The sequence below is a fragment of the Gottfriedia sp. NPDC057948 genome, assembly GCF_042887255.1.
In the GTDB taxonomy this organism is placed as follows: Bacteria; Bacillota; Bacilli; order Bacillales; family Bacillaceae_G; genus Gottfriedia.
The window spans coordinates 1-56,818 of record NZ_JBHVPN010000020.1 but is presented as its reverse complement, the minus strand read 5'-3'; the positions used below and the strand labels follow the sequence as shown (position 1 = coordinate 56,818).

Here is a 56,818-nt window from a genome sequence, read left to right as displayed (position 1 = left end):
AGATATCGTTCGTGGAAATATTAAATTTGAATCAAAAGATATCGGTGACTGGGTTCTTGTTAAAAAGAACGGAATCGCTACTTACAACTACGCGGTAGTAGTTGACGATGCATTAATGAAGATTAGTCACGTGCTACGCGGTGAAGAGCATATTTCGAATACTCCTAAACAAATAATGGTATATCGTGCATTAAATTGGGATGCTCCAGATTTTGGTCATATGGCAGTAATTGTGAACGAAAACCGTAAAAAGCTTTCAAAACGTGACGAATCTGTATTACAATTTATTGAACAATATCAAAATCTTGGTTACTTACCAGAAGCGTTATTTAACTTTATTGCTCTTCTTGGTTGGTCACCAGTTGGTGAAGAAGAAATTTTCAGCAAAGATGAATTTATTAAGATTTTCGATCCTAGCCGTTTAAGTTCAGCTCCTGCTATGTTTGATAAGCAAAAATTAACTTGGATTAACAACCGATATATTAAAGAGCAACCATTAGAAAAAGTGGTAGAAATTTCATTACCACATCTAATTAAAGCTGGTTTTGTAAATGAAGAACGCACTGCTGATGAAAATCTATGGGTTACAAATCTAGTAGCTTTATATCAAGATCAAATGAGCTTTGGTGCTGAAATTGTAGAATTATCAAGCTTATTCTTCAAAGAAGTATTAACATTCGGTGAAGAAGAGCAAGCTGTTATTTCTGAAGAGCAAGTAAAGGAAGTACTTTCAGCATTAGTTGAAGAACTTAAAGCTTCTGAAGAATTTACAGTTGATTCAATTAAAGCTGCAATGAAATCAGTTCAAAAGTCAACTGGTCAAAAAGGCAAAAAGTTATTTATGCCAATTCGTGTTGCAACAACTGGTCAATGTCATGGTCCTGAATTACCAGCAGCGATGACTTTATTAGGAAAAGAAAAAGTTATTGCTCGTTTACAACAAATAATTGGTTAACATTTTGATTAATTTGTAATATATATAAGTAATATTCATATAGGTAAAATGTTGATAGGGAAAAGTAAATGGCTACTCGTTACTCAGAGAGAATCACATTGGTGAAAGTGATTTTAATGGTAGTCATGGAAGTGCCCCCTTGAGTCCTTAGCCGAAAAATACGTTTAAGTAGGCTAGGGCGGTGGAAACCGTTACATTACATGAGTTGAGATAAATCTATTTTATCTAAACAGAGTGGAACCGCGCATAAAGCGTCTCTGTGTATATTATGTACACTGGGACGCTTTTTATTTTTTATAGAGAAAAAATCAAATTTTTAATAAATTCTTTAAGGGGAAATGAAGATGCTAAAGTACATGAAGGAAGATGTAGCGACGATATTTGAACGCGATCCAGCCGCTACTAGCTATTTAGAAGTTATTCTTACGTATGCTGGTTTACATGCATTATGGCTCTATCGATTTGCTCATTATTTCTATCGGAAAAAATGGCACTTTATTGCAAGAAGCATTTCACAGTTTGCTCGTTTTTTAACAGGGATCGAGATTCACCCAGGGGCGAAAATTGGTAGACGATTTTTTATCGATCATGGAGCAGGAGTCGTAATTGGCGAAACATGTGAAATAGGTGATGATGTTACGATTTATCAAGGGGTAACATTAGGTGGAACCGGTAAGGAAAAAGGTAAGCGACATCCAACCTTATTGAGTGGGGTACTAGTAGCTACCGGAGCAAAAGTTCTAGGTTCAATCACAATCGGAGAAAATGCAAAAATCGGTGCAAATTCAGTTGTACTAAAGGATGTTCCAAATAATACTACGGTTGTTGGTATACCTGGTAAGATAGTTGTTCAAGATGGAATTAGAGTTAATAATCAATTTGATCACTGTGATCTACCTGACCCAGTAGCAGATCGATTACTACAACTAGAAGCGGAATTAGAAGAGCTAAGAAGTTTAATGAGAATATCTGAAAGGAAGTAAAACGATGGCAATTCAAATTTATAATACATTAACAAGGAATAAAGAAGATTTTAAGCCGATAGAAGAAGGTAAGGTCAAAATGTATGTATGTGGACCTACTGTATATAACTATATTCATATTGGTAATGCAAGACCTGCTATTGTTTTTGATACAGTAAGACGCTATTTTGAATATCGTGGATACGAAGTAAACTATGTTTCAAATTTCACTGATGTTGATGATAAGTTAATTAAAGCAGCAAATGAATTAGGCTCAGATGTTCCAACTATAGCAGATCGTTTTATTAATGCATATTTTGAAGATGTTCAAGAACTAGGTTGCAAAACAGCAACGAATCATCCTCGTGTAATGGATAATATGGATATTATTATTGAGTTTATCGATGAGCTAGTAAAAAAAGGTTATGCATATGAATCCGAAGGTGATGTTTACTTCAAAACAAAGGAATTTGATGGTTACGGTAAACTTTCACACCAATCAATTGAAGACCTTCGAATTGGTGAAAGAATTGAAGTTGGCGAAAAGAAAGAAGATCCATTAGATTTTGCACTATGGAAAGCAGCTAAACCAGGTGAAATATTCTGGGAAAGTCCATGGGGGAAAGGTAGACCAGGATGGCATATTGAATGCTCAGCAATGGCAAAGAAATACCTTGGAGAAACAATTGATATACATGCAGGCGGTCAAGATTTATCATTTCCACACCATGAGAATGAAATCGCTCAGTCAGAAGCTTTAAGCGGGAAAACTTTTTCAAATTATTGGATGCATAATGGATACATCAATATCGACAACGAAAAAATGTCTAAGTCATTAGGTAACTTTGTATTAGTGCATGACATTATAAAAATCGTTGATCCTATGTTATTACGTTTCTTCATGTTATCAGTGCATTATCGTCACCCAATTAACTATAGCGAAGAACTTTTACAAGAAGCTAGAAATGGTTTTGAACGTATTAAAACGGCATATCAAAATAGTAAGCATCGTTTAGAAAGCAGTACTAATTTAACAGAAGATGACAATAAGTGGTTAAAAGAAATAGCAGATGAAAAAACCGTCTTCACAAAAGTAATGGATGATGACTTTAATACAGCTAATGCAATTTCTGTTTTATATCAATTAGCTAAATTGGCAAATCAATATTTACTAGAAACACATACTTCTACGAATGTATTAAATCAATTAGTAACAACTTTTGATGAATTATCAAATGTTCTAGGCATTACACTAGTTAAAGAAGAAGCAATGTTAGATGATGAAATCGAAGCATTAATTCAAAAACGTACAGACGCACGTAAAAATCGTGATTTTGCATTAGCGGACCAAATTCGTGATCAATTAAAAGAAATGAATATAATCATTGAAGATACTCCGCAAGGTATTCGCTGGAAAAGAGGATAACTTTATGATTGAAAGTAACCAAAATATTGATGCTAAACAACTAAACAGTTTAGCACTTGCTTATATAGGTGATGCTGTATATGAAATTTATGTACGTCATCACCTCCTTGAAAAAGGGACAGTAAGACCTAATCAACTTCACCGAGCAGCAACAAGATTTGTTTCTGCGAAAGGACAAGCTAAAGTAATTAGAGAAATGCTTTTTACTGAGATATTGTCAGATGAAGAAGTTGCGGTCGTTAAAAGGGGCCGTAATGCAAAGTCAGGAACTGTACCAAAAAATACTGATGTACAAACATATCGATACGCAACCGCAATGGAAGCGTTAATTGGATACCATTATTTATTAAAAAATGAAGATAGACTCAATACAATTGTAGATATTGCGATTCAATTTATTGAGAACGATAAAGGAGCATAATATGTCTGAAGAATTTATTATTGGACGTAATCCAGTTATGGAGGCAATACGTTCAGGTCGAGATATAAATAAAATATGGGTTAGCGAAGGAGCAAATAAAGGTCAAATCCATAAACTTTTAGAATTAGCAAACCAAAACAAAGTGATTGTTCAAACAGCACCAAACAAGAAGTTAGACGGAATGGTTAAAGGAAACCATCAAGGTGTAGTAGCGCAAGTAGCTGCATATGAATATGTGGAACTTGATGATTTGTTTGAAGTGGCTAGTAGTCGAAATGAACAACCGTTCTTCTTAATACTTGATGAAATTGAGGACCCTCATAATTTAGGCTCAATTATGCGAACCGCAGATGCAGTTGGTGCTCATGGAATCATTATTCCAAAGAGAAGAGCGGTAGGTTTAACTTCAGCGGTTGCTAAAGCTTCTACTGGAGCAATTGAATACATTCCAGTAGCACGAGTAACGAACTTAGCAAGAACTATAGATGAATTAAAAGAAAGAGGAGTTTGGATTTTTGGTACAGATGCAAAAGGTGCTGATGACTATCGAAACATGGATGGCCAAATTTCTCTTGGGTTAATTATTGGTAGCGAAGGTAAAGGCATGAGCAGGATCTTAAAGGAAAAATGTGATTTCCTAATTAAGTTACCAATGGTCGGTAAAGTTACATCGTTAAATGCGTCTGTTGCGGCTAGTCTATTAATGTATGAAATACATCGTAAGAGACACCCGCTTGGATCATAAAAAGAAAGAGATTCTTATTGTAGATGGTTATAACATGATTGGAGCTTGGCCGAATCTTAGAAAACTTCGAGAAATTGACTTTGATAAATCACGTGATTATCTAATTACTCAACTTGCTGAGTATAAGGCATACACAGGGATGTATATAATTGTTGTATTTGATGCTCATTTTGTAAATGGAATCGAAAAGGTCGACAAGAATTCCAAGGTCGAAGTAATTTTTACTCGGAAAAACCAAACGGCTGATGAAAAAATTGAAAAACTTGCAATTGAGCTTCGTCATGTTAACCATCATATTTATGTTGCGACATCTGACTTTACTGAGCAATGGCAAATATTTGGACAAGGTGCACTTCGTATACCTGCAATGGAACTTTATCGATCGGTTACTCAAAATAAAAAAATGATAAGTAGTCGAATTAGTGAAATACCTGATCAAAGACTGACGATTAGTAAGACTTTAAATTCGAAACAAACAGAAATTTTAGAAAAATGGCGAAGAGGGGAACGATGACTTATTGTTTCCTTCTTCTTTGTGCTGTATAATTTAATTAAATTGTTTGGTCGGAGGTGCTAATTTTGAACGTTGAACAGGAATTGAAGCTAATGATAGAGTATGGACCCTTAGAAGATGAGGTAATTCTCGAATATGTTCGAGAGGGTGATCAAGAGGCACTAACATTTTTAATTCAAAAGTACCGAAATTTCGTTAAAGCAAAATCTAGGTCTTATTTCCTAATAGGAGCTGACCGTGAAGACATCATTCAAGAAGGTATGATTGGATTATACAAAGCAATTCGTGATTACAAAGAAGACAAACTTTCGTCTTTCAAGGCGTTTGCAGAATTATGCATTACAAGACAAATTATTACAGCGATTAAAACAGCAACTAGACAAAAGCACATCCCATTAAATTCTTATGTTTCATTGGACAAGCCTATTTATGATGAGGAATCTGATCGTACACTACTGGATGTTTTAACAGAAACAAAAAACATGGATCCAGAGGAACTTGTTATCAATCAAGAAGAAAATGTGGACATAGAGCTTAAAATGTCTGAATTATTAAGCGATTTAGAAAGAAAAGTATTATCACTCTATTTAGATGGTCGATCTTACCAAGAAATATCAGAAGAGTTAAACAGGCATGTAAAATCGATTGATAATGCTTTACAGAGAGTGAAAAGAAAGCTTGAAAGATATATGGAAATCAGAGAACTATCAGTTTAATTAGATCAAATAAATTCCTTTGTAATTCATAATAATATATAGGAATACAAGGGTTTAGAAATGAATTTGACAGTTTATATTTCACATGGTACATTCTAGATGGATAATTATAGATGAATTAGGTTGGTGTCACCATGAGAAAAAAAGTTGTCCTGTCGTGCGCTAATTGCAATAATAGAAATTACTCCACAATGAAGAATTCCTCTTCTGTAGAACGTTTGGAGATGAAAAAGTTTTGTAAAACGTGCAATGAGCATACTACACATAAAGAAACAAAATAAATGAAGTAAGATAAACGATAATTGCGAATGTCCTTATTCAGTATATAAGTTAAAGATCATGCACTATTTTTTGGACAAGGCGGACGTTTCGTAAATCTCTAAACTAGTATATATGGGGGTTGCATCTGTGGGTCGTATCGGTAAGTTTTTTCGCGAAGTAAAAAGTGAAATGAAAAAAGTTTCATGGCCTAAACGTAAAGAATTAGTTAATTCAACAGTTACAGTATTAGCTACAGTTTTATTCTTTGTAGTATTCTTCGCTGTAATTGACACAGGACTTTCTAAACTAATTCGACTTATTCTTGAATAAGTTAAAACTAATTGTGCTATAATGAGTGATAATGTTTAAAAAAAAGCCCGGTGACGGGTTTTTTAATTTGCAAAGAAAGTTGACCGGGGAGGGAAGGACAAGTAGTCCTCTAACATGGAAAAAAGATGGTATGTAGTTCATACTTACTCAGGATATGAGAATAAAGTAAAAGCGAATTTAGAAAAACGTGTAGAAACAATGGGAATGCAGGATAAAATTTTCCGTGTAATCGTTCCAGAAGAATCAGAAGTAGAAATGAAGAACGGTAAAGAGAAAGTAACGAAACGTAAAGTGTTTCCAGGTTATGTTTTAGTTGAGCTAGTAATGACTGACGATTCTTGGTATGTAGTTCGAAATACACCAGGAGTAACTGGTTTCGTTGGCTCAGCTGGATCTGGTTCAAAACCAACCCCACTTTTAGAAGAAGAAATTACACATATTCTAAAACATATGGGCCTAGATGAACAAACAATTGATTTTGATTTAGATGTAAATGAAGTTGTTCGATTAAAAGAAGGTCCATTTGCGAATTATACTGGATCAATTAAAGAAATTGACTTCGAAAAGAAAAAAGTGACTGTGTTAGTAGAATTCTTTAATAAAGAAACACCGGTAGAACTGGATTTACATCTTATTGAAAAATTATAATACAAGACCTTGCATTTTTATTTTGAAAATGTTAGACTTTTAAAGGTCAATATGCATCGAAAAGATGGTATTAACTTCTGTATAAGAATATGCATGTAAATGCAAAACGATATGAGTGGGAGGGTGTAAAAACCCGTCACCACATCACGGACTTAAGGAGGTGTGTCTCGTGGCTAAAAAAGTAATTAAAATGGTAAAATTGCAAATTCCTGCAGGGAAAGCAAACCCAGCACCACCAGTTGGTCCTGCACTAGGACAAGCAGGTGTTAACATCATGGGATTCTGTAAAGAGTTCAACGCTCGTACAGCTGACCAAGCTGGTCTAATTATTCCTGTTGAAATCACTGTATTCGAAGATCGTTCGTTTACATTTATTACGAAAACTCCTCCTGCTGCAGTACTTCTTAAAGTAGCGGCTGGTATTGAGTCTGGTTCTGGTGAACCAAATCGTAAAAAAGTAGCAACAGTTAAACGCGATAAAGTGCGTGAGATTGCTGAACAAAAAATGCCTGACTTAAATGCTGCTTCTGTTGAAGCTGCTATGCGTATGGTAGAAGGTACTGCACGTAGTATGGGTATCGTTATTGAAGACTAATCCCATCTTCAATAAGGTGTGATTGAGGAGGTTGCGAACATCATTTGATGTGTTTTATCGCAACCTTTATTCGTGGGAGGAAAATCCGTTAAAACCACATTAGGAGGAATAAAACATGGCTAACAAAGGTAAAAAATACCAAGAAGCTATTAAATTAGTAGATCGTACAGCTGTTTACGCAGTAAACGAAGCTGTTGAACTTGTTAAAAAAACTACAACTGTTAACTTTGATGCAACAGTTGAAGTAGCATTCCGTTTAGGAGTAGATCCAAAGAAAGCTGACCAACAAATTCGTGGTGCAGTAGTTCTTCCACACGGTACTGGTAAAGTACAACGTGTATTAGTATTCGCTAAAGGTGAAAAAGCTAAAGAAGCTGAAGCTGCTGGTGCTGATTTCGTAGGCGATGCTGACATGATTAACAAAATCCAACAAGGTTGGTTCGATTTTGATGTAGTAGTAGCAACTCCAGACATGATGGCTGAAGTTGGTAAATTAGGACGTGTATTAGGACCTAAAGGTTTAATGCCAAACCCGAAAACAGGTACAGTTACATTTGACGTAACAAAAGCTGTTAACGAAATCAAAGCTGGTAAAGTTGAATACCGTGTTGATAAAGCAGGTAACATTCACGTGCCAATCGGTAAAGTATCTTTCGAAAACGAAAAGTTAGTAGAAAACTTTACAACAATCTTTGAAACAATGGTAAAAGTTAAACCTGCTGCTGCTAAAGGAACATACATGAAGAACGTAGCAATCACTTCAACTATGGGCCCTGGTATCAAAGTAGATCCAGCTAGTTTCTAAGATAAAAAACAAAGTTGACAATTCGACAAGAACTCTCTATAATGGAGATTGTCTTGCTAATTAAATAGACTACCGTAGACAGTAGGTGCTTATGCTTAATATCCTACCGAGGTGTATAACTGATAAATTCGTGCATATACAACCTCCATGTCTTTTTTTGAAAAGTTCGTGGAGGTTTTGCTATGGTTACACTTTTGCGGTATACACACAAAAATCCACAGGAGGTGTAATAAATGAGCGCAGTATTAGAAGCTAAAAAACAAGTTGTATCTGAAGTAGCTGCTAAATTACGTGATAGTAAATCAACAATTGTTGTTGACTACCGTGGTTTAAATGTTGCTGAAGTAACTGAATTACGTAAGCAATTACGTGAAGCTGGCGTTGAGTTCAAAGTTTACAAAAACACTTTAACTCGTCGTGCTGCTGAAGAGGCTGGTTTAGCTGGTTTAAACGAATCATTAACTGGTCCAAACGCAATCGCGTTTAGTACGGAGGATGTAATTGCTCCTGCTAAAGTAATCAACGATTTCGCTAAAAAACACGAAGCTTTAGAAATTAAAGCTGGTGTAATCGAAGGAAACGTTGCTACTGTTGAAGAAGTTAAAGCTCTTGCTGAACTTCCTTCTCGCGAAGGTTTACTTTCTATGTTGCTTAGCGTGCTACAAGCACCAATCCGCAACTTCGCTCTTGCAACTAAAGCAGTTGCAGAACAAAAAGAAGAACAAGGCGCTTAATGCCAAGATCGCTTAAAATATATAATTTAAAGGTATAAACAAGGAGGAAATTAACAATGACTAAAGAACAAATCATTGAAGCAGTTAAAAACATGACTGTATTAGAATTAAATGACTTAGTAAAAGCAATCGAAGAAGAGTTCGGCGTAACTGCTGCTGCTCCTATGGTAATGGCTGGTGGAGCTGTTGAAGCTGCTGCTGAGCAAACTGAATTTGATTTAGTATTAACTAGCCCTGGCGACCAAAAAATCAAAGTAATCAAAGTTGTTCGTGAATTAACTGGTTTAGGATTAAAAGAAGCTAAAGAATTAGTTGACAACACTCCTAAAGCAATTAAAGAAGGAATCAGCAAAGAAGAAGCTGAAGAAATGAAAGCTAAACTTGAAGAAGTTGGCGCTAACGTAGAAGTTAAGTAATTTCTAAAAGTTTTTAGAAAGCTCGCATTTATGCGAGCTTTTTTTGTACATATGGGGTTACTTTTGGGAAGACTGTTGATAAGTATATATATGGAAGAAGGATTTTTTATGGCAGATCATTATTTTACAAATCAACCGAATAGTAAAACTGATAAAAAGGTATTTTCATTTACTTTGAGAGGGAATGATTTGAAGTTCCAATCTGATTCAGGTGTTTTTTCTAGGAATGAAGTTGATTTTGGATCCCGTGTTTTAATTAACGTGTTCACATTTCCGGAAATTGAAGGTAATATTTTAGATGTTGGATGTGGGTACGGTCCAATAGGATTATCAATCGCGAAAGATGGTTCTAGTCGAATGGTGGAAATGGTCGATGTGAATTTAAGGGCGATTGAATTAGCAAAAGAAAATGCGAATGTAAATAAAATAGAAAATGTGAAAATCTATGAAAGTAGCATCTATGAAAATGTAACTGGTGAATATGCAGCTATTTTAACAAATCCGCCAATTCGCGCTGGGAAAAGTGTTGTTCATGAAATTTTAAAAGGTGCTCATGATAAATTACTTCCTGGTGGAGAGCTTTGGGTAGTAATAAAAAAGAAGCAAGGAGCACCATCTGCTCTTGATTTATTAAAAGAAACTTTCGACGAGGTTGAGGTAGTAAAAAAAGATAAAGGATATTATATCATAAAAAGTAAAAAAGATTGACTGTAATTTTTGCTTGTGATAGTATTATTAAATGCCAATATATATTTATTTTCAAAAATGATTTTTTGAAAGTGGGTATATTTCTATATTCTTTGGAAATGATAGTAAAATGACTGTCGTTGAGTTTAATAAATGGTTTTCATTTTGAAACCATTTTATTTTTTGTTTAACAAGTAAGGGATGTTTTCTGCTTATTTGTTACTATTTTTTTGTTTTAAATACTCTTATTTAAGGGGTGAATATGTTGACAGGTCAACTAGTTCAATATGGACGACACCGCCAACGCAGAAGTTATGCTCGTATCAGTGAAGTTTTAGAGTTACCTAACTTAATTGAAATTCAAACAGCATCTTACCAATGGTTCTTAGATGAAGGTTTGAGAGAAATGTTCCAAGACATTTCACCAATTGAGGATTTCACAGGTAATCTATCATTAGAATTCATTGATTACAGTTTAGGTGAGCCGAAGTATGTTGTAGAAGAATCGAAAGAGCGTGACGTAAACTACGCTGCTCCACTTCGAGTGAAAGTTCGCCTATTAAATAAGGAAACTGGCGAAGTAAAGGAGCAAGACGTTTTCATGGGGGATTTCCCACTGATGACGGATACAGGCACATTCATTATTAATGGTGCTGAACGTGTAATCGTTTCACAATTAGTACGTTCTCCAAGTGTGTACTATAGTGGAAAGATCGACAAAAATGGTAAAAAAGGTTATACGGCTACAGTTATTCCGAACCGCGGTGCTTGGTTAGAGTACGAAACGGACGCGAAGGATGTAGTTTATGTACGTATTGACCGTACAAGAAAATTACCGGTAACGGTACTACTACGTTCGCTTGGGTTTGGTACAGACCAAGAGATTCTAGACTTATTAGGCGAAAATGAATACCTACGTAATACTCTTGAAAAAGATAACACAGATAGCACTGAAAAGGCGCTTCTTGAAATCTATGAAAGATTACGTCCAGGTGAACCACCTACAGTAGAAAACGCTAAAAACCTATTAATTACTCGCTTCTTTGATCCGAAGCGTTATGACTTAGCTAGCGTTGGACGCTACAAAATAAATAAAAAATTACACATTAAAAATAGACTATTTAACCAACGTATTGCAGAAACATTAGTGGATCCAGAAACTGGTGAAATTATTGTAGAAAAAGGGACAACTCTTGATCGCCGTACGTTAGACCGTATTATTCCATTCTTAGAAAAGAATATCGGTGAAAAAGTTGCTCACCCTGCTGCTGGCGTATTAGAAGATGAGATTACTTTACAATCTATTAAAATTTACGCTCCTGTAGAAGATGGGGAACAAGTTATTCAAGTTATTGGAAATGCGAATGTAAGCAAAAATGTGAAAAACATTTCACCTGCGGACATTATCTCTTCAATTTCTTACTTCTTTAACCTGCTACATAACGTAGGTGACACTGACGATATTGACCATTTAGGAAATCGTCGTTTACGTTCAGTTGGTGAATTACTTCAAAACCAATTCCGTATCGGTCTATCTCGTATGGAACGTGTAGTACGTGAACGTATGTCAATTCAAGATACAAACGCAGTTACTCCACAGGCATTAATTAATATTCGCCCTGTAATTGCATCAATAAAAGAATTCTTTGGTAGTTCACAGCTATCTCAATTCATGGACCAAACAAATCCTCTTGCTGAATTAACTCATAAACGAAGACTATCAGCACTTGGACCAGGTGGTTTAACACGTGAACGTGCAGGATTTGAAGTACGTGACGTTCATTATTCTCACTATGGTCGTATGTGTCCGATTGAAACTCCTGAGGGACCAAACATCGGATTAATTAACTCACTTTCTTCTTATGCAAAAGTAAATCAATTTGGTTTCATAGAAACACCTTATCGTCGTGTAGACCCTGAAACTGGTCGTCTAACTGATAAAATTGATTACTTAACTGCTGATGAAGAGGATCTATACGTTGTAGCCCAAGCGAATGCTCGTTTAGGTGAAGATGGTAGTTTCTTAGATGAAGATGTAGTTGCTCGTTTCCGTGGAGACAACACAGTTGTAAAACGTGAGCGTATTGACTACATGGATGTATCTCCTAAACAAGTAGTATCAGCTGCGACAGCATGTATTCCATTCTTAGAGAACGATGACTCGAACCGTGCCCTAATGGGAGCGAACATGCAACGTCAAGCAGTACCATTGTTAAACCCTGAATCTCCAATCGTAGGTACAGGTATGGAATACGTTTCAGCAAAAGACTCAGGTGCTGCAGTAATTTGTAAACACCCAGGTATCGTTGAACGTGTTGAAGCGAAAGAAGTTTGGGTACGTCGCTACTTAGAAGTAGATGGACAAAAAGTTAAAGGTGACCTTGATAAATACCGTATGTTAAAATTCGTACGTTCTAACCAAGGTACTTGTTATAACCAACGCCCAATCGTAAGTGTTGGTGATGAAGTAGTAAGAGGCGAAATTCTTGCAGATGGACCTTCAATGGAAAAAGGTGAATTAGCTCTAGGACGTAACGTATTAGTTGCATTCATGACATGGGATGGTTACAACTACGAGGATGCGATCATTATGAGTCGCCGACTAGTTAAAGAAGATGTTTACACTTCAGTTCATATTGAAGAATATGAGTCAGAAGCACGTGATACAAAATTAGGACCTGAAGAAATCACTCGTGATATTCCAAACGTTGGTGAAGATGCGCTTAAAAATCTTGATGAGCGTGGAATTATCCGAATTGGTGCAGAAGTTAAAGATGGAGATTTATTAGTTGGTAAAGTAACGCCTAAAGGGGTTACTGAATTAACTGCTGAAGAACGTCTTCTACACGCAATCTTCGGTGAAAAAGCTCGTGAAGTTCGCGATACATCATTACGTGTTCCACACGGTGGAGGCGGGATTATTCTTGATGTGAAAGTATTCACTCGTGAAAACGGTGATGAATTACCACCAGGAGTAAACCAACTTGTTCGTGCTTATATCGTTCAGAAACGTAAAATCTCTGAAGGGGATAAAATGGCTGGACGACATGGTAACAAAGGGGTTATCTCTCGTATTTTACCAGAAGAAGATATGCCATTCTTACCTGATGGAACGCCAGTTGATATCATGTTAAATCCATTAGGGGTACCTTCTCGTATGAACATCGGTCAGGTATTAGAGCTACACTTAGGTATGGCTGCAAGATATCTTGGTATTCATGTTGCTTCTCCAGTATTTGACGGAGCACGTGAGGAAGATGTTTGGGGAACAATTGAAGAAGCTGGTATGGCACGTGATGCAAAAACTGTACTATATGATGGACGTAGTGGTGAGCCTTTCGATAACCGTGTTTCTGTAGGTGTCATGTATATGATCAAACTTGCACACATGGTTGACGATAAGTTACATGCTCGTTCAACAGGACCATACTCACTTGTTACGCAACAACCACTTGGTGGTAAAGCACAATTTGGTGGACAGCGTTTTGGTGAGATGGAGGTTTGGGCACTTGAAGCATACGGTGCTGCTTATACATTACAAGAGATCTTAACAGTTAAATCTGATGACGTTGTTGGCCGTGTGAAAACATATGAAGCAATCGTTAAAGGTGAAAATGTACCAGAACCAGGAGTTCCAGAATCATTCAAAGTATTGATTAAGGAATTACAATCACTAGGTATGGATGTTAAAATGATGTCTGCTACAGATCAAGAAATCGAAATGCGCGATACTGAAGATGATGATCAAGCATCAGAACATTTAGCGATGGATATGGAATACGTAAAAGAATAAGTATTATATAGGGTAAATCCTTAGGACAGAAAGGGAGGTAGGCCCCTTGATAGATGTAAATAAATTCGAGTATATGAAGATCGGACTTGCATCGCCTGACAAAATTCGCTCGTGGTCATACGGGGAAATTAAAAAACCTGAAACAATTAACTACCGTACATTAAAACCTGAAAAAGATGGTCTTTTCTGTGAACGCATTTTCGGTCCTACGAAAGATTGGGAATGTCACTGCGGAAAATATAAACGTGTACGTTATAAAGGTGTAGTTTGTGATCGCTGTGGAGTTGAAGTAACGCGTGCAAAAGTACGTCGTGAGCGTATGGGTCACATCGAATTAGCTGCACCAGTATCACATATTTGGTATTTCAAAGGTATTCCAAGCCGAATGGGACTTGTTTTAGACATGTCCCCTCGTGCTCTGGAAGAAGTAATCTACTTTGCTTCATACGTAGTAACTGAAGCTGGAGATACTCCTCTAGAAAAGAAACAATTGCTTTCTGAGAAAGAATTCCGTGCTTATCGTGAGCGTTACGGTCAAACTTTCCAAGCATCTATGGGTGCTGAAGCAATTAAAAAACTATTGAGCGATATTAATCTTGTAAAAGATGTTGATTCTTTAAAAGAAGAGTTAAAAACTGCTCAAGGTCAACGTCGTACAAGAGCAATTAAACGTTTAGAAGTATTAGAAGCATTCCGTAACTCTGGTAATGAACCTTCTTGGATGATCTTAGATGTTCTTCCAGTAATCCCACCTGAATTACGACCAATGGTTCAATTAGATGGTGGACGTTTTGCAACTTCAGATCTAAACGATTTATATCGTCGTGTAATTAACCGTAACAACCGTTTAAAACGTTTATTAGACCTTGGTGCACCAAGCATCATCGTACAAAACGAAAAACGTATGCTTCAAGAAGCAGTTGATGCGTTGATTGACAATGGTCGTCGTGGCCGTCCAGTTACTGGACCAGGTAACCGTCCATTAAAATCTCTTTCTCACATGCTTAAAGGTAAGCAAGGACGTTTCCGTCAAAACTTACTTGGTAAACGTGTTGACTACTCTGGCCGTTCGGTTATCGTTGTAGGACCTAACTTACAAATGTATCAATGTGGATTACCAAAAGAAATGGCAATTGAATTATTCAAGCCATTCGTGATGAAAGAATTAGTAGAGCGTGGATTAGCACATAACATTAAGAGTGCAAAGCGTAAAATTGAAAGATTAAATCCAGAAATTTGGGATGTATTAGAATCAGTTATACGTGAGCACCCGGTGTTACTAAACCGTGCCCCAACTCTACACAGACTTGGTATCCAAGCGTTCGAACCTACATTAGTAGAAGGCCGTGCAATCCGTCTACATCCACTTGTATGTACTGCATACAATGCCGATTTTGATGGTGACCAAATGGCTGTTCACGTACCGTTATCAAGTGAAGCTCAAGCAGAAGCTCGTATTTTAATGCTTGCAGCACAAAACATCCTGAATCCGAAAGATGGTAAACCAGTCGTTACACCATCTCAAGATATGGTATTAGGTAACTATTACCTAACTCTTGAGCGTGCAGGCGCTGTCGGTGAAGGTATGGTATTTAAAGATATTAATGAAGCGTTAATTGCATACCAAAATGGTTATGTACATTTACATTCTCGTGTTGGTGTTGCAGCAAATTCATTAAATAACGAAACATTTACTGAAGAACAAAATAATTCATTATTAATCACAACGGTTGGTAAGTTAATCTTCAATGAAATCTTACCTACTTCGTTCCCGTATATTAATGAGCCTACTCAGAGTAACCTTGAGAAGGAAACTCCTCAGATGTATTTTGTAGCTAAAGGATCGAATATTAAAGAAATTATTGAAAGTAGAGAAGAAATTGCTCCTTTCAAAAAGAAAATACTTGGAAATATCATCGCAGAAGTATTTAAACGTTTCAAAATTACTGAAACGTCAAAAATGCTAGACCGCATGAAGGATCTTGGATTTAGACACTCTACTAAAGCTGGAATTACAGTTGGTGTATCCGATATCATCGTATTACCTGAAAAGCAATTAATTATTGCTGAAGCTCAAGAAAAAGTAGATAAAGTACTAAAACAATTCCGTCGTGGTTTAATCACAGAAGAAGAGCGTTACGATCGTGTAATCGCAATTTGGAGTGATGCAAAGGATGTAATTCAAGGCAAACTGATGGCTTCCCTAAATAAACGTAACCCAATCTTTATGATGAGTGACTCTGGTGCCCGTGGTAACGCATCAAACTTCACTCAGCTTGCAGGTATGCGTGGTCTGATGGCCAATCCGGCTGGTCGTATTATCGAGTTACCAATCAAGTCTTCATTCCGTGAAGGTCTAACGGTACTTGAATACTTCATCTCTACACACGGTGCACGTAAAGGTCTTGCCGATACAGCACTTAAAACAGCCGATTCAGGTTACTTAACTCGTCGTCTAGTTGACGTTGCACAAGATGTAATCGTTCGTCAAGATGATTGTGGTACTGACCGTGGCTTACATGTAAAAGCAATCAAAGAAGGTAACGAAATTATTGAAGGATTATACGATCGTTTAGTTGGTCGTCATATACGTTCAACAATACGCCACCCAGAAACTGGTGTATTACTTGCTCAAGAGAACGATTTAATTACAGAAGACTTAGCTCGTGAAATTATCGATGCTGGTATTGAAGAAGTTAATATCCGTTCTGCGTTCACATGTAATACTAACCATGGAGTATGTAAAAAATGTTATGGCCGTAACTTAGCTACTGGTGCTGAGGTTGAAGTTGGTGAGGCAGTAGGTATTATTGCTGCACAATCAATCGGTGAACCAGGTACACAGTTAACGATGCGTACATTCCATACAGGTGGGGTAGCAGGAGACGATATCACTCAAGGTTTACCTCGTATTCAAGAGCTATTTGAAGCGCGTAATCCTAAAGGTCAAGCGGTTATTTCTGAAATTGATGGTATTATTTCAATTTCTACTGACGCTAAAGATAAACAAGAAATTATTGTTCAAGGCTCAGTAGAATCTAGAAACTACCCAGTTCCTTATGGCGCTAGACTAAAAGTTCAAGAAGGCGAAGCGATTGAACGCGGTCAAGTAATGACTGAAGGTTCAATTGATCCTAAAGAACTTCTAAAAGTAAAAGGTACAAATGCTGTTCAAGAATACTTATTACGTGAAGTTCAAAAAGTATACCGTATGCAAGGGGTAGAAATTGGTGACAAGCACGTAGAGGTAATGGTTCGTCAAATGCTGAAGAAAGTTCGTGTAATGGATGCAGGTGAGACTACTTTACTACCTGGTACATTATTAGAACTACACCAGTTTACTGAAGCAAATAAAGAAGCTTTATTTGCAGGTAAACAACCAGCTACTGCGCGCCCATTATTACTAGGTATTACAAAAGCATCATTAGAAACAGACTCATTCCTTTCTGCTGCATCATTCCAAGAAACAACGCGTGTATTAACAGACGCTGCGATTAAAGGAAAACGTGATGAGTTGCTAGGATTAAAAGAGAATGTTATTATAGGTAAGTTGGTTCCAGCTGGTACTGGTATGAACAGATACCGTAAAGTAGATCTTGTAAAGGATTTAACTGAATCAGTTGAAATGAATGAAGAAGTATTAGTTGAAAAATAATCTTAAAATATTTTAAAACTTGAGTTGACATCATTTGATGAAAAATGATAAGATATTCAAGGTTGCTCCTAGACAATAGCACTGCTAATCTAAGCAGGTTAGATCCGGGGCTAATTTAGGAATATACAGGTTAAAACTGTTTTTGTGAGAAGGAGGGCTTCTTCCTTCTTGCAAAAACTTTGTTTTCAACTTATTATGAACCACCTGGATGTGTGGTCTTATAAATATTTGAAGGGAGGAAAACTCATGCCTACTATTAACCAGTTAGTGCGTAATGGACGTACTTCTAAAGTATGGAAATCAAAATCACCAGCATTAAATAAAGGTTTCAACTCATTAAAGAAAAAATCAACTGATTTATCAGCTCCACAAAAACGTGGTGTTTGTACTCGTGTTGGTACAATGACTCCAAAGAAACCAAACTCAGCTTTACGTAAATATGCTCGTGTGCGTTTAACTAACCAAATCGAGGTAACTGCTTATATCCCAGGTATCGGACACAACTTACAAGAACACAGTGTTGTTCTTATCCGTGGTGGACGTGTAAAAGATTTACCGGGGGTACGTTACCATATCGTTCGTGGTGCATTAGATACTGCAGGTGTTGACAAACGTATGCAAGGTCGTTCTAAATATGGAACTAAGAGACCAAAAGCAGCTAAGAAGTAATAAATAACAACTAGCCGAAAGGAGGAAATAACATGCCACGTAAAGGTCCTGTTGCAAAAAGAGATGTATTGCCAGATCCACTTTATAATTCAAAATTAGTTTCTCGTTTAATCAACAAAATGATGATTGACGGAAAAAGAGGAAAGTCTCAAGCTATCTTATACGGAGCATTTGAATTAATCCAAGAACGTTCTGGTAAAGAACCAATGGAAGTATTCGAAGCAGCTCTTAAAAATATCATGCCAGTTCTAGAAGTTAGAGCTCGTCGTGTTGGTGGTTCAAACTACCAAGTACCAGTTGAGGTTCGCCCTGAGCGCCGTACAACTTTAGGTCTTCGCTGGTTAGTTAACTATGCTCGTCTTCGTGGAGAAAAAACGATGGAAGAGCGTTTAGCTAATGAAATTCTTGATGCAGCTAACAACTCAGGTTCTGCAGTTAAGAAACGTGAAGATACACACAAAATGGCAGAAGCGAACAAAGCGTTTGCTCACTACCGTTGGTAAGATTAAAAGCAATTTAGTTATTTCTGCACATAATGAATGTTGGTTAAGTCGTTCACCTATTTCTAATTTAGCTTGCTAGATTAAGTAGGTGAACGTCGGATTACATAACTTAGGATGACATAATAGTTCCTTGCTTGTAGTGCTTGCTTAACTTAATAACATGAAATATGTATGGGAATAACTTTTTCTTGTACTAAAAAATCCTAACTAATACTGGAAGGGAGAAAGAACCCTGATGACTAGAGAGTTCTCCTTAAATAACACTCGTAATATCGGGATCATGGCTCACATTGATGCTGGTAAAACAACAACAACAGAGCGTATCCTTTATTACACAGGTCGTATTCACAAAATTGGTGAAACTCATGAAGGAGCTTCACAAATGGACTGGATGGAGCAAGAGCAAGAGCGTGGTATCACTATCACATCTGCTGCTACAACAGCTCAGTGGAATAACCACCGTGTAAATATCATTGATACTCCAGGTCACGTAGACTTCACTGTAGAAGTTGAACGTTCACTACGTGTACTTGATGGCGCAGTAGCAGTACTTGATGCTCAATCAGGTGTTGAACCTCAAACTGAAACAGTTTGGCGTCAAGCAACTACTTACGGAGTTCCACGTGTAGTATTCGTTAACAAAATGGATAAAATCGGCGCGGATTTCTTATACTCTGTAGGAACATTGCACGATCGTTTACAAGCTAACGCACACCCAATCCAATTAGCGATGGGTGCTGAAGATAACTTCTGGGGAATCGTTGACCTAGTTGAAATGAAAGCTATTAAGTACAATAATGACTTAGGAACTGACATTGAAACAATTGAAATTCCAGAGGAATATCAAGAACTAGCTGAAGAATACCGTGGTCGTTTAATCGAAGCAGTAGCTGAGCTTGACGAAGAATTAATGATGAAATATCTTGAAGGTGAAGAAATCACACTTGCAGAATTAAAAGCTGCAATTCGTACAGCGACTTGTTCAGTTCAATTCTTCCCAGTAGTATGTGGTTCTGCTTTCAAAAACAAAGGTGTTCAATTAATGCTTGATGCAGTAATTGACTACTTACCATCACCATTAGATGTACCAGCAATTATGGGAACTATTCCTGATACTGATGAAGAAAAGGTTGTTCCTTCAAGTGATGACGAGCCTTTCGCTGCTTTAGCATTCAAAATCATGACTGATCCTTATGTTGGTAAATTAACGTTCTTCCGTGTATACGCTGGTACGTTAGAATCTGGTTCATACGTTCAAAACTCTACAAAAGGTAAGCGTGAGCGTGTAGGACGTATCCTACAAATGCATGCTAACTCTCGTCAAGAGATTTCGAAAGTATTTGCTGGAGACATCGCTGCTGCAGTAGGTCTTAAAGACACTACAACTGGAGATACACTTTGTGATGAAAAGAATTTAGTTATTCTTGAGTCTATGGAATTCCCAGAACCAGTTATTCACATTGCAATCGAACCAAAATCTAAGGCTGACCAAGATAAAATGGGTCAAGCATTAACAAAATTAACAGAAGAAGATCCAACATTCCGTGCACATACAGATCAAGAAACTGGTCAAACAATCATCGGTGGTATGGGTGAACTTCACCTTGACATCATCGTTGACCGTATGCGTCGTGAATTCAAAGTTGAAGCTAACGTAGGTGCTCCTCAAGTAGCATACCGTGAAACTTTCCGTTCTTCTGCACAAGTAGAAGGTAAATTCGTACGTCAATCAGGTGGACGTGGACAATTCGGTCACGTTTGGATTGAATTCTCACCAAACGAAGAAGGAAAAGGCTTTGAGTTTGAAAACGGTATCGTTGGTGGTGTTGTTCCTCGTGAATACATCCCAGCAGTTGCTGCAGGTCTTGAAGATTCTCTTAAAAATGGTGTATTAGCTGGATTCCCACTAATCGACATTAAAGCTCGTCTATTTGACGGTTCATACCATGATGTTGACTCGAATGAGATGGCATTTAAAGTAGCAGCATCGTTAGCTCTTAAAAATGCTGTTAAGAAATGTAACCCAGTTCTACTTGAACCACTTATGAAAGTAGAAGTTGTTATCCCTGAGGAATACTTAGGAGATATCATGGGTGATATCACTTCTCGTCGTGGACGCGTTGAAGGTATGGAAGCTCGCGGAAACGCTCAAGTAGTACGTGCAATGGTACCACTTTCTGAAATGTTTGGTTATGCAACTTCATTACGTTCTAACACTCAAGGTCGTGGAACGTTCTCAATGGTATTTGACCATTACGAAGATGTACCAAAATCAATTTCTGAAGAAATTATCAAAAAATATAAAGGTGAGTAATTGATTATTTAGTTCTCATCATGTATAACTATTTATGTTAGCTATAAAGGGGACTCGCCCCTTTATGGCATAATAATAAAACTAAAAATTAATTTTCTTAATTATAAGGAGGATTTTTACAATGGGTAAAGCTAAATTCGAACGTGTAAAACCACACGTTAACATTGGTACAATCGGACACGTTGACCATGGTAAAACAACATTAACTGCTGCTATTACAACTGTATTAGCTAAAGTAGGTGGAGCTGAAGCTCGCGCTTACGATCAAATCGACGGAGCTCCAGAAGAAAGAGAACGTGGAATCACAATCTCTACTGCACACGTTGAGTACGAAACAGAAACTCGTCACTATGCACACGTTGACTGCCCAGGTCACGCTGACTATGTTAAAAACATGATCACTGGTGCTGCTCAAATGGACGGTGGTATCTTAGTAGTATCTGCTGCTGATGGTCCAATGCCTCAAACTCGTGAGCACATTCTTTTATCTCGTCAAGTAGGTGTACCTTACATCGTAGTATTCATGAACAAATGTGACATGGTTGACGACGAAGAATTACTTGAATTAGTTGAAATGGAAATCCGTGATCTTTTATCAGAGTACGATTTCCCAGGTGACGATATTCCAGTAATCAAAGGTTCTGCTCTTAAAGCTCTTGAAGGAGATGCTGAGTGGGAAGCTAAAATTCATGAATTAATGGCTGAAGTTGATTCTTACATCCCAACACCAACTCGTGAAACTGACAAGCCTTTCTTAATGCCAGTTGAGGATGTATTCTCAATCACTGGTCGTGGAACAGTAGCTACTGGTCGTGTTGAGCGTGGAGTAGTTAAAGTTGGTGAAGTAATCGAAATCATCGGTTTCACTGAAGAGCCAAAAACAACTACTGTAACAGGTGTTGAAATGTTCCGTAAACTTCTTGACCAAGCAGAAGCTGGAGATAACATCGGTGCACTTCTTCGTGGGGTTGCTCGTGACGATATCCAACGTGGTCAAGTTTTAGCTAAACCAGGTTCAGTTAAACAACACACTAAGTTCAAAGCTGAAGTTTACGTTTTATCTAAAGAAGAAGGTGGACGTCACACTCCATTCTTCGCTAACTACCGTCCACAATTCTATTTCCGTACAACTGACGTAACTGGAATCATCCAATTACCAGAAGGCGTTGAAATGGTTATGCCTGGCGACAACATCGAAATGACTGTTGAATTAATCAACGGAATCGCTGTTGAAGAAGGAACTAAGTTCTCTATCCGTGAGGGTGGACGTACTGTAGGCGCTGGCGTAGTTGCTACAATCGTTGAATAATTAAACTTAAAAGCTTAGAAGATCTTTTCTTCTAAGCTTTTTTTTTATAAGTAAATTGGAAATATTTAAAATATGCAATAAAACCGATTCTTGCTTGATTTTAATAATTGAAGATAATATAATAACTAAGTACTGAAGACGACGAGAACATTATTTATTTAAACTTATAACAAATGCTTGCAATAGCATTATTTTTTATGTATAATAGATGATGTTGGTCTTTGACTGCGTAGAAGTGGAAGGTTGCTGATACACCCGGCCGCTTTGCCATGGCGAGTGTAAGGAAATTTCCACGGAGTATGTCTATTATTTAAATAGGCGAAAAAGGAGGGAAAATTATGGCAAAAGAAAAAATTCGTATTCGTTTAAAAGCTTATGATCACCGTATTTTAGATCAATCTGCAGAGAAAATCGTTGAAACAGCGAAACGTTCAGGTGCTTCTGTATCTGGTCCGATTCCGTTACCAACTGAGAAATCAATTTACACGATCCTTCGTGCGGTTCATAAATACAAAGATTCTCGTGAGCAATTCGAAATGCGCACTCACAAACGTTTAATCGATATCGTGAATCCAACTCCACAAACAGTTGATTCATTAATGAGACTAGATTTACCATCTGGCGTTGATATTGAAATCAAACTTTAATAAAATTATATATAAATTCAGGAGGTGTGACTTATGACTAAAGGAATCTTAGGGAAAAAGATCGGTATGACACAAGTATTTGCTGAAAACGGCGAGTTAATTCCAGTAACTGTAATCGAAGCTACTCCAAACGTGGTTTTACAAAAGAAAACTACTGAAACTGATGGCTACGAAGCTATCCAAATCGGTTTCGCTGACAAACGTGAAAAATTAGCTAACAAACCAGAAAAAGGGCACTCTGCTAAGGCAAACACTGCACCTAAGCGCTTCGTTCGTGAACTTCGCAACGCTGACGTATCAGCTTATGAAGTTGGTCAAGAAGTCAAAGTAGATATTTTTGCAAATGGTGACATCGTTGATGTAACTGGAACTTCAAAAGGTAAAGGATTCCAAGGTAGCATTAAGCGCCACGGACAATCTCGTGGGCCAATGTCTCACGGTTCTCGTTACCACCGTCGTCCAGGTTCAATGGGTCCTGTTGCTCCGAACCGTGTATTCAAAAACAAAGCTTTACCTGGTCAAATGGGTGGAGAAAAAGTAACTGTACAAAACCTACAAATCGTTAAAGTTGACGTTGAACGTAACTTACTTTTAGTAAAAGGTAATGTACCAGGTTCTAAAAAATCTTACGTTACAATCCGTACTGCGGTTAAATCTAAATAATTAATTTAGAAGAAAGGAGGAAATAAAATGCCTAAAGTTACTATGTTTAATCAAACAGGCGCTCAAGTAGGAGAAATCGAATTAGCTGATGCTGTATTCGGGATAGCTCCAAACGAACATGCTTTATTTGATGCTGTAATGATGCAACGTGCATCTTTACGTCAAGGTACTCACAAAGTTAAAACACGTTCTGAAGTACGTGGTGGTGGTCGTAAACCATGGAAACAAAAAGGAACTGGACGTGCTCGTCAAGGTTCAATCCGTTCTCCACAATGGCGTGGTGGTGGTATCGTATTCGGTCCAGCTCCAAGATCATACTCTTATAAATTACCTAAAAAGGTACGTCGCTTAGCGATTAAATCTGCTTTATCTACTAAAGTATTAGAACAAAGCATGCTAGTTCTTGAAGATTTAGCGTTAAACGCACCAAAAACAAAAGATATGGTTACTGTTTTAACTGGCTTATCAGTTGCTAAGAAAGTTTTAATCGTAACAGCTGACCTAAATGAAAACGTAGCTTTATCTGCTCGCAATATCCCTGGAATCACAGTACTTGCAGCAAATGAAGTAAACGTAATCGACGTTTTACATCATGATACATTAATCATGACTAAAGCTGCGGTGGAAAAAGTAGAGGAGGTGCTTGCGTAATGAAGGATCCTCGTGATATTATCAAACGCCCAGTTATCACTGAAGCTTCTATGGAAGCAATCGCTGAAAAAAAATACACTTTTGAAGTAGATGTAAGAGCTAACAAAACTGAAGTTAAAGATGCTGTTGAAGCAATCTTCGGTGTTAAAGTAGAAAAAGTTAACGTAATGAACTACAAAGGTAAGTTTAAGCGTATGGGTAAACATGCTGGTTACACAAACCGTCGTAGAAAAGCAATCGTTAAATTAACTGCTGATAGCCAAGAAATCACATTATTCGAAGGCGTTTAATACTAACTACTAGAAAAGGAGGGAAATTACGATGGGAATCAAAAAGTATAAACCAACCACTAACGGTCGCCGTGGAATGACTACTAATGATTTTGCTGAGATCACTACTGACAAACCAGAAAAATCATTATTAGCTCCACTTAGCAAAAAAGCTGGCCGTAACAACCAAGGTAAAATTACTGTTCGTCACCAAGGTGGTGGACACAAACGTCAATACCGTATCATCGATTTCAAACGAGATAAAGATGGTATACCAGGACGCGTTGCTACAATCGAGTACGATCCAAACCGTTCTGCAAACATTGCGTTAATCAACTACGCTGATGGAGAAAAACGTTACATTCTAGCTCCTAAAAATTTAGTAGTAGGAATGGAAATCGTTTCAGGTCCTGAAGCTGATATTAAAGTAGGTAACGCTTTACCACTTGTAAACATTCCAGTAGGTACTACAATCCACAACATCGAGTTAAAACCAGGTCGTGGAGGACAATTAGTACGTTCAGCTGGTACTTCTGCTCAAGTATTAGGTAAAGAAGATCGTTATGTACTTGTTCGTTTAAACTCTGGTGAAGTACGTATGGTATTAGCTACTTGCCGCGCGACAGTAGGTCAAGTAGGTAATGAACAACACGAACTTATTAACATCGGTAAAGCTGGTCGTTCTCGTTGGATGGGTAAACGCCCAACTGTACGTGGATCTGTAATGAACCCAGTTGATCACCCACACGGTGGTGGTGAAGGACGCTCTCCAATCGGACGTAAATCACCAATGTCTCCATGGGGTAAACCAACTCTTGGTTACAAAACTCGTAAGAAAAACAAAGCGTCAGACAAGTTTATCGTTCGTCGTCGTAAAAAATAACGCGATTGTGCTACGGTTCACTAGAACCGTAGGTCAATCACGAAGGGAGGTACCACAATGGGACGCAGCCTAAAAAAAGGTCCATTTATTGATGATCACTTATTAGCTAAAGTTGAGAAATTAAACGAAACTGACTCTAAGCAAGTTGTTAAAACTTGGTCACGTCGTTCGACTATTTTCCCACAATTTATCGGACATACTATTGCAGTATACGATGGTCGTAAACACGTACCTGTATATGTATCGGAAGATATGATAGGTCACAAACTTGGTGAATTTGCTCCAACTCGTACTTACAAAGGTCACGATGCGGATGACAAGAAAACTAGAAGATAATGAGAGGAGGCACTCCAATGCAAGCTAAAGCTGTACTGAGAACAGTTCGTATCGCTCCTCGTAAAGTTCGTCTAGTAGTCGATTTAATCCGAGGTAAACAAGTTGGCGAAGCGATCGCAATCCTTCGACATACACCAAAAACTGCTTCTCCTGTTGTAGAAAAATTATTAAAATCTGCTATTGCTAACGCAGAGCATAACTATGATATGGATGTTAATAACTTATACATCGAAAAAGTATTCGTTGATGAAGGTGCTACTTTAAAACGTTTCCGCCCTCGTGCACAAGGACGTGCTAGCGCAATCAACAAACGCACAAGCCACATTACAATCGTGGTATCAGAGAAGAAGGAGGGATAATCGATGGGACAAAAGGTAAATCCAGTCGGACTTCGTGTTGGTATTATTAAAGATTGGGAATCTAAATGGTACGCTGAAAAAGATTACGCTGATCTTTTACATGAAGACATCAAAATTCGTGAGTACATCAGCACTCGCTTAAAAGATTCTGCTGTATCTAAAGTAGAAATCGAAAGAGCTGCAAACCGTGTAAACATCACTGTTCACACTGCAAAACCAGGTATGGTAATCGGTAAAGGTGGTTCGGAAGTTGAAGCTCTTCGTAAAGCTTTAAACAACCTTACTGGCAAACGTGTTCATATCAACATCATCGAAATTAAAAGAGCAGATCTTGATGCTAAATTAGTAGCAGAAAACATCGCTCGTCAATTAGAAAACCGTGTTTCTTTCCGTCGTGCTCAAAAGCAAGTACTACAACGTACTATGCGTGCTGGTGCATTAGGAATCAAAACACAAGTTTCTGGTCGTCTTGGCGGAGCAGATATCGCTCGTTCTGAATCATATAGCGAAGGTACAGTGCCACTTCATACATTACGTGCAGACATCGACTATGCAGCTGCAGAAGCAGATACAACATACGGTAAACTTGGCGTAAAAGTATGGATTTACAAAGGTGAAGTTCTTCCTACAAAAAAGAAAGCTTCTGAGGAAGGAGGAAATTAATTATGTTAATGCCTAAACGTGTTAAATATAGAAGAGAGCATCGTGGAAAAATGCGTGGACGTGCCAAAGGTGGTACTGAAATCGCATTCGGTGAATTCGGTTTACAATCAACTGAAGCTTCTTGGATTACTAACCGTCAAATTGAAGCAGCGCGTCGTGCAATGACTCGTTACATGAAACGTGGCGGTAAAGTATGGATTAAGATCTTCCCTTCTAAGCCTTACACAGCTAAACCTCTTGAGGTTCGTATGGGTAGCGGTAAAGGTGCTCCAGAAGGTTGGGTTGCAGTTGTTAAACCTGGCAAAATTATGTTCGAAATCGCTGGTGTATCTGAAGAGGTAGCTCGTGAAGCACTTCGCTTAGCAGCTCACAAATTACCAGTTAAATGTAAATTCGTAAAACGCGAAGACAATGGTGGTGATTCTAATGAAAACTAATGAGATTCGCGATCTTACTACTGCTGAAATTGAATTAAAAGTGAAATCTCTTAAAGAAGAGTTATTCAACCTTCGTTTCCAATTAGCTACAGGTCAATTAGAGAACACTGCGCGTATTCGTGAGGTTCGTAAAGGTATTGCTCGTATGAAAACTGTAGTACGTGAAAGAGAAATTAACTCTAATAATTAATCATGAGGGGAGGTTTGCACAGTGAGCGAACGTAACCAACGTAAAGTTTACACAGGACGTGTAGTTTCTGATAAGATGGATAAGACAATTACTGTTGTAGTTGAAACTTATAAAACACATAAACTATACGGAAAACGCGTTAAATATTCTAAAAAATATAAAGCGCACGATGAGCTAAACGCTGCAAAAGTTGGCGATATCGTAAAAATCATGGAGACTCGTCCATTATCAGCTACAAAACGTTTCCGTTTAGTTGAAATCGTAGAAGAAGCTGTTATTATCTAATAGATGATCGGATATCATTCTTAATCCGAAAGGAGGTCAATTTGACATGATCCAACAAGAAACTCGTTTAAAAGTTGCTGACAATTCAGGTGCACGTGAATTACTTACTATTAAAGTATTAGGTGGTTCAGGCCGTAAAACTGCTAACATCGGTGATATCATCGTATGTACAGTTAAACAAGCAACACCAGGTGGCGTTGTTAAAAAAGGTGATGTAGTTAAAGCTGTTATCGTTCGTACGAAACGCGGTGTTCGTCGTCCAGACGGTACTTACATCAAATTTGATGAAAACGCAGCTGTTATCATTAAAGATGATAAGAGCCCACGTGGTACTCGTATTTTCGGACCAGTTGCACGTGAATTACGTGATAGCAACTTCATGAAAATCGTATCATTAGCTCCAGAAGTACTTTAATTAATGTACTTTAATAAATACTTCAGAAAGCCTTATTAAGGAGGTGCACGAAGAAGATGCATGTAAAAAAAGGTGATAAAGTTCAAGTTATTTCTGGTAAAGACAAAGGAAAACAAGGTGTTATCCTAGCTGCTTTTCCTAAGAATAACCGCGTACTAGTTGAAGGTGTTAACATCATTAAAAAACACTCAAAACCTACTCAAGCTAACCCACAAGGTGGCATCATCGAGAAAGAAGCACCAATCCATGTTTCTAATGTTATGGCATTAGATCCAAAAACTGGAGTACCTACACGCGTAGGTTACCAATTAGTGGATGGTAAAAAAGTACGTATTGCAAAAAAATCAGGCGAATTACTTGATAAATAATAGAAATTTATGAAAGGAGGTCAACTGAATGAACCGCCTAGTCGAGAAATATCAAAATGAAATCACTCCTGCTCTAGTGAGCAAGTTTAACTATAAATCAGTTATGCAAGTGCCAAAAATTGAAAAGATCGTCATCAACATGGGTGTTGGTGAGGCTGTTTCAAATTCAAAAGCATTAGATACTGCTGTTGAGGAATTAACTTTAATCGCAGGTCAAAAACCTGTTGTAACTAGAGCTAAAAAATCAATCGCTCAATTCCGTCTTCGTGAAGGAATGCCTATCGGTGCTAAAGTTACATTACGTGGTGAGCGTATGTACGAATTCTTTGAAAAATTAGTTGCTGTAACTTTACCTCGTGTACGTGACTTCCGTGGGATCTCTAAAAAGTCATTCGATGGCCGTGGAAACTACACTTTAGGTGTTAAAGAACAATTAATCTTCCCAGAGATTGATTATGATAAAGTAAACAAAGTACGTGGTATGGACATCGTTATTGTTACTACTGCAAATACTGATGAAGAAGCTCGTGAAATGCTAACATTATTTGGAATGCCTTTTCAAAAATAATGAAAGCCAGCGCTAAAGAAGAGGAGGCGAAAACGTGGCTAAAAAATCAATGATTGCGAAACAAAAGCGTGCTCAGAAATTTAAAGTACAAGAGTATACACGTTGCGAACGTTGCGGACGTCCACACTCAGTATTACGTAAATTTAAACTTTGCCGTATTTGTTTCCGTGAACTTGCTTATAAAGGACAAATCCCTGGCGTTAAAAAAGCTAGTTGGTAATTCTATAGATATTAGGAAGGAGGTTATCTGAACATGGTCATGACAGATCCTATTGCAGATATGCTTACTCGCATTCGTAATGCGAACATGGTACGTCACGAGAAATTAGAATTCCCAGGTTCTAACCTAAAGAAAGAAGTTGCTGAAATTCTAAAACGTGAAGGTTTCATCCGTGACGTTGAGTACATTGAAGATGATAAACAAGGTATCATCCGTATTTTCTTAAAATATGGTGTGAACAACGAACGTGTTATCACTGGATTAAAAAGAATCTCTAAGCCTGGCTTACGTGTATACGCGAAAGCTGACGAAGTACCTCGCGTACTTAACGGTTTAGGTGTTGCAATTGTTTCAACATCTAAAGGTGTAATGACAGATAAAGAAGCTCGTCAAGCAAAAACTGGTGGCGAAATCTTAGCATACGTTTGGTAATAAAACACAGAGAGAATGGAGGTGTAGTGAATGTCTCGTGTTGGTAAAAAAGAACTTGTAATTCCTGCTGGAGTTACTGTTACTAATAACAACAATACTATTACTGTAAAAGGACCTAAAGGTGAGTTAACTCGTACTTTTAGCCCTGATATGACAATCGAAGTTAACGAGAACGTATTAACAGTTGCACGTCCAACTGATAACAAAGAGCACCGTGCTCTTCATGGTACAACTCGTGCTATCTTAGGAAACATGGTTGAAGGTGTAACTAATGGTTATACTCGTAACCTTGAATTAGTTGGGGTTGGTTACCGTGCAACTAAAACAGGTGACAAACTTGTTCTAGCTGTTGGTTATTCTCACCCAGTTGAAATCACTCCTGAAAATGGTGTTGAAATCGAAGTACCTTCAAATACTAAAATCAGTATTAAAGGTATCGACAAAGAACGTGTAGGCGCACTTGCTGCTTACATTCGTCAAGTACGTCCACCAGAGCCTTACAAAGGTAAAGGTATTCGTTACGAAGGCGAAATGGTTCGTCGTAAAGAAGGTAAAACTGCGAAGTAATCTATAACTAGATAAGAGAAAGGAGTGACCAAGATGATCTTTAAGGCTGATAAAAATGCAGTACGTAAAAAAAGACATGCTCGTGTTCGTACTAAATTATCTGGTACTCAAGAACGTCCACGTTTAAACGTTTACCGTTCAAACAACCATATCTATGCTCAAATCATTGATGATGTTAATGGTGTAACATTAGCAAGTGCATCAACTTTAGATAAAGAATTAACTTTAAATGGTACTGGCAATATCGAAGCAGCAACATTAGTTGGTAGTTTAGTTGCAAAACGCGCTACTGAAAAAGGTGTTTCTGTAGTTGTATTCGACCGCGGTGGTTACTTATATCATGGTCGCGTAAAAGCTTTAGCTGAAGCTGCTCGTGAAGCTGGTTTACAATTTTAATAAAAGAAGGAGGGACATACATGCGTCGCATTGATCCTAATAAATTAGAGCTTGAAGAACGCTTAGTTACGATCAACCGTGTTGCTAAAGTTGTAAAAGGTGGACGTCGTTTCCGCTTTTCAGCATTAGTAGTTGTTGGTGACAAAAACGGACATGTAGGTTTTGGTACTGGTAAAGCTCAAGAAGTACCTGATGCTATTCGTAAAGCTGTTGAAGATGCTAAGAAAAACCTAATTAATGTACCAATCGTTGGAACTACAATTCCTCACGTAATTACTGGTCGTTTTGGAGCTGGTGAAGTATTCTTAAAACCTGCTTCTGAAGGTACTGGAGTTATCGCAGGAGGTCCTGTTCGTGCGGTATTAGAACTTGCTGGAGTACATGATATTTTATCTAAATCTCTTGGCTCAAACACACCGGTAAACATTGTACGTGCTACTATCGAAGGATTAAGTAACTTAAAACGTGCGGATGAAGTTGCTAAATTACGTGGTAAATCTGTAGAAGAATTACTAGGTTAATAAGGAGGGATAACGATGGCTAAACAGTTAGAAATTACCCTTACTCGTAGTGTTATTGGTCGTAAACAAGATCAAATCGCAACAGTTCGTGCTTTAGGAATTACTAAAACAAACCAAACTGTTGTTAAAGAAGATAACGCTGCAATGCGTGGGATGATTAACAAAGTTTCTCACCTTGTATCTGTAAAAGAAATTTAATTGAACATGAATAAGTAAGGAGGTGCCCTAATGAAACTTCATGAATTAAAACCTACAGAAGGTTCTCGTAAAGTATCTAAACGTATCGGTCGTGGTATTGGTTCAGGTACTGGTAAAACTGCTGGTAAAGGTCATAAAGGACAAAACGCTCGTTCAGGTGGTGGTGTTCGCCTTGGATTTGAAGGTGGTCAAACTCCTTTATTCCGTCGTTTACCAAAACGTGGTTTCACTAACATCAACCGTAAAGATTACGCAATCGTTAATGTTGAAACGTTAAATCGCTTCGAAAACGGAACTGAAGTAACTCCTGAGTTACTGATCGAAACTGGTATTGTTCGTAAAGAATTAGCTGGTATTAAGATTTTAGGTAATGGTAAGTTAGAAGTTAAACTTACTGTTAAAGCTCACAAGTTCTCATCTTCTGCAGTAGAGGCAATCGAAGCAGCTGGTGGAAATGCTGAGGTGATCTAAAATGTTCCGGACAATCTCCAACTTTATGCGCATTGCAGATATTAGAAAAAAAATATTCTTTACGTTATTAATGTTAATTGTATTTCGTATTGGAACGTTTATACCTGTTCCAAACGTCAACGCCGATGTATTAGCATCTCAAGATAGCTCAAGCATCTTTGGAGTACTAAACACATTTGGTGGAGGAGCTCTTAAACAGTTCTCGATTTTTGCAATGGGTATAATGCCGTACATTACTGCTTCAATCATTATTCAGTTACTTCAAATGGACGTTGTTCCGAAGTTAACTGAATGGTCGAAGCAAGGTGAGATTGGTCGACGTAAATTGACTCAACTGACTAGATACATCACAATTATTCTTGGTTTTGTAGAAGCAATTGGATTATCAATCAGTATGAACAATATTACTGGCGGAATGTTAATTGAAAATCCAGGTTGGTCAACCTATATTTATATAGCAATTGTACTAACAGCTGGAACATCTTTCTTATTGTGGTTAGGTGAGCAGATTACTGCTAAAGGTGTAGGGAACGGTATATCAGTTATCATCTTTGGTGGTATAGTTGCTGCTATACCTAATACAATGAGCCAAGTCTATCAGCAACAATTTAAAGGTGCTGGTGACGCGCTATTCTTAAACATCGTGAAAGTTGGCCTAGTGGTTTTAGTTTTACTATTAGTAATCGTAGCTGTAATTTATATTCAACAAGCTAATCGTAAAATTCCAATTCAATATGCTAAACGAAACAATGGTAATAATAGCTATGTCGGAGGACAATCTACTCACTTGCCATTAAAAGTAAATGGCGCTGGGGTTATTCCGGTAATCTTCGCTGTTTCATTTTTAATTACTCCATCAACAATTGCATCGTTCTTACCAAGTAACAATGTGACTGAATGGATTAAAACGCACTTTACGTATAACAATCCATGGGGTATGGCATTTTATTTAATCTTGATCGTTGCTTTCACATATTTTTATACTTTTGTTCAGGCAAACCCAGAGCAAATGGCTGAAAATCTTCAGAAGCAAGGTGGCTACATCCCAGGTATTCGCCCAGGGAAGAGCACTCAAGAATATATCATTAAAGTCTTATATCGTTTAACTTTCGTAGGAGCAATTTTCTTAGCTGTCATCGCTTTATTACCAATCATATTTGGGAAATTTGCGAACTTACCACCTTCAGCTCAAATTGGAGGAACAAGTTTACTAATCGTAGTCGGAGTTGCGCTTGAAACAATGAAACAATTAGAAAGTCAGCTTGTTAAGAGAAACTACAAAGGCTTTATTAAAGAACGAGCATAGGGAAATGCATAATTCCCTATTGCTCACCTAATTTTGAGGAGGATTAACCATGAATTTAATTCTTATGGGGCTTCCTGGTGCAGGCAAAGGCACACAAGCTGAGAAAATTGTCGAAAAATACGGCATTCCTCATATATCTACTGGTGATATGTTCCGTGCAGCGATTAAAGACGGCACTGAACTAGGTCTTAAAGCAAAATCGTTTATGGATCAAGGTCATCTTGTTCCTGATGAGGTAACAATTGGTATTGTACGTGAACGATTAGCTAAAGATGATTGCCAAAATGGTTTTTTACTTGATGGTTTTCCTAGAACAGTTGCGCAGGCTGAAGCACTAGAAGAGACTCTGAAAGTAATGAATCGTAAAATTGACTTCGTGTTAAACATTCATGTAGACCAACAACTTTTAATTGAACGTTTAACAGGTCGTCGTATTTGCAAAGAGTGTGGAGCAACTTATCATTTAATTTTCAATCCACCTGTTGAAGAGGGTGTTTGCCCTAAATGTGGCGGAGAACTTTATCAACGTGCGGATGATAATGAAGAAACAGTTGCAAATCGTCTTGAAGTAAATATCAAACAAACTCAGCCTTTACTTGATTTCTACAATAATCTTGGTTATGTAAAAATAATTGAAGGTGAACAAGAGATTACTAAAGTTTTCAATGACATTGATAATCTTTTAAAAGAGTTAGTTTAATTATTGAACGACAAGATCATCGTTCCATGTGTATGACGTATTGTTGTTTCGTCAAAACTGATACTGTTATAAAAGCTTAAACATAGCTTTGCTTGGAACGATTGATATAATATAGGTCTTTAGTAGGCCAAAAATCTCCAACATATCAGAGCACTTTGGCTTAATGTTCCTAAGCGTATGTTTGCCTACAAGCAAGCTACTGATTTGAAGAAAGGAGAATGCCCTAATGGCGAAAGATGATGTAATTGAAATTGAAGGTACCGTTACGGAAACACTTCCGAATGCGATGTTCAAGGTTGAATTGGAAAATGGTCATGTCGTTCTTGCACACGTTTCTGGTAAAATTCGTATGAACTTCATTCGTATTCTTCCAGGTGACAAGGTTACTGTAGAACTATCTCCATATGATTTAACTCGTGGCCGTATTACGTACCGTTTTAAATAATAAATATGCACTCCGTAATCTACAAGGAGGTTGAAATCATGAAAGTGAGACCATCAGTAAAACCAATCTGTGAAAAATGTAAAGTTATCCGCAGACGTGGTAAAGTAATGGTAATTTGTGAAAATCCAAAACATAAACAAAAACAAGGTTAATAAAGAAGGAGGTGCACTAGAATGGCTCGTATTGCTGGTGTAGATATTCCTCGCGACAAACGCGTGGTTGTTTCTTTAACTTATGTATACGGAATCGGTCGTCCAACTTCTGAAAAAATCTTAGCTGAAGCTGGTATTTCAGAAGACACTCGTGTACGTGATTTAACAGAAGAAGAATTAGGTAAAATTCGTGAATTAATCGATAAGTTGAAAGTTGAAGGGGATCTTCGTCGTGAAGTTTCTTTAAACATTAAACGTCTTATCGAAATCGGTTCATATCGTGGTATTCGCCACCGTCGTAACTTACCTGTTCGTGGTCAAAACACTAAAAACAATGCTCGTACTCGTAAAGGCCCACGCCGTACAGTAGCGAACAAGAAGAAATAATATTTTTTAAGTAAAGGAGGGTATTCAACATGGCACGTAAAACAAATGTACGTAAACGTCGTGTGAAAAAGAATATTGAAGCTGGTACAGCTCATATTCGTTCAACTTTCAATAACACAATCGTAACAATCACTGATGTTCATGGTAACGCAATTTCTTGGTCAAGTGCTGGATCATTAGGTTTCAAAGGATCTCGTAAATCTACTCCATTCGCTGCACAAATGGCTGCTGAAACTGCTGCTAAAGTTTCTATGGAACACGGTTTAAAAACTCTTGACGTAACTGTTAAAGGTCCGGGTGCTGGTCGTGAGGCTGCTATCCGTGCTCTTCAAGCTGCTGGTCTTGAAGTAACTGCTATCAGAGACGTTACTCCAGTTCCACATAACGGATGCCGTCCACCAAAACGTCGTCGTGTATAATTTGTCTGTATAAATTTTCAAAAATTGTCTATAATGGATTATGATATATGTTTGGCAAATATTAACAGACATCTCTTGTTGTGCACAATTAGGAACTGCCTAATAGGGACTTTCGGTTAGCATGGTCTAACCGAGGGTTTCGACGTTTTGAAGGAGGGTTTAAAAAATGATTGAAATCGAAAAGCCGAAAATCGAAACGGTTGAGATCAGTGACGATTCCAAATATGGTAAATTCGTTATTGAACCACTTGAGCGTGGATATGGTACAACGCTAGGTAACTCCTTACGTCGTATCCTTTTATCCTCACTTCCTGGTGCCGCTGTAACAGCTATTCAAATTGATGGCGTGTTACATGAGTTCTCTACAGTTGAAGGTGTTGTAGAAGACGTTACAACAATGATTCTTAATGTTAAAAAACTTGCTCTGAAAATTTATTCAGACGAAGAAAAAACATTAGAAATTGATGTACGCGGTGAGGGACCAATTACTGCAGCCGATATTACGCATGATAGCGATGTTGAAGTTCTAAATCCAGATCTTCATATTGCAACTCTTGCTAAAGATGCTCATTTACGTATGCGTCTAACTGCTAGACGTGGACGTGGATACATCCCTGCAGATGGTAACAAAAGAGAGGATCAAGCAATAGGTGTAATTCCTATCGACTCGATTTACACTCCAGTGTCTCGTGTCACATACCAAGTAGAAAATACACGTGTGGGACAGGTTTCAAATTTCGATAAGTTAACACTTGATGTTTGGACTGACGGAAGTATTGGACCAAAGGATGCTATCGCACTTGGTTCAAAAATTCTAACTGAACACTTAAACATTTTTGTAGGTTTAACTGACGAAGCTAAAAATGCAGAAATCATGGTTGAAAAAGAAGAAGATCAAAAAGATAAAGTCCTTGAAATGACGATTGAAGAACTTGATCTTTCTGTTCGTTCATATAACTGCTTAAAGCGAGCTGGTATTAATACTGTACAAGAGCTTGCGAATAAGACAGAAGAAGACATGATGAAAGTACGTAACTTAGGTCGTAAGTCTTTAGAAGAAGTAAAACATAAGTTAGAAGAGTTAGGTCTAGGCCTACGTAAAGAAGACTGATTGTAGCTTCTATAAAGGGAGAGGCGTTCTCTTCATGTCTATATGACCCAATTTTGATACTACTTACAAAGGAGGGAACTAGAAATGGGATACAGAAAATTAGGACGTACAAGCTCACAACGTAAAGCTATGTTACGTGACTTAACTACTGATTTAATTATCAACGAACGTATTCAAACAACTGAAACTCGTGCGAAGGAGTTACGTTCAGTTGTTGAAAAAATGATTACTTTAGGTAAACGCGGGGACTTACATGCTCGTCGTCTAGCTGCTGCTTACATCCGTAATGAAGTTGCTAACGCTGAAAATGGTCAAGACGCTTTACAAAAATTATTTGCTGACATCGCTCCTCGTTACACTGAGCGCCAAGGTGGATACACTCGTATCGCAAAAATTGGACCTCGTCGTGGAGACGCTGCACCAATGGTTGTAATCGAGTTAGTTTAATATTCGAATACGAAAGGGCTCGACGTTTCTTGTAAACATGTCGTTGCCCTTTTTTTCTGTTTACTTTTAGACTATTATATATCTATAAACAATGAAAATTATAGGTGAACAAATGAGAAAAGATAGTATTAAAGTAGATAACATCTCTTTTAAATATCCACAGGCACAATCAAATGCAGTTCATTCTGTATCATTTAATATAAATGAAAATGAATGGATCGCTATTGTAGGCCGAAACGGATCAGGAAAGTCAACGTTAGCTAAACTTTTAAATGGACTAATATTACCTGAAGAAGGCCAAATCGTGATTGATGAGGAAATTAGCTTATCAGAAAAAACAATTTGGGACGTTCGAAAGAAAATAGCGATGGTATTTCAAAATCCTGATAATCAGTTTGTAGGTACGACAGTAATAGATGATATTGCATTTGGATTAGAAAACCATGGAATTGAGAAAAAAGAAATGGACCGTCGAATTGAAGAAGTTTTAAACATCGTCAATATGAACGAATTTGTACTACATGAGCCACACTCTCTTTCTGGTGGCCAAAAACAAAGAGTAGCAATAGCAGGAGCTTTAGCAATTCAACCAAGTATATTAATATTAGATGAAGCTACATCGATGTTAGATCCTTTCGGTAGAAAAGAAGTAATTGAGACTATTCGTGATTTACATAAAGACATTAATATGACAGTTATTTCAATTACTCATGATATAGAAGAAGCAATACATGCAGACCGTATTTTAATTATGCATGATGGTCATTTAGTTCAAAGCGTAACGCCAGAAGAACTTTTAAAAACAGAGTTTTCTTTAGAGTCGCTTGGATTAGCATCTCCTTTTACAAATAACCTTTCTAGTTTATTAATTGAAAAAGGTTTACCTTTGAGACAAGACCATCTAGAGCAAGAAAGCTTGGTGAGCGAATTATGCAAATTACTTTTGAAAAAGTAGGATATACTTATCAGCCGAAGACGCCTTTCGAGCATCGTGCTCTTTATGATATTGATGTTACCATACCAGATGGGTCATATTATGCTGTAATTGGTCACACAGGCTCAGGTAAATCTACTTTTCTGCAACATTTAAATGGCCTCTTACAACCAACAGAGGGCATCGCCAAAATTGACGATATTACCCTTTTATCAGATAAGAAAAACAAGAATTTAAAATCATTAAGAAAAAAAGTAGGCTTAGTTTTTCAGTTTCCTGAGCAGCAATTATTTGAAGAAACTGTAGAGAAAGATATTTGCTTTGGTCCAATGAATTTTGGTGTATCTGAAGATGAAGCAAAGAAAAGAGCTAAAGATTTAATTGAAAAAGTAGGCTTAAGTGAAGAATATTTAATGAAGTCACCATTTGAATTAAGTGGTGGTCAAATGAGAAGGGTTGCTATTGCAGGTGTTTTAGCAATGGAGCCAGAAGTTTTAGTTTTGGATGAACCAACTGCTGGTCTTGATCCTAGTGGTCAGAAGGCGTTAATGGATATGTTTTACGATTTGCATAATGAAAAGGGCCTGACGATCATTTTGGTGACGCATAGCATGGAAGATGCAGCGAGATATGCTGATACGATCCATGTGCTTCAAAAAGGGACTACGTATTTAAAGGGAAGCCCTTTAGAAGTGTTCTCATACGAAAAGGAACTAGAGGAAATTGGATTACAAATTCCACTTTCTTTAAAATTCCACCAAGATCTGAATCAAAAATTAGGCATTAAAGAAAAAGCTACAAGTTTAACAATCGAACAGCTAGCTAATTATATAGCGAATCTTTATAATGGGGAAACAAAATGAATAGTCTAATTATCGGAAAATATATTCCAATCGATTCTCTTATTCATCGTCTAGATGCTAGAGCAAAACTTCTTACAATGTTCATTTTTATCTGTATCGTTTTCTTAGCGAACAATTTTATAACATACGGTATTTTATTTTTATTTTCAATTGTAACAGTATTGCTATCGAGAGTACCTCTTAATTATTATTTAAAAGGATTAAGAGCAATCTGGTTGTTAGCAGTGTTTACATTTCTATTGCATGTTTTTACAAATAAAGGGGGACCACTAATTTATCATTTTGGATGGGTCGAAATTCATAAAGAAGGAGTTATTCAAGGTATTTATATATCTTTGAGATTTTTTCTTTTAGTTTCAATTACTACTTTACTGACATTAACAACAAATCCAATCGAAATTACCGATGGACTTGAGTCATTATTTAACCCATTTAAAAGGTTGGGTCTACCAGTGCATGAAATGGCTTTAATGATGTCAATTTCACTCCGATTTATTCCAACGCTTATGGAAGAGACTGAAAAGATTATGAAGGCACAATCGTCTCGAGGAGTAGATTTCTCTTCAGGACCTATAAAAGACCGGTTAAGAGCATTAGTTTCTTTACTTGTTCCATTATTTATTCATTCATTTAAACGAGCTGAAGACTTAGCAGTTGCGATGGAAGCTAGAGGTTACCAAGGCGGAGATGGAAGATCAAAGTTTCGTATTATGAAGTGGCATTTACGGGATACAGCATGTTTTGTTGTATTACTGTTATTATTTTTACTATTATTGTTTTTACGTAAGTAATGGAGATAAGTTATGAATCGAATTAAATGTATAATTTCATATGATGGCACACTTTTTAATGGATACCAAGTACAACCTAATCAGAGAACAGTCCAAACAGATTTTGAGAAGGTTCTTACAAAAATGCACAAAGGTAATCCAATAAGAATCCATGCATCTGGTAGGACAGATACAGGGGTACACGCAGTAGGACAAGTAATTCATTTTGATAGTGTATATGCCCTTCAACCAGAGCAATGGAAGAGAGCATTAAATGCACAATTGCCCAAAGATATTAATGTCAGAAATGTAGAGATTGTCGATGATAATTTTCATTCTAGATTTGACGTCGTTCGGAAAGAATACCGTTATTTTATTTGGAATGAAAAAGACGAAAATGTTTTTTCTAGAAACCATCATTATTTTTTTCCTTTTGATCTAAATATTGTTAAAATGCAAGAAGCATTAGATTGCTTACTAGGTACACATGATTTTAGTTCCTTTTGTGCATCAAATACGGATATTAAGGACAAAGTACGAACGATTTATAAAGGAAGTATTAATAAAACAGATCAGGGGCTTGTCATCGCTCTTGAAGGAAATGGTTTTCTTTATAATATGGTAAGAATAATTGTTGGAACATTAATTGAAGTAGGGCAAGGAAAGCGTGATATAGAAAGTGTTAAAAACGCATTATTAGCACGTGATCGAGCCAAGGCTGGCAAGACTTCACCGCCTAATGGGCTGTTTTTATGGAAAGTTGATTATAACAACTAATCCTGGTGTAACATTTGCTTGACATTAGAAGGTATAAAGTTTAATATTAAATACGGTATTGTTTTAAGAACCACGATTAGCCCCGGAACCAGTCGTGTTAAAGATAAACAATAAAAACAATTTTACTTTATGTATATTGTATTAGGAGGAAAATAGAATGCGCACAACTTATATGGCAAAAGCTAGCGAAGTTGAACGTAAGTGGTTCGTTGTAGACGCTGAAGGAAAAACTTTAGGTCGTCTTGCAACTGAAGTAGCTACTTTACTTCGCGGTAAGCACAAACCAACTTTCACACCACACGTTGATACAGGTGATAACGTAATCATCATCAATGCTGAGAAAGTTGAATTAACAGGAAACAAATTAAACAATAAAATTTACTACCGTCATACTATGTATGCTGGTGGTTTAAAAGAGCGTACAGCTTTAGAAATGCGTACTAACTACCCAGTTAAAATGCTTGAATTAGCTGTTAAAGGTATGCTTCCAAAAGGACGTCTTGGACGTGCTCAAGTTAAAAAGTTACACGTGTATGCTGGTAACGAGCATCCACACCAAGCACAAAAACCAGAAGTTTACGAACTTCGCGGTTAATTATAAAAGGAGGGCATTCACATGGCACAAGTACAATACTATGGCACAGGACGTCGTAAAAGCTCAGTAGCTCGTGTACGTTTAGTTCCTGGCGAAGGACGCGTTATCATTAACGGTCGTGATTTTGAAGATTACATCCCATTCGCTGCATTAAGAGAAGTTGTTAAACAACCACTTGTTGCAACTGAAACATTAGGTAGCTATGATATCTTAGTAAACGTTAACGGTGGTGGATACACTGGTCAAGCTGGTGCAATTCGTCACGGTATCTCAAGAGCATTATTACAAGTTGATCCTGAATACCGCGGAACTTTAAAACGCGCTGGATTATTAACTCGTGATGCACGTATGAAAGAACGTAAAAAATACGGTCTTAAAGGTGCACGTAGAGCTCCTCAGTTCTCAAAACGTTAATTTTTATTTATACGTTCAAAACTCCTCTCCACTTTGTGGACAGGAGTTTTTTATTTTGTGGGTTTATTTCATTATGCGTAAATTCCTCTATTTTCAATTCTTCCCCAAACTATACTTCCTTTTTCCTATCTTTCCCTTGATTATGGACAGACATTTTTGTCTGTCTGATATTATTTCAAAATGAAGGGGCTTTATTACACGAGCTACTTTTTCTTTTGACCTATTCCTGTTCAATCCGTTCGACCATTTAGCGTTTTTGAAATTTTTTATAATTATTTTAAAAGTGTTTGTAGGTTTTTGTATTGTTTTGTAGGTTTGCATATAGAATTAGTTATGTATTTCATTTATATGTTTGAAAGCGTTAACAAGGGGGATTTATATGAAGAAATTTGGATTAGCTACGCAAATCTTTGTTGCTCTTATATTAGGTATTGTTGTGGGAGCTTTAGTATACGGAAATGAAAAGGCAATATCTTATATTCAACCGATTGGTGATATCTTTATTCATTTAATTAAAATGATCGTTATGCCAATTGTAATTTCGGCTCTTGTAGTAGCTGTAGCAGGTGTAGGGGATATAAAGAAGCTAGGGAAACTTGGAGGAAAAACACTTCTTTATTTTGAAATCATTACGACGATTGCCCTTGGTATTGGAATGCTTGCAGCGAATTTATTCCACCCAGGTAAAGGCGTAGATATGACTCATCTGCAAAAAGGTGATATTTCAGCATATGAACAAACAGCAACTGCAACTCAACAAAGTGGTTTTGCAGAGACAATTGTTCATATTTTCCCGAAAAATGTGTTTGAATCAATGGCACAAGGTGATTTATTGCCGATTATTTTCTTCTCTGTTCTATTTGGTTTAGGAGTAGCAGCGATAGGAGAAAAAGGAAAGCCTGTTCTAGGATTTTTTGAAGGCGTATTAGAAGCGATGTTTTGGGTTACAAATCAAGTTATGAAAACCGCTCCGTTTGGGGTTTTCGCGTTAATTGCTGTAACAGTTGCAAAGTTTGGTGTAAGTACTTTATTACCACTTGGTAAACTTGTTTTAGCTGTTTATGTAACTGTTGCATTTTTTGCTATTGTTATTTTAGGTATTAATGCTAAAATGACAGGGACGAATATTTTTACACTTATGAAGATTTTAAAGGAAGAGCTGATTCTCTCTTTTACAACAGCAAGTTCTGAAGCAGTACTTCCAAACATTATGAAAAAAATGGAAGACATGGGTTGTCCAAAAGCAATAGTATCTTTTGTTATACCGACAGGGTACTCGTTTAATTTAACGGGTTCAGCGATTTACCAAGCACTTGCTGCATTATTTGTTGCTCAGATGTACAATATTCACATGTCATTTATGGAGCAGGTAACATTATTGTTTGTACTAATGCTTACATCAAAAGGTATGGCTGGTGTCCCTGGTGCATCGTTCGTAGTAGTACTGGCTACACTAGGTTCAATGGGATTACCTTTAGAAGGAATCGCATTAATTGCAGGTATTGATCGTATTTTAGATATGGTTCGTTCTGCAGTAAATGTATTAGGAAACTCGTTAGCAGCCATTACGATGGCGAAATGGGAAGGCGAATACGATAAAGATAAAGCGCAACAATATATTGATTCGATTAAGGAGTCAAAAGTTGCGTAAAGATGGGAGAAAAAACAAATGGCGGCTACTGAATTTAAACCAAACATACGCATTGAAAAAGATTTTTTAGGGGAAAAAGAAATTCCAGCAGATGCCTACTATGGTGTCCAAACATTACGCGCAGTTGAGAATTTTCCTATTACTGGTTATAAAATTAACGAAGAGCTTATTAAAGCTTTAGCAATTGTAAAGAAAGCAGCAGCACTTGCTAACGTAGAAACAAAACGCCTTTATGAGGGAAATGGTAAAGCGATTGCAGAGGCAGCTCAAGAAATTATTGAGGGCAAATGGCATGATCAGTTCATTGTTGATCCGATTCAAGGTGGAGCAGGGACATCAATGAATATGAATGCAAATGAAGTTATTGCAAATCGTGCGCTTGAAATACTAGGTAAAGAAAAAGGTGACTATTTCTGCATTAGTCCAAATACCCATGTAAATATGTCGCAGTCTACAAATGATGCATTCCCAACTGCAATTCATATCGCGACTTTAAATATGTTAGAGAAATTGTTAAACACAATGAATTATATGCGTGATGTATTTGACTTAAAGGCAAAAGAATTTGACCATGTCATTAAAATGGGCCGTACTCACTTGCAAGATGCAGTACCTATTCGTTTAGGACAAGAATTCGAAGCATATTCTCGAGTACTTGGTCGTGATATAAAACGTATCGAACAATCTCGTCAGCACTTATATGAAGTAAATATGGGGGCTACAGCGGTTGGAACAGGTTTAAATGCAGATCCACGCTATATTGAATTAGTTGTTAAGCAACTTGCTGAAATAAGCGGCTTATCACTTGTTGGAGCTGAGCATCTTGTTGATGCTACTCAAAACACTGATGCTTACACAGAAGTATCGGCAGCTCTAAAAGTATGTATGATGAATATGTCTAAAATTGCGAATGATTTACGTTTAATGGCTTCTGGCCCACGTGCAGGTCTTGGTGAAATTTCATTGCCAGCACGTCAACCTGGTTCATCTATTATGCCAGGTAAAGTAAATCCTGTAATGGCAGAAGTTATTAATCAAGTTGCATTCCAAGTAATCGGTAATGATCATACAATTTGTTTAGCATCTGAAGCGGGACAATTAGAATTAAACGTTATGGAGCCAGTTCTTGTATTTAATTTACTTCAATCAATTAACATTATGAATAATGGATTCCGTGCATTTACTGATAATTGTTTAAAAGGAATTGAAGCAAATGAAGACAGAATGAAAGAATATGTAGAAAAAAGCGTTGGTCTAATTACAGCGGTTAATCCACATATCGGTTATGAAGTTGCTGCGAGAATAGCGAGAGAAGCTATTTTAACAGGAAAGCCAATTCGTGAACTTTGCTTAAAATATGATGTATTATCAGAAGAAGAGCTTGATTTAATTTTAGATCCATTTGAAATGACTCACCCTGGTATTGCTGGTGCAGTTCTTTTAGAACGTCAATAAATTTGTCAGCCTGCTGATAAACGCTCACTTTCTATGTTGCTTAGCCTGTTTGCGGTGCCTATACCGCCATGTATGTAATTTTAGCACCGCTTCTGGCCTTGCGCATTGAAAGATAATTCGTTTTCAATCAGTCTGCAATTTAATTATTACAAAGTAAGGGCGAAAAGCCCTTTTTTGCTTAACTAAAAAAGATAAAAATAAATTAGATAGAAAAGGGATGGGATTATATGCATAAATTCAAGGTAGGTTCGAATGGAGAAGTGGAGACTACCTTGCGTGGTGCCGAATTATTAGGTGTGCCAATGCTTAATAAAGGAGTTGCATTTACTCAAGAGGAACGAAAAGAATTAGGTTTAACAGGATTATTACCGCCTGCTGTACTGACGCTGGAGGAGCAAGCTAAACGTGCTTACGCGCAATTCTCGTCACAACCTACTGATTTGCATAAAAATGTTGCATTATCAGCTTTACATGATCGTAATGAAACTTTATTTTATCGAGTACTAACTGATCACTTACCTGAAATGCTTCCGGTTGTTTATACACCAACAGTTGGTTTAGCAATTCAACGTTATAGTAATGAATATAGAAGACCTCGTGGTTTGTATCTTTCTATTAATGAAGAAGATGGTATTGAACAAGCTTTTGATAATCATGGCGCGAATGCTGATGAGATTGATTTAATCGTTATTACTGACGGTGAAGGAATATTAGGAATTGGTGACTGGGGAGTTGGAGGTATTAATATCGCAATCGGCAAATTAGCGGTATATACTGCTGCGGCAGGTATTGATCCAGCACGAGTATTGCCAGTTGTTTTAGATGTTGGTACTGATCGCGAAGAGCTACTAGATAATCCATTTTATGTTGGAAACCGTCATCCTCGCGTTCGCGATAGCAGATATGATGCGTTCATTGATAAGTTTGTAATGACTGCGGTAGAAAAATTCCCAAATGCATTACTTCATTGGGAGGATTTCAGCTCTAAAAATGCACGAAACATATTAGATAAGTATCGTCACCAAGTTTGTACTTTCAATGATGATATTCAAGGCACAGGAGCTGTATCACTTGCAGCTGTTTTAGCAGCAGTGAATGCTTCTGGTATTCCATTAAGTGAACATCGTGTAGTTGTATTCGGTTCAGGAGCGGCTGGTATTGGAATCGCAGATCAAGTACGTGATGCAATGGTACGTGAAGGCCTTTCATTTGAATTAGCAAACCGCAGATTCTGGTGTATTGACCGAAATGGATTGCTTGCGGAGGATATGGAAGGGTTGTTCGACTTCCAACAACCGTATGCACGCCCAATCGAGGAAAATAATTCAGGTGCCAGCCTAGCAGAAGTTGTAAGCCAAGTTCATCCTACGATTTTAATTGGTACTTCAACTGTTGCTGGTGCTTTCACAGAAGAGATTGTAAAAGATATGGCAGCACATGTTGAAAGACCTGTAATTTTACCGATGTCCAATCCTACACCACTTGCAGAAGCAAAACCTTCTGATTTGATTAAGTGGACTGAAGGAAGAGCATTGGTAGCAACAGGAAGTCCATTTGCTCCAGTAACATATAACAAAACGGTTTATGTAATTGGTCAATCAAATAACGCGCTAATTTTCCCTGGCTTAGGACTTGGAACAAATGTTTCACGCGCTAGTATTATTACTGATGGTATGTTTGCAGCGGCTGCAGAAGCTGTAGCGGAAATGATCGATGTAAGTAAATTAGGTGCACCTTTACTTCCTCAAATCGAGAATCTACGAACTATTTCTGAAGTAGTTGCGATTGAAGTAGCAAAAGCAGCAGTTGCTGATGGAGTAGCTCGAGTAGTGCACGACGATATTGAGCAAGCTGTACGAAACGCAATGTGGGAGCCTGCATATCGTCCGATGAAAGCTACAAAAGAATTGGTCACTATATAAAAATAAAAAATACAGCTTGTACTATCAAGCTGTATTTTCTTATGAAATTTAGTAGTATGGAGGATCATTGTGTTAATAACAACAAGGCGATATACTAGTAGCAAAAATCAGGAAGTGGCGGATTTGAAATCAAAAGGACTGCAAGGTAAAGATTTTTGGATTGTTATTGCACTTATGGTTATAGTTCCAATAGCGGGAGAACTAAACTTTCATCCATTTGATAATATATTTCGCGTTAGTTTTGGAACCCCAATTTTTTTCTTTTCTTTATTGTATTTTAGGAATTATCATTCTGTTTTAATAGGGCTGTTAATAGGCATATCTGTCTTTGTATTCCGTGTTGGACTAGATTGGTTAGTATTGACCGATTTTAATCTTGCTTCATCTTTTACGGTTAGATTTCCTACGTTCTTATATTATTTTTCATATTCCGTCTTCTTTTATTTACTGAAGGTGAATCGAAATCAGCAACCTTTGCTAATAGGAATCTTCGGTATTACTATTGAAATCACTTCTAGTTTAATCGAATTAATACTTCAACTATATGGAATGGGTTCTTCACTTACAGTCGAAGAGTTAAACAAAATTATTATTATTGCGGTGTTTAGAAGCTTCTTTGTATTAGCGTTTATCAATATGATGAAACTTTACGAGCTAAAACTGAAGGAATCACAAACTCGTAAAGAAAATGAAAATATGCTGATGCATTTATCCAATTTGTATGTAGAGTCTGTTTATTTGAAAAAGACATTACAAAATGCTGAAACAATAACAAAAGAATCCTACAATTTATATCGAGACATGAGTAAGTACAAGCAGGATTTAGGAGTTCCAATTGAAAAATGGGGGAGCAAATCTTTAAGAATTGCTGGAGAGGTACATGAAATAAAAAAGGATAACCAAAGAATTTTTGCTGGACTTTCTAAACTTATTACAAGTGAAAGTTTGCCTGAATATATGAGTGTAAATGATTTAGTGACAATGGTGATCCGAATTAATCAAAAATATGCAGGCATGCTAGGAAAGAAAATTGAGTTTATTTCTGAAATAAAGGGACAACATCCGCATTATCATATCTATCTAATGCTATCGTTTATTAATAATTTAGTTGCGAACGCAGTTGAAGCTATAGAACATAAAGGGACGATTCTCTTATCAATAGAAAGAGTTGAAGATTGGATTGAATGTAAGGTTATTGATAATGGACCTGGAGTTCCTTCAAAAAATATGAAGCTTATTTTTAAACCTGGGTTTACTTCTAAATATAGCGATGATGGAACACCATCTACAGGAATCGGTTTATCCTATATCAAAGAAATGGCAGAAGAACTGGGAGGAGAAGTTATTCTCAATCAAAAAGAGAGTGAATGTATTTTTACGATTCGACTACCAATTGGAGCTCTCGTCTTAGAAAGGATGAATTTATGAACTTTTATATCACAGATGATGATGAAGTCTTCCGATCGATGTTATCACAAATCATAGAGGATGAAGAACTAGGTGAAGTTGTTGGTGAGGCGGAAGACGGCTTTTATTTAGATGCAAATATGCTTGAAATAAATCACGTTGATATATTATTTATCGATTTATTAATGCCTCTTCAGGACGGTATAGAAACAATACGGAGAATGGGATCTTCATTCAAAGGGAAAATTATTATGATTTCTCAAGTCGAGTCTAAAGAATTAGTTGGAGAAGCTTATTCTCTCGGTATTGAATACTACATTACTAAGCCATTGAACAAAATTGAAGTGATATCGGTTGTTAGAAAGGTCTTGGAGCGGATTCGACTAGAGCGTTCGATTTTTGATATTCAAAAGTCATTAAGTAATGTTTTTGATGTAAATTCAATCAATCAACATAATCCAGTGTCTGATAAAAAGAAAATTACGGATTGGGGACAGGTTCTATTATCTGAACTTGGCATAGCTGGAGAAAATGGGAGCAAAGACTTGCTTGATATGATCAATTATCTATATGAATATGAATCGAATTTTGGTTTAGAGGCAGGATTTCCTACATTAAAGGATATATACACTCACATTAGTTTGAAAAAGCTAGGGATTGTTAATTCTCAAGAAGACGTTGAGCGGGAAAGGAAATCATCAGAACAACGAGTTCGTAGAGCAATTTATCAATCATTAAACCATATGGCATCAATAGGACTAACAGATTTTGCGAACCCTAAATTTGAAAATTATGCTTCAAAGTTTTTTGATTTTGAAACAGTTCGTCAAAGAATGAGTGAATTGAAGCAAGTATCCTTGACTTCATCAACACATACTCGCATTAATGCAAAGAAATTTATACAAGTTTTATACTTTGAATCGAAACAGCTTTTAGTTGAAAGATATTAACAATAAATTTTATAGACCCTCAGGGCGCTTTTGCTGAGGGCCTTTTTGTATGAGATTACTAGAATAAACTAAATAGTATGCTCATATTTTAAAATGACGAAAAATTAAAAAACTCTAATAATTCATTCTCAAATTGAAGCATAGATGATTTTTAAAAGAATAAAATAATATACCTTAATAAATTATACCTATGGCCATCTACGTTAGGGGTGATGTACATTGGGATTGATCGACTGGATAATGGGCAAGATGAATTTTCAATCAAGTACTAGTTCTTTTGAATTATTAAATGATGAAGGGGATGGCCAATTAACATTAGGCGATACATTATTTAAGAATGATGTGATCAGGGCATGTATTAGACCTAAAGCCAATGCAATTGGAAAACTAAAAGTAACGCATGTCAGAGAAAATAATAGAGAATGCAAGATTAACCCTGATCCATGGGTTTATAATGTACTGCAAGAACCAAATCCATTTATGTCTAGGCAATTACTTTTAGAGAAAATGGTAACTCAGCTTGATCTAAACAGTAATGCGTTTGCATTTATAATGCGAAATGATTTTGGTTATCCTACCGCTATTTTTCCTATTCCTTGTACGAAAGTTGAAGTGCTCGAGAATAATCAAGGTTTGATCTTTTTAAAATTCACATTCAAAACAAAAAATGTACTAATTTTACCTTATAAAGATATCATTCATTTAAGACAAGATTTTAATAGTAATGATCTATTTGGTACGCCACCATACGATCCCTTACTTCCTTTATTAGAAGTGATTGATTCTGTAGATGACAGTATCATCAATAATGTAAGTAACAATCGTTTTATGAATTGGTTATTGAACTTTAAGGAAGTACTAGATCAAGATGATATGATTAAGAATACGAATGAATTTGTAAACAATTATATGAAATATACAGGAGACGGTGTAAAAGCAGGTTTTTCAGAGCCAACGTACACTTTACAACAAGTACCCACAAGTAATTATGCTCCAGAAGCACAAAGAACAAGTGATGCAATCAAAAGAATCTATAGTTTTTTTAATACGAACGAAAACATCGTTCAAAGTACATTTAATGAGGATCAATGGAATTCGTATAATGAAGCTGTTATTAATCCTTTAGTCATCCAGCTAAATAATGAATTTACACGTAAGTTCTTCACTCCAGCGGAACGGAAAAATGGTAATCGGATCGTTTTTGAAGCATCTAACTTAGAATTTGCATCGATTGCAACTAAATTAGCGTTTTCAATTATGGTAGAACGAGCTTCTTTAACTCCTAATGAATGGCGTTCTCTATTTGGAATCGGACCAATCCAAAGAGGTGAAGTACCACTTCTAAAAAATGATACTGCTCCAATCGATCAAAAAGAAAGAGATAGAGAATTTGAGTTACGTGTTGAAAGGGAAAAGAAACGGGAAGAAGAATTTGAAAGATGCAGACAAGAGTGTTTAGAAGAATGCAAAGAATTTAAAGAATTTTGTAAGGAAGAACAGAAGAAACTTTTAGAAAAACCAGAAACAGACGAAAAAAATAATTAATTAGATAAAATAGAGCTATTAACTAATTATTAGTTAGGATTTTTTTTTCAATTAGAAAGTTAGCATAGGTTAGATAGACAGGATACTTGTCCGAACACTTTTTCCATCGGTTCATATAGTAAAGTAAAAGCTAATATTAAACCAATTTATGGAGTTGTTTATATGTTTGAAAAAGATGCGATTATTACCCTCTTAGGTAGTTCTGGCGGAGTGGCAAAGGCAGTACTTTCCATATTTAATAAAGCGGCAAAGGATCCAAAAGATCCGATCCATCAGATAATGAAAAATGCCAGGTTTCATTTAATTGATTTAAAACAGAAAGATTTAACTTATTTTGAAAGGATTATCCCTAACATAATAGAAAACGTTACATTTCATGAAATGAATGTTAATAATATTGATTTAATGAAAAAACATCTAATAGAGAGTAATACAGTTATTGTAGTTGATGTTTCTAGAGCGGATTCTGTTGAAATGTTGCGCTGTTGTAATGAGTTTGGTATGAACTATGTCAACACAGCTTTAGAAAGTGAAATAGTAGATGAAGATGAAAGTATTAGTTCTGGGTTCCCACTTAAAGAACGCTTACGTATCTTCGAGGAAAATAAACGAAAGTTTAAAAATACTACAGCAATTATTGGTTCAGGAATGAATCCTGGAATTGTGCAATGGATGGCAATCGATTTAATGAACCAATTCCCTTCCGAAAAACCTCTTGCATGTTACATTGTTGAACATGATAATTCTTTTTATGAAAACCCTTCAATAGCTCAAAAAGAAACAATTTACACCACATGGTCCCCAGATTGCTTCCTAGAAGAGGCAGTCACAAGCTTTCCTATGTTTGTTAAACAAAATATTCCAATTTTCTTGTATGATGATGTCTATTCTGTTGAATTTAAAGTAACGTTGGGGGAAAAAGTCTTTTATGGTTGTCTTATGCCACATGAAGAAGTATTTATTATTGGCAAATTGTTCAACTTAGAGAGTGGTTTTGTGTATCGTGTTAATGAGCATACAACAAATCTAATTAAAAATAATTTAAAAAACACTGACGAAATATTGGGTTTTGATAAAAAGCTTCTAGATCCTTCAACAGCTCCATTAGTAGGAGAGGACGTAGTTGGAGTTTTACTTGTGTACGAAGATAAAGAGCGCTATATCTATAATGTTATGACCAATAAAGATTCATTCGCTAATTACGGTACAAATGCAACCTATCTTCAAGTTGCGTGCGGAGTTTATGCAGGAGTTGCAAGTTTATTTTTGGATACAGTAGTAAAAGGTGCCTACTTTGTTGATGAGTTAGTATTAAATACAAATAGTAAATATGGACAGTATTTAAAATATCATATGACTCAGTTTGTATATGGAGAAAATGAAAAAAGTGATGGATTACTTTTACAAAGAATGAAATCATTCGATAATTAAAAATACGAAAAAGGGGGAAAGTTTTTTGATTCCCCTCTTTTTTATTTCATTTAAGTATGGGTAGACCTTTGTAAGTCTTAAAAAAATGCGTTTTCAATTCAAAATTAACACAATTTTTCTATTATATAAAATCGGTGTTTTTTATGAAAATTATTATTTTTTTATGGAAGAAATTAAGTATGTAGTTTTTGAATGAAGCACCCCTTTTCGTCTTAGACTATGGCTACGGGGAGGTTTCATCATGAATCTTATAACAAATTTCCGAGAAAAAAGAAGAGCAAAGCAAATTACATTTGAAAAAAGCTTATTAAAAGAACTAAAAGTAATGCAATTAAAAGCCCAATTAAAGGATTCGTTTTCCTACTGTATAGACGCAGACATTAACCAAAGAAAAGCAAGAGAAGATTACTGTTTAGAGTTAGCGGTAGAAACATACTTATTGGGTGCAAGATATAGCCGATTTGGCTTTTATGGTGAACCAATTGAGAATGTTAAAAGAAGATCAGCTAAGGAATCTGAATGGTTAGCTTATTTATTTTATTCTTCTGTATTTGGCCGTAAGGATGATATTCAAACAGAACCGTTTGACCGATGTAAATCTTTTTTAAATAATTGGTGGTTAGATGGATATGTAAAAGGAGAAAGAAGACATAGACTTCGTTTATCAAAGTAAGTCATATTCTTCCTAGTTGTCCCATATATTTTTTATAGGACAATCAGGGGGAGAAAAAATGAAAAGATGGCATTTAATCGTTATCATTGTAACCTTTGTTTTTTTGATTTTGAGTATACCTTTATTACAAAAAACTTCAAAGACCTGGAATTTTAGAGGACTACCTCTAGATGGAAAAGTGATTGTTTTGGATGCTGGACATGGTGGACCAGATGGAGGTGCTTCAGGTGGAGATGTTATTGAAAAAGTTGTTGCTCTATCAATAACAAACAAACTGAGGGATTATTTACAAGGTCAAGGTGCAACGGTTATTATGACAAGAGATGGAGATTACGATCTAGCAGAGGATGGAATGAAAGGATATAGTAGAAGAAAAAGCGTTGATTTAAGGAAAAGGGTAGAAATTATTAATGGATCGAACGCAGACCTATACATATCAATTCATTTAAACTCCTTACCAAGAACATCTTCAAAAGGTGCACAAACATTCTTTTATGGTTCATTAATTGAAAATGAGCGATTTGCAAAATACGTCCAAGCTGAGTTAAGGGAAAGTTTAAATAATACTCATCGATTAGCGAAAATTATTAATCATGTTTATTTGATGAAATATGCAAAAGTACCAGGAGCGCTTGTAGAAGTTGGCTTTTTATCAAATTATGAAGAAAGTCAGCAGTTAAGAGATGAAGAATATCAAGATAAACTTGCTGCAGCTATATATAGAGGGGTTATTAGATATTATACAGATAAAAATGAACCGCCAAATTAATCGGTGTTTCAAACTTTGGCAAACGCTCGCTATCTTCGTTACTTCGTCTGCTTACGGTGCTCATTACCGTTTAGGTTTGAATTAGTTTGAAAATCATATTTTTTGGACTGCGTCTACGTAAAGAAACCGCCAAATTAATCGGTGTTTCAAACTTTGGCAAACGCTCGCTTTCTTCGTTACTTCGTCTGCTTACGGTGCTCATTACCGTTTAGGTTTGAATTAGTTTGAAAATCATATTTTTGGACTTCGTCTACGATAAGGAACCGCCGAATTATTCGGTGGTTTTCATTTTTACTAACTAATTAATGTTACTTAAGACTAACTATGATACATGTGTTATACTATTTAGTATATTAAGATAACGAGGTGTAAATATGCTTACCAATGAACAAGTATTATCACTTTTAGGTACAATTAATGAGCCATTTTTAAATAAATCATTAGCAGAATTAGATGCTGTTAAAGAAATATCGATAAAAGAAGAGAAGAAACATGTAAGCGTTAAAATTGCATTGTTGAAAACGGGCACAGCTGAACAAATGCAAATTCAAACACAAATTGTTCAGTTATTAAAGCAGAATGGTGCTGATACTGTTGGAATTCGATTTACTGAATTTACAGAAGAAGAAAAAGGTCAGTTTATTGAAGACAATGAAGAAAACTCAACACTTTCACTATTAGATAATAAAAAAGTACAATTTTTAGCGATCGCAAGTGGAAAAGGTGGAGTAGGAAAATCAACTGTTTCTGTAAACTTAGCTGTTTCTCTAGCAAGATTAGGTAAAAAAGTAGGTATAATTGATGCTGATATTTATGGCTTTAGTGTACCGGATATGATGGGGATTACGACAAGACCTGTGATCAGGGGTGAGCGTATCATTCCAGTCGATCGTTTTGGCGTAAAGGTTATTTCAATGGGATTCTTTGTAGAAGATAATTCACCAATTATTTGGAGAGGTCCAATGCTTGGTAAAATGCTACAACAGTTTTTCACAGAAGTTGAATGGGGAGATTTAGACTATTTATTACTAGATTTACCACCAGGTACTGGAGATGTAGCGTTAGACGTTCATAGCATGTTACCATCTTGTAAGGAAATAATTGTTACAACACCACATCCTACAGCTTCAATTGTTGCGGCTAGAGCGGGAGTAATGGCATTAAAAACAAATCATGAAATTATTGGTGTTGTAGAAAACATGAGTTATTTTGAAAGTAAAAAAACTGGCGAAAAAGAGTATGTTTTTGGTAAAGGTGGAGGAGAAAGGCTTGCAAAAGAGCTTCAAACAACTCTATTAGGACAATTACCTTTACAGCAGCCTGATTGGGATGAAGAGGACTTTGCTCCTTCAATATATGATAAAGATCACCCAACTGGTAAAATCTATACGTCGATTGCTGAACAGGTAGTCGAAAAAATCGTATTAAATAAATAATAAACAATACCCTTTTAATTTGTATGCTTGTTTTTTGTTAGCAATGGTTATACGATAACCATGGCTAATATTTAGACATGAATTAAATTATTAGGGTATTTATATTGATTAAATAGTTAATAAAGTTTTATATGAATCGTTAATTTAAGAAGAAAATCAGAAGCTTTGTGAAAACGGGGGATTAAGAAACGAATGACGAGTCGGAAATTGGTTCGATTATTTTTAACAACATTACTAGTTGGTGGAATCGCAACAATCTTAACGGGTATTCTTTATGGATATAAAGAGTATTTTGGTTATGTTCAAGATGGTAGATTTATTAAACTTCTAGTAGAAGTATCATTTTTATTTATATTAGGATTAGTATTCAGTGCTGTAAGTCAGATGGGATTCTTTGCATATTTGACAATACATAGATTCGGATTAGGCTTATTTAAGTCATTATGGAATACAGTTCAAATTGTATTAATCATATTAGCTCTATTTGATTTAGCTTATTTTCGATTTAGAGAGTATGCGCATGGAGAAGCTTTTACTGTCTATTTAATATTCCCAATAGTGCTTTTAGTAGGTAGTTTGATTGTTTCTTATATAAAAATGAAAGAAACAAACAAAGGGGCGTTTATTCCAGCACTATTTTTTATGATTGTCGTTACAATCGTTGAATGGGTTCCTGCATTAAGACAGAATGATCTTTCGTGGTTAATTCTAATGTTAGTACCGTTATTTATTTGTAATGCGTATCAGTTATTAACACTACACAAAATACTAAAAAGCTAAGAGAAATTTCTCTTAGCTTTTTTATTTTACAATTTTAATATTTGTTTTAGTATTAGATATCATTTGAGAAACTGTTATGTTTTTATATCCTTCTTCTTTTAAGTAGGACCAAATTAATGGCAATGCTTTTGGCGTTTGAAGTGCCGAATCACTTGCATGAAGCAAAATGATGTCGCCCGGATCAGTATTATTTTCTACGCTTTTAACAATTTTATTTGTTCCAGGATTTCTCCAGTCTTCAGTATTAACACTCCAATGAATCACAGAAAGATTGTTCCGTGCAGCAAGTTTTATAACTTCTTTATTATATTCACCATTTGGTGGTCTAAATAACTTAACGTCTTTTACGCCTAGACGATTAAATACTTCTGCTGAATTATTTAAATCTCTTTGCATTTCAACTGGAGTTAGCTGGGTGTAGCTTTTATATCGATACCCAAGTGTTCCAATCTCGTGACCTTGCTTAACGATTGTTTCTACGATCTCTGGATGTCGCTCTGCCCATGATGCAGATAAGAAAAAAGTGGCATTCGTAATTTTTTGATTTCGTAATACATCCAAAACTTTGAGTACATTTTCATCGCCCCAGCTTATATCAAAAGTAAGAGATACATTTTTTTGCGAGGCATCACCTTTGTAAATTGCCATTGGCCCTTTGTTGGTTGAAAAAGTTGAAAATGTTTTAGGTGCTTGTATATAAACTAAGCAAGCTGTGAAAAATGCAATAATAGTAATTAAAGAAAATTGCTTTAGTTTCCTTTTTGAAGTGATGTAAAAGTAAAAAAGCATAAAATCGCCTTCTTTCTTGTCCAAGTTCTTATATAAAGGATATGAGATTTAGTAAGCTTGTATGCTATAAAACGAAATGATTAAATGTTCTAAGTATTAGAACAATAAAACTGGGATTTTCTTAAAGACGAAAGTACCATGGAGTGGGAATTATGTTTGGTATACTTCTAAATAAGGAGCATGTATTAGAGATCGAGTCGCTCATAATACGCTCGCTAAATGAATTAGATAAAGAGTTATCATCGCATAACTTAAATGAAAGAGTTAAAAATGAAATGATTCTAAAGAAGAAAATTTTATATGAAGTGTATAATAGATTACCGCTGTGAGTGGATTCACTTAAATAATGGTGTAGATTGTAAAAAGTAGAATTGCTTTCCATTTTTGCAATTAGTAAGAGGCTTGTTCATTTAGTCCATGAAAAAGATTTTTAAAAAAATCATATTTTGTGTTGACGTTATATTTGAATACGTGGTATATTATTCCTTGTCTTCAACGACAACAAAAACTGATTCAACAAATTAAAAAATATTTTTTAAAAAATGTTGACAGGATATATTACGAAATGGTAATATTAGAAAGTCGCTTACGGGCGATGAAGTGAACTTTGAAAACTAAACAAAACATGAAGTAAACGTCAATTATTAGTTTTTTGAGCAATACAAGATTTAAACTTAACTTTTATGGAGAGTT

The 56,818-nt window shown here is 36.4% G+C and carries 69 protein-coding genes and 2 other annotated features (1 of these 71 cut by a window edge); of the genes, 68 read left to right on the top strand and 1 reads right to left on the bottom strand.

Annotation, left to right across the window (positions count from 1 at the left end; all coding sequences use genetic code 11):
• From gltX to ACFVRR_RS20920, 67 genes are all read left to right on the top strand, one after another.
• Positions 1-955, top strand: partial view of a glutamate--tRNA ligase gene (gene gltX, locus ACFVRR_RS21250; protein WP_387332430.1) — the 3' portion only. The gene continues 506 nt to the left of window position 1, outside the view; only the last 955 of its 1,461 coding nucleotides appear in the window; its start codon lies off the left edge, out of view; the stop codon is at positions 953-955.
• A 42-nt stretch (positions 956-997) separates the two neighbouring features.
• Positions 998-1,217: a binding site (T-box leader), on the top strand.
• An 82-nt stretch (positions 1,218-1,299) separates the two neighbouring features.
• Positions 1,300-1,938: a serine O-acetyltransferase gene (cysE, locus tag ACFVRR_RS21245; protein WP_097978211.1), complete on the top strand. Its 639-nt coding sequence runs from the start codon at positions 1,300-1,302 to the stop codon at positions 1,936-1,938.
• A 4-nt stretch (positions 1,939-1,942) separates the two neighbouring features.
• A complete protein-coding gene (cysS, locus tag ACFVRR_RS21240) occupies positions 1,943-3,343 on the top strand; it encodes a cysteine--tRNA ligase (RefSeq protein WP_387332427.1) in 1,401 nt (466 codons plus the stop codon).
• Between the two features lie 4 nt (positions 3,344-3,347).
• Positions 3,348-3,764, top strand: a complete 417-nt coding sequence (locus ACFVRR_RS21235; RefSeq protein WP_387332425.1) for a Mini-ribonuclease 3 — start codon at positions 3,348-3,350, stop codon at positions 3,762-3,764.
• Position 3,765: 1 nt separating this feature from the next.
• Complete coding sequence (gene rlmB / locus ACFVRR_RS21230) at positions 3,766-4,509, top strand: 23S rRNA (guanosine(2251)-2'-O)-methyltransferase RlmB (protein WP_098428746.1); 744 nt, start codon at positions 3,766-3,768, stop codon at positions 4,507-4,509.
• Positions 4,510-4,543: 34 nt separating this feature from the next.
• Positions 4,544-5,023: an NYN domain-containing protein gene (locus ACFVRR_RS21225; protein WP_387332445.1), complete on the top strand. Its 480-nt coding sequence runs from the start codon at positions 4,544-4,546 to the stop codon at positions 5,021-5,023.
• A 65-nt stretch (positions 5,024-5,088) separates the two neighbouring features.
• A complete protein-coding gene (gene sigH, locus ACFVRR_RS21220; protein ID WP_056467364.1) occupies positions 5,089-5,739 on the top strand; it encodes an RNA polymerase sporulation sigma factor SigH in 651 nt (216 codons plus the stop codon).
• 134 nt (positions 5,740-5,873) lie between these two features.
• Positions 5,874-6,020, top strand: a complete 147-nt coding sequence (rpmG, locus tag ACFVRR_RS21215; RefSeq protein WP_082459366.1) for a 50S ribosomal protein L33 — start codon at positions 5,874-5,876, stop codon at positions 6,018-6,020.
• Between the two features lie 127 nt (positions 6,021-6,147).
• Complete coding sequence (secE, locus tag ACFVRR_RS21210; protein WP_056467367.1) at positions 6,148-6,330, top strand: preprotein translocase subunit SecE; 183 nt, start codon at positions 6,148-6,150, stop codon at positions 6,328-6,330.
• A 114-nt stretch (positions 6,331-6,444) separates the two neighbouring features.
• Positions 6,445-6,978: a transcription termination/antitermination protein NusG gene (gene nusG / locus ACFVRR_RS21205; protein ID WP_097978206.1), complete on the top strand. Its 534-nt coding sequence runs from the start codon at positions 6,445-6,447 to the stop codon at positions 6,976-6,978.
• A 169-nt stretch (positions 6,979-7,147) separates the two neighbouring features.
• Positions 7,148-7,573 carry a 50S ribosomal protein L11 gene (gene rplK, locus ACFVRR_RS21200; RefSeq protein ID WP_056467373.1) on the top strand — a complete coding sequence of 142 codons (426 nt, stop codon included), beginning with the start codon at positions 7,148-7,150 and terminating at the stop codon, positions 7,571-7,573.
• 115 nt (positions 7,574-7,688) lie between these two features.
• Entirely contained in the window at positions 7,689-8,378 is a 690-nt protein-coding gene (gene rplA, locus ACFVRR_RS21195) for a 50S ribosomal protein L1 (RefSeq protein WP_056467376.1), read from the top strand.
• A 54-nt stretch (positions 8,379-8,432) separates the two neighbouring features.
• Positions 8,433-8,568: a sequence feature (ribosomal protein L10 leader region), on the top strand.
• A 43-nt stretch (positions 8,569-8,611) separates the two neighbouring features.
• A complete protein-coding gene (gene rplJ, locus ACFVRR_RS21190; RefSeq protein WP_069033603.1) occupies positions 8,612-9,112 on the top strand; it encodes a 50S ribosomal protein L10 in 501 nt (166 codons plus the stop codon).
• Between the two features lie 56 nt (positions 9,113-9,168).
• Positions 9,169-9,528 (top strand): 50S ribosomal protein L7/L12, encoded by a 360-nt coding sequence (gene rplL, locus ACFVRR_RS21185; protein WP_387332422.1) that lies wholly within the window; start codon positions 9,169-9,171, stop codon positions 9,526-9,528.
• 108 nt (positions 9,529-9,636) lie between these two features.
• Positions 9,637-10,236: a class I SAM-dependent methyltransferase gene (locus ACFVRR_RS21180; protein ID WP_387332420.1), complete on the top strand. Its 600-nt coding sequence runs from the start codon at positions 9,637-9,639 to the stop codon at positions 10,234-10,236.
• A 244-nt stretch (positions 10,237-10,480) separates the two neighbouring features.
• Entirely contained in the window at positions 10,481-14,008 is a 3,528-nt protein-coding gene (gene rpoB / locus ACFVRR_RS21175; RefSeq protein WP_387332418.1) for a DNA-directed RNA polymerase subunit beta, read from the top strand.
• 46 nt (positions 14,009-14,054) lie between these two features.
• Positions 14,055-17,663 (top strand): DNA-directed RNA polymerase subunit beta', encoded by a 3,609-nt coding sequence (rpoC, locus tag ACFVRR_RS21170; protein ID WP_387332416.1) that lies wholly within the window; start codon positions 14,055-14,057, stop codon positions 17,661-17,663.
• Between the two features lie 246 nt (positions 17,664-17,909).
• Positions 17,910-18,332 carry a 30S ribosomal protein S12 gene (gene rpsL / locus ACFVRR_RS21165; RefSeq protein WP_056467392.1) on the top strand — a complete coding sequence of 141 codons (423 nt, stop codon included), beginning with the start codon at positions 17,910-17,912 and terminating at the stop codon, positions 18,330-18,332.
• A 32-nt stretch (positions 18,333-18,364) separates the two neighbouring features.
• Positions 18,365-18,835, top strand: coding sequence for a 30S ribosomal protein S7 (gene rpsG / locus ACFVRR_RS21160; RefSeq protein ID WP_056467395.1), 471 nt, complete (start codon positions 18,365-18,367; stop codon positions 18,833-18,835).
• Between the two features lie 235 nt (positions 18,836-19,070).
• Positions 19,071-21,149, top strand: a complete 2,079-nt coding sequence (gene fusA / locus ACFVRR_RS21155; RefSeq protein ID WP_387332413.1) for an elongation factor G — start codon at positions 19,071-19,073, stop codon at positions 21,147-21,149.
• Between the two features lie 121 nt (positions 21,150-21,270).
• Positions 21,271-22,458, top strand: a complete 1,188-nt coding sequence (tuf, locus tag ACFVRR_RS21150; protein ID WP_387332411.1) for an elongation factor Tu — start codon at positions 21,271-21,273, stop codon at positions 22,456-22,458.
• A 338-nt stretch (positions 22,459-22,796) separates the two neighbouring features.
• Positions 22,797-23,105: a 30S ribosomal protein S10 gene (gene rpsJ / locus ACFVRR_RS21145; RefSeq protein ID WP_088003795.1), complete on the top strand. Its 309-nt coding sequence runs from the start codon at positions 22,797-22,799 to the stop codon at positions 23,103-23,105.
• Between the two features lie 33 nt (positions 23,106-23,138).
• Positions 23,139-23,768, top strand: coding sequence for a 50S ribosomal protein L3 (rplC, locus tag ACFVRR_RS21140; RefSeq protein ID WP_056467410.1), 630 nt, complete (start codon positions 23,139-23,141; stop codon positions 23,766-23,768).
• Between the two features lie 27 nt (positions 23,769-23,795).
• A complete protein-coding gene (gene rplD / locus ACFVRR_RS21135; RefSeq protein ID WP_098428738.1) occupies positions 23,796-24,419 on the top strand; it encodes a 50S ribosomal protein L4 in 624 nt (207 codons plus the stop codon).
• On the top strand, positions 24,419-24,709 hold the full coding sequence (gene rplW / locus ACFVRR_RS21130; RefSeq protein ID WP_056467416.1) for a 50S ribosomal protein L23: 291 nt from the start codon (positions 24,419-24,421) through the stop codon (positions 24,707-24,709). The genes rplD and rplW overlap by 1 nt, the downstream gene beginning before the upstream one ends.
• Before the next feature lie 31 nt (positions 24,710-24,740).
• Positions 24,741-25,571 carry a 50S ribosomal protein L2 gene (gene rplB, locus ACFVRR_RS21125; protein WP_387332408.1) on the top strand — a complete coding sequence of 277 codons (831 nt, stop codon included), beginning with the start codon at positions 24,741-24,743 and terminating at the stop codon, positions 25,569-25,571.
• A gap of 57 nt (positions 25,572-25,628) precedes the next feature.
• Positions 25,629-25,907, top strand: coding sequence for a 30S ribosomal protein S19 (rpsS, locus tag ACFVRR_RS21120; protein ID WP_335407359.1), 279 nt, complete (start codon positions 25,629-25,631; stop codon positions 25,905-25,907).
• A 17-nt stretch (positions 25,908-25,924) separates the two neighbouring features.
• A complete protein-coding gene (gene rplV / locus ACFVRR_RS21115) occupies positions 25,925-26,266 on the top strand; it encodes a 50S ribosomal protein L22 (RefSeq protein WP_056467425.1) in 342 nt (113 codons plus the stop codon).
• A 3-nt stretch (positions 26,267-26,269) separates the two neighbouring features.
• Positions 26,270-26,929 (top strand): 30S ribosomal protein S3, encoded by a 660-nt coding sequence (gene rpsC / locus ACFVRR_RS21110; RefSeq protein WP_335407357.1) that lies wholly within the window; start codon positions 26,270-26,272, stop codon positions 26,927-26,929.
• A gap of 2 nt (positions 26,930-26,931) precedes the next feature.
• Positions 26,932-27,366: a 50S ribosomal protein L16 gene (gene rplP, locus ACFVRR_RS21105; protein ID WP_056467431.1), complete on the top strand. Its 435-nt coding sequence runs from the start codon at positions 26,932-26,934 to the stop codon at positions 27,364-27,366.
• A complete protein-coding gene (gene rpmC, locus ACFVRR_RS21100) occupies positions 27,356-27,556 on the top strand; it encodes a 50S ribosomal protein L29 (RefSeq protein WP_088044553.1) in 201 nt (66 codons plus the stop codon). The genes rplP and rpmC overlap by 11 nt, the downstream gene beginning before the upstream one ends.
• Positions 27,557-27,577: 21 nt before the next feature.
• A complete protein-coding gene (gene rpsQ / locus ACFVRR_RS21095; protein WP_098232299.1) occupies positions 27,578-27,841 on the top strand; it encodes a 30S ribosomal protein S17 in 264 nt (87 codons plus the stop codon).
• Positions 27,842-27,887: 46 nt separating this feature from the next.
• Entirely contained in the window at positions 27,888-28,256 is a 369-nt protein-coding gene (gene rplN, locus ACFVRR_RS21090; protein ID WP_056467440.1) for a 50S ribosomal protein L14, read from the top strand.
• 56 nt (positions 28,257-28,312) lie between these two features.
• On the top strand, positions 28,313-28,624 hold the full coding sequence (rplX, locus tag ACFVRR_RS21085; protein WP_056467443.1) for a 50S ribosomal protein L24: 312 nt from the start codon (positions 28,313-28,315) through the stop codon (positions 28,622-28,624).
• A 28-nt stretch (positions 28,625-28,652) separates the two neighbouring features.
• A complete protein-coding gene (gene rplE / locus ACFVRR_RS21080) occupies positions 28,653-29,192 on the top strand; it encodes a 50S ribosomal protein L5 (RefSeq protein WP_098121862.1) in 540 nt (179 codons plus the stop codon).
• Positions 29,193-29,226: 34 nt separating this feature from the next.
• Complete coding sequence (locus tag ACFVRR_RS21075) at positions 29,227-29,412, top strand: type Z 30S ribosomal protein S14 (protein WP_056467450.1); 186 nt, start codon at positions 29,227-29,229, stop codon at positions 29,410-29,412.
• A 33-nt stretch (positions 29,413-29,445) separates the two neighbouring features.
• Positions 29,446-29,844 carry a 30S ribosomal protein S8 gene (gene rpsH, locus ACFVRR_RS21070; protein ID WP_056467453.1) on the top strand — a complete coding sequence of 133 codons (399 nt, stop codon included), beginning with the start codon at positions 29,446-29,448 and terminating at the stop codon, positions 29,842-29,844.
• 30 nt (positions 29,845-29,874) lie between these two features.
• Entirely contained in the window at positions 29,875-30,411 is a 537-nt protein-coding gene (gene rplF / locus ACFVRR_RS21065; RefSeq protein ID WP_387332402.1) for a 50S ribosomal protein L6, read from the top strand.
• Between the two features lie 33 nt (positions 30,412-30,444).
• Positions 30,445-30,807 (top strand): 50S ribosomal protein L18, encoded by a 363-nt coding sequence (rplR, locus tag ACFVRR_RS21060; protein WP_069033615.1) that lies wholly within the window; start codon positions 30,445-30,447, stop codon positions 30,805-30,807.
• Positions 30,808-30,827: 20 nt separating this feature from the next.
• Positions 30,828-31,328, top strand: coding sequence for a 30S ribosomal protein S5 (gene rpsE, locus ACFVRR_RS21055; RefSeq protein WP_335407346.1), 501 nt, complete (start codon positions 30,828-30,830; stop codon positions 31,326-31,328).
• A 15-nt stretch (positions 31,329-31,343) separates the two neighbouring features.
• Entirely contained in the window at positions 31,344-31,526 is a 183-nt protein-coding gene (rpmD, locus tag ACFVRR_RS21050; protein WP_088070790.1) for a 50S ribosomal protein L30, read from the top strand.
• 30 nt (positions 31,527-31,556) lie between these two features.
• The gene (gene rplO, locus ACFVRR_RS21045; protein ID WP_335407345.1) at positions 31,557-31,997 is read left to right on the top strand and encodes a 50S ribosomal protein L15; all 441 of its coding nucleotides are present in this window, start codon (positions 31,557-31,559) and stop codon (positions 31,995-31,997) included.
• A 1-nt stretch (position 31,998) separates the two neighbouring features.
• On the top strand, positions 31,999-33,303 hold the full coding sequence (gene secY / locus ACFVRR_RS21040; protein ID WP_387332398.1) for a preprotein translocase subunit SecY: 1,305 nt from the start codon (positions 31,999-32,001) through the stop codon (positions 33,301-33,303).
• A gap of 49 nt (positions 33,304-33,352) precedes the next feature.
• The gene (locus ACFVRR_RS21035) at positions 33,353-34,003 is read left to right on the top strand and encodes an adenylate kinase (protein ID WP_387332396.1); all 651 of its coding nucleotides are present in this window, start codon (positions 33,353-33,355) and stop codon (positions 34,001-34,003) included.
• 226 nt (positions 34,004-34,229) lie between these two features.
• The gene (infA, locus tag ACFVRR_RS21030; protein WP_056467475.1) at positions 34,230-34,448 is read left to right on the top strand and encodes a translation initiation factor IF-1; all 219 of its coding nucleotides are present in this window, start codon (positions 34,230-34,232) and stop codon (positions 34,446-34,448) included.
• A 38-nt stretch (positions 34,449-34,486) separates the two neighbouring features.
• Positions 34,487-34,600 (top strand): 50S ribosomal protein L36, encoded by a 114-nt coding sequence (gene rpmJ, locus ACFVRR_RS21025; protein ID WP_000868344.1) that lies wholly within the window; start codon positions 34,487-34,489, stop codon positions 34,598-34,600.
• 21 nt (positions 34,601-34,621) lie between these two features.
• Positions 34,622-34,987, top strand: a complete 366-nt coding sequence (gene rpsM / locus ACFVRR_RS21020; RefSeq protein WP_387332393.1) for a 30S ribosomal protein S13 — start codon at positions 34,622-34,624, stop codon at positions 34,985-34,987.
• A 29-nt stretch (positions 34,988-35,016) separates the two neighbouring features.
• Positions 35,017-35,406 (top strand): 30S ribosomal protein S11, encoded by a 390-nt coding sequence (rpsK, locus tag ACFVRR_RS21015; protein ID WP_387332392.1) that lies wholly within the window; start codon positions 35,017-35,019, stop codon positions 35,404-35,406.
• 166 nt (positions 35,407-35,572) lie between these two features.
• Entirely contained in the window at positions 35,573-36,517 is a 945-nt protein-coding gene (locus ACFVRR_RS21010; protein WP_098232303.1) for a DNA-directed RNA polymerase subunit alpha, read from the top strand.
• Between the two features lie 84 nt (positions 36,518-36,601).
• Positions 36,602-36,964 carry a 50S ribosomal protein L17 gene (gene rplQ / locus ACFVRR_RS21005; RefSeq protein WP_335407340.1) on the top strand — a complete coding sequence of 121 codons (363 nt, stop codon included), beginning with the start codon at positions 36,602-36,604 and terminating at the stop codon, positions 36,962-36,964.
• A 112-nt stretch (positions 36,965-37,076) separates the two neighbouring features.
• Positions 37,077-37,919, top strand: coding sequence for an energy-coupling factor ABC transporter ATP-binding protein (locus ACFVRR_RS21000; protein ID WP_387332389.1), 843 nt, complete (start codon positions 37,077-37,079; stop codon positions 37,917-37,919).
• Complete coding sequence (locus ACFVRR_RS20995; RefSeq protein ID WP_387332387.1) at positions 37,895-38,761, top strand: energy-coupling factor ABC transporter ATP-binding protein; 867 nt, start codon at positions 37,895-37,897, stop codon at positions 38,759-38,761. Before ACFVRR_RS21000 ends, ACFVRR_RS20995 begins: the two co-directional genes overlap by 25 nt.
• Entirely contained in the window at positions 38,758-39,552 is a 795-nt protein-coding gene (cbiQ, locus tag ACFVRR_RS20990) for a cobalt ECF transporter T component CbiQ (protein WP_387332385.1), read from the top strand. The genes ACFVRR_RS20995 and cbiQ overlap by 4 nt, the downstream gene beginning before the upstream one ends.
• Positions 39,553-39,564: 12 nt before the next feature.
• Positions 39,565-40,308, top strand: coding sequence for a tRNA pseudouridine(38-40) synthase TruA (gene truA / locus ACFVRR_RS20985; protein ID WP_387332383.1), 744 nt, complete (start codon positions 39,565-39,567; stop codon positions 40,306-40,308).
• A 157-nt stretch (positions 40,309-40,465) separates the two neighbouring features.
• Positions 40,466-40,903 (top strand): 50S ribosomal protein L13, encoded by a 438-nt coding sequence (gene rplM, locus ACFVRR_RS20980; protein WP_098121876.1) that lies wholly within the window; start codon positions 40,466-40,468, stop codon positions 40,901-40,903.
• A 21-nt stretch (positions 40,904-40,924) separates the two neighbouring features.
• Positions 40,925-41,317 (top strand): 30S ribosomal protein S9, encoded by a 393-nt coding sequence (gene rpsI, locus ACFVRR_RS20975; RefSeq protein ID WP_056467505.1) that lies wholly within the window; start codon positions 40,925-40,927, stop codon positions 41,315-41,317.
• A 379-nt stretch (positions 41,318-41,696) separates the two neighbouring features.
• A complete protein-coding gene (locus ACFVRR_RS20970) occupies positions 41,697-42,968 on the top strand; it encodes a cation:dicarboxylate symporter family transporter (RefSeq protein WP_387332380.1) in 1,272 nt (423 codons plus the stop codon).
• A gap of 18 nt (positions 42,969-42,986) precedes the next feature.
• Complete coding sequence (gene aspA / locus ACFVRR_RS20965) at positions 42,987-44,423, top strand: aspartate ammonia-lyase (protein WP_387332378.1); 1,437 nt, start codon at positions 42,987-42,989, stop codon at positions 44,421-44,423.
• A 227-nt stretch (positions 44,424-44,650) separates the two neighbouring features.
• Positions 44,651-46,345, top strand: coding sequence for an NAD-dependent malic enzyme (locus ACFVRR_RS20960; RefSeq protein ID WP_387332376.1), 1,695 nt, complete (start codon positions 44,651-44,653; stop codon positions 46,343-46,345).
• Between the two features lie 114 nt (positions 46,346-46,459).
• On the top strand, positions 46,460-47,773 hold the full coding sequence (locus ACFVRR_RS20955) for an ATP-binding protein (protein ID WP_387332443.1): 1,314 nt from the start codon (positions 46,460-46,462) through the stop codon (positions 47,771-47,773).
• Positions 47,770-48,702, top strand: coding sequence for a response regulator (locus tag ACFVRR_RS20950; RefSeq protein WP_387332375.1), 933 nt, complete (start codon positions 47,770-47,772; stop codon positions 48,700-48,702). The genes ACFVRR_RS20955 and ACFVRR_RS20950 overlap by 4 nt, the downstream gene beginning before the upstream one ends.
• 219 nt (positions 48,703-48,921) lie before the next feature.
• Positions 48,922-50,247 carry a phage portal protein gene (locus tag ACFVRR_RS20945; protein ID WP_387332373.1) on the top strand — a complete coding sequence of 442 codons (1,326 nt, stop codon included), beginning with the start codon at positions 48,922-48,924 and terminating at the stop codon, positions 50,245-50,247.
• 162 nt (positions 50,248-50,409) lie between these two features.
• Entirely contained in the window at positions 50,410-51,678 is a 1,269-nt protein-coding gene (locus tag ACFVRR_RS20940) for a saccharopine dehydrogenase family protein (protein WP_387332371.1), read from the top strand.
• 241 nt (positions 51,679-51,919) lie between these two features.
• Positions 51,920-52,351, top strand: a complete 432-nt coding sequence (locus ACFVRR_RS20935) for a DUF2521 family protein (RefSeq protein ID WP_387332369.1) — start codon at positions 51,920-51,922, stop codon at positions 52,349-52,351.
• A gap of 58 nt (positions 52,352-52,409) precedes the next feature.
• Positions 52,410-53,120 carry an N-acetylmuramoyl-L-alanine amidase CwlD gene (cwlD, locus tag ACFVRR_RS20930; RefSeq protein ID WP_056467529.1) on the top strand — a complete coding sequence of 237 codons (711 nt, stop codon included), beginning with the start codon at positions 52,410-52,412 and terminating at the stop codon, positions 53,118-53,120.
• A 374-nt stretch (positions 53,121-53,494) separates the two neighbouring features.
• Complete coding sequence (locus ACFVRR_RS20925) at positions 53,495-54,556, top strand: Mrp/NBP35 family ATP-binding protein (RefSeq protein ID WP_387332366.1); 1,062 nt, start codon at positions 53,495-53,497, stop codon at positions 54,554-54,556.
• A gap of 192 nt (positions 54,557-54,748) precedes the next feature.
• Positions 54,749-55,336: a KinB-signaling pathway activation protein gene (locus ACFVRR_RS20920; protein ID WP_387332364.1), complete on the top strand. Its 588-nt coding sequence runs from the start codon at positions 54,749-54,751 to the stop codon at positions 55,334-55,336.
• Between the two features lie 21 nt (positions 55,337-55,357).
• Here ACFVRR_RS20920 and pdaB read toward each other — a convergent pair whose 3' ends face one another.
• On the bottom strand, positions 55,358-56,125 hold the full coding sequence (pdaB, locus tag ACFVRR_RS20915) for a polysaccharide deacetylase family sporulation protein PdaB (RefSeq protein ID WP_387332362.1): 768 nt from the start codon (positions 56,123-56,125) through the stop codon (positions 55,358-55,360).
• A gap of 152 nt (positions 56,126-56,277) precedes the next feature.
• Here pdaB and ACFVRR_RS20910 point away from each other — a divergent pair, with 152 nt between their 5' ends.
• On the top strand, positions 56,278-56,454 hold the full coding sequence (locus ACFVRR_RS20910) for a hypothetical protein (RefSeq protein WP_387332360.1): 177 nt from the start codon (positions 56,278-56,280) through the stop codon (positions 56,452-56,454).
• The last annotated feature ends 364 nt before the right edge of the window (positions 56,455-56,818 follow it).

Bases quoted from the DNA above. Each gene is read 5' to 3' on its own strand.
- cysE (WP_097978211.1), top strand. From the start codon at position 1,300: ATGCTAAAGTACATGAAGGAAGATGTAGCGACGATATTTGAACGCGAT.
- cysS (WP_387332427.1), top strand. From the start codon at position 1,943: ATGGCAATTCAAATTTATAATACATTAACAAGGAATAAAGAAGATTTT.
- ACFVRR_RS21235 (WP_387332425.1), top strand. From the start codon at position 3,348: ATGATTGAAAGTAACCAAAATATTGATGCTAAACAACTAAACAGTTTA.
- rlmB (WP_098428746.1), top strand. From the start codon at position 3,766: ATGTCTGAAGAATTTATTATTGGACGTAATCCAGTTATGGAGGCAATA.
- ACFVRR_RS21225 (WP_387332445.1), top strand. From the start codon at position 4,544: ATGATTGGAGCTTGGCCGAATCTTAGAAAACTTCGAGAAATTGACTTT.
- rpmG (WP_082459366.1), top strand. From the start codon at position 5,874: ATGAGAAAAAAAGTTGTCCTGTCGTGCGCTAATTGCAATAATAGAAAT.
- nusG (WP_097978206.1), top strand. From the start codon at position 6,445: ATGGAAAAAAGATGGTATGTAGTTCATACTTACTCAGGATATGAGAAT.
- rplA (WP_056467376.1), top strand. From the start codon at position 7,689: ATGGCTAACAAAGGTAAAAAATACCAAGAAGCTATTAAATTAGTAGAT.
- rplJ (WP_069033603.1), top strand. From the start codon at position 8,612: ATGAGCGCAGTATTAGAAGCTAAAAAACAAGTTGTATCTGAAGTAGCT.
- rplL (WP_387332422.1), top strand. From the start codon at position 9,169: ATGACTAAAGAACAAATCATTGAAGCAGTTAAAAACATGACTGTATTA.
- ACFVRR_RS21180 (WP_387332420.1), top strand. From the start codon at position 9,637: ATGGCAGATCATTATTTTACAAATCAACCGAATAGTAAAACTGATAAA.
- rpsL (WP_056467392.1), top strand. From the start codon at position 17,910: ATGCCTACTATTAACCAGTTAGTGCGTAATGGACGTACTTCTAAAGTA.
- rpsG (WP_056467395.1), top strand. From the start codon at position 18,365: ATGCCACGTAAAGGTCCTGTTGCAAAAAGAGATGTATTGCCAGATCCA.
- fusA (WP_387332413.1), top strand. From the start codon at position 19,071: ATGACTAGAGAGTTCTCCTTAAATAACACTCGTAATATCGGGATCATG.
- tuf (WP_387332411.1), top strand. From the start codon at position 21,271: ATGGGTAAAGCTAAATTCGAACGTGTAAAACCACACGTTAACATTGGT.
- rpsJ (WP_088003795.1), top strand. From the start codon at position 22,797: ATGGCAAAAGAAAAAATTCGTATTCGTTTAAAAGCTTATGATCACCGT.
- rplC (WP_056467410.1), top strand. From the start codon at position 23,139: ATGACTAAAGGAATCTTAGGGAAAAAGATCGGTATGACACAAGTATTT.
- rplD (WP_098428738.1), top strand. From the start codon at position 23,796: ATGCCTAAAGTTACTATGTTTAATCAAACAGGCGCTCAAGTAGGAGAA.
- rplW (WP_056467416.1), top strand. From the start codon at position 24,419: ATGAAGGATCCTCGTGATATTATCAAACGCCCAGTTATCACTGAAGCT.
- rplB (WP_387332408.1), top strand. From the start codon at position 24,741: ATGGGAATCAAAAAGTATAAACCAACCACTAACGGTCGCCGTGGAATG.
- rpsS (WP_335407359.1), top strand. From the start codon at position 25,629: ATGGGACGCAGCCTAAAAAAAGGTCCATTTATTGATGATCACTTATTA.
- rplV (WP_056467425.1), top strand. From the start codon at position 25,925: ATGCAAGCTAAAGCTGTACTGAGAACAGTTCGTATCGCTCCTCGTAAA.
- rpsC (WP_335407357.1), top strand. From the start codon at position 26,270: ATGGGACAAAAGGTAAATCCAGTCGGACTTCGTGTTGGTATTATTAAA.
- rplP (WP_056467431.1), top strand. From the start codon at position 26,932: ATGTTAATGCCTAAACGTGTTAAATATAGAAGAGAGCATCGTGGAAAA.
- rpmC (WP_088044553.1), top strand. From the start codon at position 27,356: ATGAAAACTAATGAGATTCGCGATCTTACTACTGCTGAAATTGAATTA.
- rplN (WP_056467440.1), top strand. From the start codon at position 27,888: ATGATCCAACAAGAAACTCGTTTAAAAGTTGCTGACAATTCAGGTGCA.
- rplX (WP_056467443.1), top strand. From the start codon at position 28,313: ATGCATGTAAAAAAAGGTGATAAAGTTCAAGTTATTTCTGGTAAAGAC.
- rplE (WP_098121862.1), top strand. From the start codon at position 28,653: ATGAACCGCCTAGTCGAGAAATATCAAAATGAAATCACTCCTGCTCTA.
- rpsH (WP_056467453.1), top strand. From the start codon at position 29,446: ATGGTCATGACAGATCCTATTGCAGATATGCTTACTCGCATTCGTAAT.
- rplF (WP_387332402.1), top strand. From the start codon at position 29,875: ATGTCTCGTGTTGGTAAAAAAGAACTTGTAATTCCTGCTGGAGTTACT.
- rplR (WP_069033615.1), top strand. From the start codon at position 30,445: ATGATCTTTAAGGCTGATAAAAATGCAGTACGTAAAAAAAGACATGCT.
- rpsE (WP_335407346.1), top strand. From the start codon at position 30,828: ATGCGTCGCATTGATCCTAATAAATTAGAGCTTGAAGAACGCTTAGTT.
- rpmD (WP_088070790.1), top strand. From the start codon at position 31,344: ATGGCTAAACAGTTAGAAATTACCCTTACTCGTAGTGTTATTGGTCGT.
- rplO (WP_335407345.1), top strand. From the start codon at position 31,557: ATGAAACTTCATGAATTAAAACCTACAGAAGGTTCTCGTAAAGTATCT.
- secY (WP_387332398.1), top strand. From the start codon at position 31,999: ATGTTCCGGACAATCTCCAACTTTATGCGCATTGCAGATATTAGAAAA.
- ACFVRR_RS21035 (WP_387332396.1), top strand. From the start codon at position 33,353: ATGAATTTAATTCTTATGGGGCTTCCTGGTGCAGGCAAAGGCACACAA.
- infA (WP_056467475.1), top strand. From the start codon at position 34,230: ATGGCGAAAGATGATGTAATTGAAATTGAAGGTACCGTTACGGAAACA.
- rpmJ (WP_000868344.1), top strand. From the start codon at position 34,487: ATGAAAGTGAGACCATCAGTAAAACCAATCTGTGAAAAATGTAAAGTT.
- rpsM (WP_387332393.1), top strand. From the start codon at position 34,622: ATGGCTCGTATTGCTGGTGTAGATATTCCTCGCGACAAACGCGTGGTT.
- rpsK (WP_387332392.1), top strand. From the start codon at position 35,017: ATGGCACGTAAAACAAATGTACGTAAACGTCGTGTGAAAAAGAATATT.
- ACFVRR_RS21010 (WP_098232303.1), top strand. From the start codon at position 35,573: ATGATTGAAATCGAAAAGCCGAAAATCGAAACGGTTGAGATCAGTGAC.
- rplQ (WP_335407340.1), top strand. From the start codon at position 36,602: ATGGGATACAGAAAATTAGGACGTACAAGCTCACAACGTAAAGCTATG.
- ACFVRR_RS21000 (WP_387332389.1), top strand. From the start codon at position 37,077: ATGAGAAAAGATAGTATTAAAGTAGATAACATCTCTTTTAAATATCCA.
- ACFVRR_RS20995 (WP_387332387.1), top strand. From the start codon at position 37,895: ATGCAAATTACTTTTGAAAAAGTAGGATATACTTATCAGCCGAAGACG.
- cbiQ (WP_387332385.1), top strand. From the start codon at position 38,758: ATGAATAGTCTAATTATCGGAAAATATATTCCAATCGATTCTCTTATT.
- truA (WP_387332383.1), top strand. From the start codon at position 39,565: ATGAATCGAATTAAATGTATAATTTCATATGATGGCACACTTTTTAAT.
- rplM (WP_098121876.1), top strand. From the start codon at position 40,466: ATGCGCACAACTTATATGGCAAAAGCTAGCGAAGTTGAACGTAAGTGG.
- rpsI (WP_056467505.1), top strand. From the start codon at position 40,925: ATGGCACAAGTACAATACTATGGCACAGGACGTCGTAAAAGCTCAGTA.
- ACFVRR_RS20970 (WP_387332380.1), top strand. From the start codon at position 41,697: ATGAAGAAATTTGGATTAGCTACGCAAATCTTTGTTGCTCTTATATTA.
- aspA (WP_387332378.1), top strand. From the start codon at position 42,987: ATGGCGGCTACTGAATTTAAACCAAACATACGCATTGAAAAAGATTTT.
- ACFVRR_RS20960 (WP_387332376.1), top strand. From the start codon at position 44,651: ATGCATAAATTCAAGGTAGGTTCGAATGGAGAAGTGGAGACTACCTTG.
- ACFVRR_RS20950 (WP_387332375.1), top strand. From the start codon at position 47,770: ATGAACTTTTATATCACAGATGATGATGAAGTCTTCCGATCGATGTTA.
- ACFVRR_RS20940 (WP_387332371.1), top strand. From the start codon at position 50,410: ATGTTTGAAAAAGATGCGATTATTACCCTCTTAGGTAGTTCTGGCGGA.
- ACFVRR_RS20935 (WP_387332369.1), top strand. From the start codon at position 51,920: ATGAATCTTATAACAAATTTCCGAGAAAAAAGAAGAGCAAAGCAAATT.
- cwlD (WP_056467529.1), top strand. From the start codon at position 52,410: ATGAAAAGATGGCATTTAATCGTTATCATTGTAACCTTTGTTTTTTTG.
- ACFVRR_RS20925 (WP_387332366.1), top strand. From the start codon at position 53,495: ATGCTTACCAATGAACAAGTATTATCACTTTTAGGTACAATTAATGAG.
- ACFVRR_RS20920 (WP_387332364.1), top strand. From the start codon at position 54,749: ATGACGAGTCGGAAATTGGTTCGATTATTTTTAACAACATTACTAGTT.
- pdaB (WP_387332362.1), bottom strand. From the start codon at position 56,125: ATGCTTTTTTACTTTTACATCACTTCAAAAAGGAAACTAAAGCAATTT.
- ACFVRR_RS20910 (WP_387332360.1), top strand. From the start codon at position 56,278: ATGTTTGGTATACTTCTAAATAAGGAGCATGTATTAGAGATCGAGTCG.